The sequence below is a fragment of the Brevibacterium sp. LAARM3_SD1 genome, from assembly GCF_057364765.1.
In genome coordinates this window covers 1-57,082 of sequence record NZ_JBNFOL010000025.1, presented here as the reverse complement: position 1 = coordinate 57,082, position 57,082 = coordinate 1, and the positions used below count along the sequence as shown (strand labels likewise).

The following is a 57,082-nucleotide window of genomic DNA, read 5'->3' as shown; positions in this document are numbered from 1 at the left end:
CTTCATCCCGCTGCTCATCGTCCTCTTCCTCGCCCTCGTCGTCCGGTCGCTGTTCCTTCCCGGCGCGGCGGAGGGACTGAATGCACTGTTCACTCCCGACTTCTCGGCACTGACAGATCACAAGGTGTGGATCGCGGCGTACGGTCAGATCTTCTTCTCTCTGTCCATCGCCTTCGGCATCATGATCACCTATGCCTCCTACCTGAAGAAGAAGACGAACCTCACCGGCTCCGGTCTCGTCGTCGGCTTCTCGAACTCGGCGTTCGAGATCCTCGCCGGCATCGGAATCTTCGCGGCCCTCGGGTTCATGGCCTCTGCGCAGGGCGTCGAGGTCTCCGAGGTGGCGTCGTCGGGCATCGGCCTGGCCTTCGTCGGCTTCCCGACGCTGATCTCCCAGATGCCCGGTGGGGCGATCTTCGGATTCGTCTTCTTCGCCTGCCTCGTCTTCGCCGGTCTGACCTCTCTGATCTCGATCGTGCAGGTGCCGATCCAGGCTCTGCGGGACAAGTTCCGTCTCAGCAACAAGACCTCGACGGCGACCGTCGGCGGAGCGATGGCGATCGTCTCGCTGGTGCTCATGCCCACGGTGACCGGACTCTACGCGCTCGACACCATGGATGCCTGGGCGAACAACATCGGCATCGTCGGCTCGGCCGTCCTCGCGATCGTCGTCGTCGCATGGCTGCTGGGCAAGCTGCCGGTGTTCAAGCGTCACCTCAACGCAGTCTCGAGCTTCAAGCTCGGGTGGACCTGGATGATCCTCATCTCGATCACCGGTGTGGTGCTCGCCTACATGCTCGTCACACAGATCATCACCTACGCCACCGACGGCTACGAGGACTACCCGGCCGTCATCATCGGCACCTACGGCTGGGGCATGATCGCTCTGCTCGTCGTCGCCTCCATCGTCCTCACACTGGTCAGATGGCCGAAGAAGACGATCGACGACATGAACGAGGCGATCGCCGACTCCGTAGCCGAAGAGAACCTCCGCAACGAGACCAAGGGAGTCTGACATGGGCACTTCAGCAATCGTCATGATGGTCATCGCCATGGTCACCGTCTGGGGCGGCCTGGGAGCCGCAATGCTGCACCTGCGCAAGCATCCCGACGAGGACGTCGCCGACTGACGGTCCGGGTGAACCCCACCCCGTTCACGACCGGCTGAGTCGGATCCGCAGCGCCGCCTCGGCGACGTGGATCGGCTCACCCCCGCCGAGGCGGCCCGATGCATCCCCCGCATCGGGCCGCCTTCGTCGTTCCACCTTCACCCGTCCTTGGGGAGTCCACCACCGGACCTGCCCCGCCGGTTTCCAGCGCATCGTCTCACCACCGCATCCGCCACTGGTCGAGCCCAGCGCGCTTGGTTAGGGTGGGGATTGTGAGCACCCCGACCGGGGGTGCGCTCAGTCCACGTCGGGTGTTCCCACCAGTCGGACCCCGTCACCGAAGACATTTAGGAGACGCAATGCCACAGACAGTCAAGGGCGTCATCTCCCGCAGCAAGGGAGCCCCAGTCGAACTCACCGACATCGTCATCCCGGATCCGGGTCCGGGCGAGGTCGTCGTCGATGTGAAGTCGTGCGGCGTCTGCCACACGGACTTCCACTACCGCGAAGGCGGAATCAGCGACGACTACCCGTTCCTGCTCGGCCACGAGTCCGCCGGGGTCGTCTCCGAAGTCGGCGACGGGGTCACCGAGGTCGAGGTCGGCGATTTCGTCATCCTCAACTGGCGCGCCATCTGCGGAGACTGCCGTGCCTGCAAGCGTGGTGAGCCCTGGTACTGCTTCGACACCCACAATGCTTCGCAGAAGATGACCCTGCCCGACGGCACCGAGCTCGAAGCCGCTCTGGGCATCGGCTCGTTCGCCGAGAAGACGCTCGTCGCCGCGGGCCAGTGCACGAAGGTTCCCGAAGCCGACCCGGCAGTCGTGGGTCTGCTCGGCTGCGGAATGATGGCCGGGATCGGTGCCGCCATCAACACCGGTGAGGTCACCCGCGGCAAGTCTGTGGCCGTGATCGGTGCCGGCGGTGTCGGCTGCGCGGCGATCGCCGGTTCGGCTCTGGCCGGAGCGAACACGATCATCGCCCTCGACATCGATGAGAAGAAGCTGTCCTGGGCCAGCGACTTCGGTGCCACGCACACCGTGTCGACGAAGGGCATGAGCGAGGACGAGGTCGTCGCCGCGATCCAGGAGCGCACTGGAGGCTTCGGCGCCGATGTCGTCATCGACGCCGTCGGACTCCCTGCCACGTGGCGGCAGGCCTTCTACGGCCGTGACCTCGCAGGCACCGTCGTCCTCGTCGGCGTGCCGACTCCGGAGATGGAGCTCACCGTTCCGCTGCTCGACGTGTTCGGCCGCGGCGGCAAGCTCAAGTCCTCATGGTACGGCGACTGCCTGCCCGACCGCGACTTCCCGATGCTCGTCGACCTCTACCAGCAGGGACGCTTCCCGCTGGAGAAGTTCGTGTCCGAACGCATCGGCCTCGGCGACGTCGAATCCGCTTTTGAGAAGATGGCCAAGGGCCAAGTCCTACGATCGGTGGTGGAACTGTAATGACAGCTATTGAGCATCTCGTCACGGCGGGCACATTCTCCCTGGACGGGGAGACGCACAACGTCGACAACAACGTGTGGATCATCGGCGATGATTCCGAGGTCATCGTCATCGACCCCGCCCACGACGTCAATGCGATCGCCGAGGCGGTCGGATCCAGAGACGTCAGGGCCGTTCTGCTCACGCATGGTCACGACGACCATGTGGGAGTCGTCCGCGACTTCGCACAGCGGGTGGGCAACCCCACTGTGTACCTCAATCCCGATGACTATGTGCTGTGGGATATGACCTATGAGAACTACCGTCCCGAGGGACAGATCGCCCACGGCGACACCTGGACCGTCGGCGGAATCAAGCTCAAGGCCCTGCACACTCCCGGACATTCCCCCGGTTCGACGTGCTTCTTCGTCGAGACCGGTCTGCCGGCTCCGGCCTCGGCTGGTGCCGGTCGGGCCGTCGGTCCGGTGCTGTTCTCCGGGGACACTCTGTTCAACGGCGGTCCCGGAGCCACGGGACGTTCGCATTCGAGCTTCGAGACGATCATCGAATCGATCCGCGACGTGCTCTTACCGTTGCCTGAGGCGACCGTCGTGCTCACCGGACACGGCGGTTCGACTTCGATCGGCGCCGAGAGCCCGGCCCTCGAGGACTGGATCAAGCGCGGACACTGATCCGCAGCTGGCCGTCCGCTGACGGCTGGCCGCCCGCTGACGGCTGGCCGGTCCTGATGCAGATCGCGTCACCGGCAGGCCGCTGAGCGGGGCCGGATCACGCAGTGCAACTCGCACACGCGGGTCGCGACCCACACGGGTTCGCGACCCGCGTCTTGGCTTTCCAGCACCGACGGATAGACTCGTCGGGTGCCTGAATCACAGTCTTCCCGGCCCGCCGAGTCAGCGTCTGCCTCGGCCACCGGCGCTTCCGCCACGACGTCCAACGGCCTCAAGGTGGGGATGAAGCCCCGCCATCTGGTGATGATGAGCCTCGGCTCGGCGATAGGCGCCGGTCTCTTCGTCGGCTCCGGTGCCGGAGTGCAGGCGGCCGGACCCGCCGTGCTCATCTCCTACGTCGTCGCGGGCCTCATCGTCATCTTCGTCATGCGGGCCCTCGGCGAGCTCGTCGCCGCCGATCCGAATCCGGGAGCATTCTCGCACTATGCGGGCAAGGCCATGGGCCCGGCCGCGGCCTTCGCCGTCGGTGCCCTGTGGTGGGTCCAGCTGTGCCTCGTCGTCGCCGCCGAGGCCACGGCCGCCGCGCAGATCGCGGCCTCCTATATTCCGGCCGTCCCCCAATGGGTCATCGCCTTGGCGATCATGCTCATCTTCACGGCCATCAACCTCACCACCTCGGGCAGCTTCGGTGAGTTCGAGTTCTGGTTCTCACTCATCAAGGTCGCCTTCGTCGTCCTCTTCGTCGCCCTCGGTGCCGCGTACCTCTTCGGGTGGACGCCGGCCGAACCACCCGCGCAGATCTTCTCCGACGGGTTCATGCCCACCGGCATCTCCGGCATCGCCGCCGGTCTGCTCGTCGTCGCCTTCGCCTTCGGCGGCATCGAGATCGTCGCGGTCGCCGCAGCCGAGACCGCGAACCCCCAGCGCAGCGTCTCCCAGGCGATCAAGACGATCGTGTGGCGCATCCTGTTCCTCTACATCGGGTCCGTGGCGATCATCGTCCTCGTCCTGCCGTGGACGGACGACAGGCTGGCCGAATCCCCGTTCGTGGCCGTCCTCGACACCGCAGGACTGCCGTTCATCGCCTCGCTGCTCGCCGCGGTCATCGTCATCGCGCTGCTGTCGTCGATGAACGCGAACATCTACGGAGCGTCCCGGATGTCGTTCTCGATGTCGCAGCGGTCCATGCTTCCGCGCGGGCTCGGCCGCACCAACCGCCGCGGAGTGCCCGTACCTGCGGTGCTGGCCACCTCGGCGTTCGGTTTCGTCGCCGTCGCGCTCAACTACTTCTGGGCCGCCGAGGTCCTCGGCGTCCTGCTCAACATCGTCGGCTCGACGCTCATCGTCACCTGGGTCGCGACGTTGGTCTCGCAGATCGTCCTGCGTCGTCGCGCCGAGGCGGTCGGGCAGTCCCTGCCGCTGCGCATGTGGGGCTACCCCTGGCTGTCGTATGTCACCTTGGCAGGAATCGCCGTGATCATCGGGCTCGGCCTGACCGTCGAATCCGTGCGCTTCCAGATCGTCGGCACGCTCATCTTCGTCGTCGCGCTCTACCTTGTCGGTCTCGTCGTCACGAAGCGCAACCCCAACGCGAAGGTCTGAGTCCGGGGATCACCGCCACCGAGGCGGCTGTCGACTTCCGAGCTGAGGCCCTGGCAGTCTCCCGTGGCCCCTGTCATATCCCCCGCGGCCTGAGTGCAGTCCCCCGCGGCCTGAGTTCAGTCAAAGCTCTCGTCAAGCGCAGCAATGAGCTCGCGCAGTGCCACCGCGGAGTCGGCGCCGCCTGCGGACAGGGCCCACCCGGAGAGCATGTCCCGGGTCTGACCTCTGTGCCGGGCGAAATGTCTGCCCGCATATTGTGTGACGTCGATCGGCACGGTGCGCTCCAGTGCTTCGAGCACGAACCGGGCGGCGAACCCGAACACCGAGATCGGCGCCCCGAGCCGACCACGCACGGCTTCGCTCGCAGCCTTCGAGGGTCGGCCGAGATGCAATTTCAATGCGGCCCAATTCCCGTCGTGGACGCTGAGTTCGGCGACGAAGGGGATGAACACCGTCGGAGGCAGCACCACGGTCGCCATCGGCACCGGCAAGGCGAGCCGACCCAGTCCGCGAGCGAGCGATCGCACCGCGTTCCGCGGGCCGGCGACGAGGAACCGCGGAGCACCGGCCGGTGCCCAGAACCTCACTTCTCGCCCCGCCTCCAGCCGTTCGGACAGGAACGCGGGCGCGAACACGACCACCTCGGCGTCGGGGAATTCGGCACGTGTTCGCTCGAGGTCCCCTTCGACCTGGCTCGTGGTCGCGATGAACGTCGGTGCGATGTCCCGGATCGCCGAGGCTACCTCCGGATCGAGATCACCCGGTCGGGTCGTGAGCACGATGAGATCCCAGCGTCCCGCAGCGGCGGCTTCGGCCCGGCTTGTGATCGTCACGCGCCGAGTCGTCGCCACGCGAGTCACCGACCAGCCATCACCATTACCTGCGTGTCTGCCTATGGCTCGCCCATTCTCTCCCTCGCACCTGCCGGGTCGGGCCTCAGGGCGGTCGGAATCGGTCGGATCGAGAACGCTCACGCCCCGCGGAAAGGCTGCCTGCATATCGGGGCCAGCTACGCGGGAGACGACGGCGACTTCGTGGGCATCGGTCAAGAGCGCTGCCCCGGCGATGCCGATGGCACCGGCTCCTTGGAAGAGGACTCTCACTGCTGGCTCTCCTCACTCAGTGCGGGTAGATCAGTGCGGTGGCAATGGCGGCGACTCCCTCACCGCGTCCGGTCAGCCCGAGACCGTCAGCGGTGGTGCCCGACACCGATACCGGTGCTCCCACTGCATCCGACAGTGCTTGCTGGGCCCCGGTACGGCGGGTGCCGATCTTCGGTCGATTGCCGATCACCTGGACTGAGATATTGCCGATCTCGAATCCTGCCGCGCGGACGATTCGGGCCGCCTCGGCAAGCAGCATCGAACCCGAAGCACCGGCGAACTCTGGGCGGTCGACGCCGAAATGCTCACCGAGGTCGCCGAGCCCAGCTGCGGAGAACAAGGCGTCGCAGCAGGCGTGGGCGGCCACGTCGGAGTCCGAATGCCGTCCAGTCCGGGTTCGCCCGGCCACAGCAGTCCCGCGACCCACAGTTCGCGCGCGGGATCGGCAGCGAAGGCATGGACATCGACACCGATGCCAGTACGGGGACTGATCTGATTCATCGTGGCTCCTTCGCCGAATCCGGCTCACCTGTTCCAGGTGCGACAGCTCCGTCACGCATCCGGGCGAGCTGTTCTGCGAGGGTGAGGTCGAGCGGGTACGTGATCTTCAGTGCCTCTTCGTCACCCTCGACGGCGAGGACGTCAACACCCAGTCGTTCGACCAGCCCTGCATCGTCCGTCGGTGCAGCACTGGCCGCTTCCTCAGCGCCATCGTTGGCAAACCGCTCATAGGCCCGCAGCAGCACCTCGGTGCGGAACCCCTGAGGCGTCTGGACCCGTCGCAGCTCGGACCGGTCGAGTTCTCCCCGAACCGTTTCACACGGGCCAGCACCCTCAGCCCTTGCCGGATCCGAATTGTTTGGTCGATCCGCGGTGATATCCGCGTCAGAACCGCCGTGGATCGACCAAACAATTCCGTTGGATGTGCGATCCGCGACTGCACCCGTGTTCGTGTCCGCACGCACGGCCGGTTCGGAAACGGCCCGCCTGACGGTGTCGATCATCGGCAGCACCGGAATCACCGCCTGGGCGCCGGAGCGCAGTCCGGCAACCACTCGGGTGAAGACATCGGGCGGGGTCAGACACCTCGCGGCATCATGGACGAGAACATATTCGGCATCGCCGGTAAGTTTCAAGGCCCTTTGCACTGTGGAAATGCGATCATTACCACCTGCTACGGCTGTAATTGAAATTTCGCATTTCCGCCCAACCGATACTTCAGCGATTTCTTCGCGTGCGCGCAAAAGAAAATCCTCGGGAGCGGCCACCACGATTGTGGTGGCGACTCCCGAGGAGATGATCGCCTCGAGGCTGCGAGCCAGAAGCGTCCGTCCGTTCACACGAACGAAGGCCTTCGGCTCACTGCAACCCAGACGGGATCCCGACCCAGCGGCCGGGACGATGACACAGGTGCTCAGGATGCGAGCACTTCGTCCAGCAGAGCTTCTGCTTCGGACTCTTCCTTCTTCTCGGCCAGTGCGAGTTCGGAGACGAGGATCTGGCGAGCCTTCGAGAGCATGCGCTTCTCACCGGTCGACAGGCCGCGGTCCTGCTCGCGACGCCAGAGATCACGGACGACCTCAGCAACCTTGATGACGTCACCGGACTGCAGCTTCTCGACATTGGCCTTGTACCGACGGGACCAGTTCGCGGGCTCTTCCACGAATTCGGCACGCAGGACGTTGAAGACCTTCTCAACGCCTTCTTCACCGACGACGTCTCGCACACCCACCAGATCGCAGTTCTCTGCCGGGACCTCGATCACGAGATCGCCATGGGCGACCTGGAGCTTGAGATACAGCTTCTCCTCACCTTTGATGGCACGTTTCTTGATTTCTTGGATTGTCGCTGCACCGTGATGTGGATAGACAACAGTGTCGCCGACCTGGAAACTCATATTCTCTTCAAACCCCTTTCGCGGAATACCAGTTTACCATGAGGCTCGCCACAGAAATCGTTCAGGGTAGCGAATCTTCATGCTAGGCTCCGCCCCTGCCCCGCCCCGATCTCAGTACTCCTGATGCCCCAGCCAGCGAGAACATGGGCGAGAGGGCGCATTGCCGCGAAGGCCGGAAGAGAACTTCGACCGACGGCGGTGTGAGCCGGACTTCGCTCCTTCTTCACCGAAACTTCAGCCGCGACGCGCCCGGGGTCGCGGAACTCCGTCCACTCCGAGCACTCGGTTCTACAGCAGGTCAAAAACCGGGTAGTATACAGACTGATCTTGTATTGCCACTTCAAGGAGCATAATGAAACGGCACAACCGCGCGGCTCTCGCCGTTGCCGCACTCGCTCTCGTTATCCCCGTCAGCGGATGTGCAAGCCTGCTGTCTCCCCACCAGACTGCCGAATATCAGTACAACGGCGGCGATGGGGCTTCGGGGTCCGTCGGCGAGGTCGACGTCCGTGGGCTCCTGCTCATCACGGACCAGGAAGCCTCCGGCCCGGCTCAGCTGTTCTTCACCCTCATCAACAAAGGCGACTCCACCGCCAAGGTGTCCATCGAGGTCGGCGACACCACGGTGAGCGAGTCGGTCAAGGCAGGCGACACCTTCGTCCAGGATCCGAAGAGCCCTGAGACCTCCTCCAAGGAAGTCGTCACCGTCGACAGCCTCAAGGCTGAGCCCGGCGACCTCGTCGACGTCACCGTCAAGAACGGCAGCGACGAGAAGGTCATCGAGACTCAGCTCCTCACCGACGCCCTGCCGTACTACGAAGAGTACGTTCCGTCGGAGTCGCCATCCGAGTCCCCGTCGGACATGCCAAGCGAGGATGCCGGTGCGGCAGAGGGAACCGCGACGGCCAACGGCTGATCAGCCCTTCTCTCGCACCGGACCCAGTCCCTCGCGAGAGCACGGAAGGAGCCGCTCACATCATGTGAGCGGCTCCTTCCGCATTCACCGCCGACCCGTCGGTCCCGACTTCACCGACCGTGCGATTCCGACCGGCGCCGGCAGTCGCCCTCAGGCCTCGAACTTGTACCCGAGTCCGCGCACCGTGGTGAGCAGACGCGGGTCCGAGGGATTCTCCTCGATCTTCGCACGCAGGCGTTTGACGTGGACGTCGAGCGTCTTCGTATCGCCCACGTAATCCTCACCCCAAATCCGGTCGATGAGCTGACCGCGGGTCATCACGCGACCGGAGTTGCGCACGAGGATCTCGAGCAACTCGAACTCCTTGAGCGGCATGGACTGCTCTTCACCGCGCACGGACACGACGTGGCGTTCGACGTCGATGCGCACTCCCCCGGCCTCGAGCACGGACTCGTCCTCGAATTCATCGGTCTCGACATTGCGGCGCAGCACCGCTCGCACGCGAGCCAGCAGCTCGCGTGAGGAGTACGGCTTCGTCACGTAGTCATCGGCGCCGAGCTCAAGCCCCACGACCTTGTCGATCTCCGAATCCTTGGCCGTGAGCATGATGATCGGCACATTGGATTTCGCCCGCAGTTCGCGGCACACCTCGGTGCCGGAAGCACCGGGCAGCATGAGGTCGAGCAGGACCAGATCGGCACCGGTGCGGTCGAACTCCGCCAGAGCCTTGAGCCCGTCATCGGCGACCGTCACCTCGTACCCTTCCTTACCGAGCAGGTACGACAGCGGGTCCGAGAACGAATCTTCGTCCTCGACAAGCAGAATACGAGTCACGTTGTGAGCTTCCTTTGTTCGCTTTCTTCGGTCAGATTCTTGGGTGAGTCGGCGGTCGCCCCGCCGTCTCCATCATCTCCAGCGGAGGCTTCCTTGTCGCCGTTCGGTCCGCCAACGGTCGCCGAGGCGGTCCCAACCGGACCGTCGTCGTCCGCCGAGACGGTCCCAGTGGGTCCTTCGTCGCCCGCCGAAGAGGCGCCCGTGGGCCCGTCCTCTTCCGCCGAGGCGGTCCCAGTCGAGTCCGCGGAATGCTCGATGAGAACCCCGGCTGGGGCCGAATCGGCGGCGGAGCCGTCAGCTGCGGTTCCGGCCAGAGGGAGCACGATGGTGAACGTCGAGCCCTTGTTCAGCCGGCTCCACACCCGCACCTCACCTCCGTGGGTGGCGACGATGTGCTTGACGATGCTCAGTCCCAGTCCGGTGCCTCCGGTGATCCGAGACCGGGCCGGGTCCACTCGGTAGAAGCGTTCGAAGACGCGTTCGGTGTCCTGAGCGGTCATGCCGATGCCCTGGTCGGTCACGGCGATCTCGATGCGCTCGTCGACGAGGTCGACTCCGACGCCGACGCGGGTGCCCTCCGGTGAGTAGTTCACCGCGTTGTCGATAAGGTTGCGCACTGCGTTGACGAGCAGTTCGTAATTGCCTTCGATGAGCAGGTCGCTCGGCGGGGAGACCTCGATATGGATGTTCTTGCCCTCCGCCCCGGTCCGGGCACGGTCAGCGGCATCGTCGACCACCTCGGCGACGGAGATCTTCTCGGTCGTGGCAGGAGCGGCGTGGTCCTGGACGCGAGAGAGGTCGATGATCTCCTGCACCAGCTGGGTCAGCCTCTTCGACTCCCGCTGCATCCGTCCACCGAAGCGTTCGACGGCGGCCGGGTCGTCGGCGAAGTCGGTGACAGCCTCAGCGAGCAGTGCCATCGCACCGATCGGCGTCTTGAGTTCGTGGGACACGTTGGCGACGAAGTCGCGGCGGACGGCGTCGACGCGCTTGGATTCGGTCTGATCGTCGCAGAGGACAAGGACGAAGGAGGTGCCCAAGGGGGCGACGCGGGCATGGAGATAGCGGAGCACGGATTCGGACTTCTCCCGTGTCTGCTCGAGGTCGATCTCTTCGATGAGACCGCGGGCGCGGACGCGGCCGACGACCCGAAGCATCTCGGGAGACGCGAGCGAGTGGCCTCTGACCAGGCCGAACGTGTACGCGGCAGGGGACGCTTTGACGACATCGTCGCCGGCGTCGATGACGATCGCAGCCGACGGCAGGACGGCCAGAACTTCGGCGATGCCCTCGGGCAGATCGTCCTCGGAATGCAGATCGGCAGCATCGCGGGAGCGTTCACTGAATCGGAACGCAAGAATTCCTGCTATACCCAGGCCCAGGCCGACGACGCCGGTCAGGACCGCCACTACTAAGAGATCCACAGTCTCCAGCTTAGGCGTTGTCCATCGTCCCGGCGCACCGAATTCACTTCTGCTGGCAGTATTTGCCGAGGAATTCACCTTCTCGTCTGGAGTAGTTCACCCGATCGTGCGATGCTGACGTCTGTGTGCCTGCGTTCCCCATCGTTCCCGCCTTCCGCTTTCCCCCGCTGAGGGTGCGGACCGGAAGCGCCGGCACTCCTCAAGACACCACCAAGCACCACCGACAATCACCCCCGATTGTCACGATCAAGAGTTAGGGAACCGCAGTTCATGCGCGAAGTCTTCAGAAACGAACTGGACGATCTGGCCACCCAGCTGGTCGGCATGTCCACCAAGGTCCTCGAGGCCATCCGCCTGGCCAATCAGTCGCTGCATTCGAATGATCTCGAGCTGGCCGAGCAGGTCATCGAGGCCGACTCCGTCATCGACAATATGCAGTTCACGCTCGATCAGCAGGCCGCCGAGATGCTCGCCCTGCAGGCTCCGGTGGCCGCAGATCTGCGAGCCGTCATCGGTTCGCTGAGGATGTCGGCATCGCTCGAGCGCATGGGCGACCTCGCCCGCCACATCGCCCAGCAGGTGCGCATCCGCTATCCGGAGTCCGCGATCCCCGACCTCTTCGAACAGACGTTCATGCGGATGGGCGAGTCCGGTGAGAAGATCGCCGAGGCGACGCAGAGCCTGCTCTCGAACCCCGGACTGTCAGCCGTGCCCACGATCAATTCCATCGACGAGGAGCTCGACGAGCTCCACCTGAGCGTGTTCGGGAAGCTCGGCGAGGCTCCGGCAGGCTCGCTGGCTCCCCGGCATATCGCCGATGTCACCCTGCTCTCGCGCTACTACGAACGCTTCGGTGACCATGCAGTGTCGGTGTCGCAGAAGGTCGAGTACCTGCTCACCGGCAACTGGGAACCCTACCTGTCGAAGAAGTAAGACCCCGCTCGACGAAGCACGAAATCAGCGAAGCGCCCCGGCACTGCCGGGGCGCTTCGCATATCCGGACCCGACGAGCCCTCAGCTGGAGGCGGACACCTCTTCCAGCGTCTGACTCACGACGACCTTTCGGCGCCGTCTGGGCCCGTTCCTGATGCCGCGCGCCAGGGTCTTGAACACTCCCGTCGTCACGGCGACGCCGATGAGCAGGAGGACTCCGCCGATGAGTTCGGCGATGCTCGGACGATCTCCGAGCACGATCCAAGCGGAGAGCACTCCGACTGGAGGAACGAGCAGCGAAAACGGAGCGACTTGGGAGGCCGGGAAGCGAGCGAGCAGCGAGTTCCAGATGACATAGCCGACGAGCGATGCCAGACCGGCGGTGTAGACGACCGAGGCGACGACACCCCAGGTCGGGTGCGTAATTGCATGAGCTACCTCGGCGGGTCCGTCGATGAGCGTCGACAGTGCCACCATCGGGATCGGGACGACGAGAGCCGACCACACGGTCATCTGCACTCCGTTCGTTCCGGGTTTCACGCCGCGGGCGATGACGTTGCCGGTCGCCCAGGACAGGGCGGCGCCGACGGCGACGAGGAAAGCGACGATCGGCACAGAGGCCTGCAGACTCAGACCGATGACGGACAGGCCGACGAGTCCGATGAGGATGCCGATGATCTGGCGCCGAGTCGGAATCTCATGCAGCACGAGCGCCGCGACGATGACGGTGAACGCGGCTTGGATCTGGATGACGATCGAGGTCAGCCCGGCGGGCAGGCCGAGCGCCATGGAGGTGTAGAGAAGACCGAACTGACCGGCCGACATGAAGGCGCCGATGAGGAGGATGCGGCCGAAGGAGCCGCGGGGAAAGCGGACGAAGAAGATCGCCGGCACCACGACGAAGGTGAACCGGGCGGCGACGAGGAGCAGCGGGGGCCAGTCGCGCAGGCCGAAATCGATGAAGATGAAGTTGACGCCCCAGAGCACGACGACGAGGAGGGCGAGCATGTAGTGGACCGAGCGCATGACTCAAGCATTCCAGTGATGTCGTCAAATTTCCATTGAAAGTCCGTCCACTGTTTCTTTAAGATAATTTGATGATCGATACTGTCGCGCTGCGCACTCTCGTCGCCCTCGATTCGCTCGGATCAGTCACGGCGACGGCCGAATCCCTGGGGTACACGCCGGCGGCTGTGAGCCATCAGCTGCAGAAGCTCTCGCGCACCCTCGGCGCACCCGTGACCGAGCGGACGGGCCGCGGCATTGCGCTGACCCCGGTGGGGCGGGAGCTCAGCCGCCGCGGGGCCGGACTTCTGGAGGAGCTGGAGAGCCTGGAGACCGCGGCCCGCGCACAGTCGGGTGAGCCGCGGGGGCGGATCACGGTGGGCGGGTTCTCGACGGGGATCCGCGGACTGCTCGTGCCCGCATTGCCGCGGTTGGCCGCCTCGGCGCCGGAGCTGACGGTGTCGAACTTCGAAGAGGAGCCGGACGAGCTCATCGAAATGGTCACGGCGGGCAGGATCGATGCCTCGCTCGTCTTCGGCTGGGACTCGTCCTCACTGCACCTGCCCGCGACGCTGATCTCGGAGCGGATCACCGTGGATCGGGCCGATATCGTCATGCACCGCGATCATCGTCTGGCCGCCTGCGCCGAGGTGACCCGCAGTGATCTGCTCGGTGAGATGTTCGTATCGGCTCCGCGCAATGCCGTGTGCCATCGCTGGCTGACGGCGCTGTTCGAAGAGCTGGGCAGCAAACCGCGGATCGACTATTGGGCCATCGAATACGACACGCAGATCGAGTTCGTCCGTGCCGTCGGGGCGTTGGCGCTGGTGCCGCGGTTGGGCAGGCCGCATCTGCCGGATGATGTGGTGGCGGTGCCGCTCGATGATCCGAGCATCGCCCGCACGATCTCATTGGTGTGGCGGAAATCGATGTCGGCTTCCCCCGCGATCGCCCTGCTCCTCGAGGAGATGAAGGCGATCGCCGGGCAGGCCGACACGATCAGCGCATGAGTCCGGGCCGAGGGCGTGCACCCGAGCCCGGACCGAACCCGCCCCGACCCCGGTGGGAACAGGACAGGACGAGGCTCAGCGCCCCTGGTTGGCGACTTGGCCGATGGCCGCCGCGGCTGCCTCGGCGTCGAGGTAGGTTCCGCCGGGGGTGACCGGGGTGAACTCCTCGGTGAGTTCGTAGTGCAGCGGAATGCCGGTGGGGATGTTCAGTCCCGTGATGTCGGCATCGGAGATCCCGTCGAGGTGCTTGACCAGTGCGCGCAGCGAGTTGCCGTGGGCGGCCACGAGCACGGTCTTGCCGACGGTGAGTTCGGGCACGAGGGTGTCGTACCAGTAGGGTAGGAGGCGATCGATGACGTCGGCGAGGCACTCGGTGCGGGGCAGCGCGTCGCCGAGGTTGGCATAGCGAGCCTCACCGGCCTGCGAGAATTCCGAACTGTCGGCCAGGGCCGGCGGCGGGGTGTCGAAGGAGCGGCGCCAGGTCATGAACTGCTCTTCGCCGAACTCGTCGCGGATCTCCTTCTTGTTCTTGCCCTGCAGCGCGCCGTAGTGGCGTTCGTTGAGGCGCCAGCTGCGGTGGACGTCGAGCCAGGACAGGTCGGCGGCCTCGAGCGCGATGTTCGCGGTCAGGATCGCGCGCTTGAGTCGCGAGGTGTAGACGACGTCGGGGATGAGGGTCTTCTCGCGCAGGAGCTCGCCGGCGCGCTTGCCTTCGGCACGGCCTTTGTCCGTCAGGGTCACGTCGACCCATCCGGTGAACAGATTCTTCTGGTTCCATTCGCTCTCGCCGTGGCGAAGCAGGATGAGGTTATACGTCATGGCTCCATTTTGACACGACCTCTCCGGCGGGGTCGTCGGTGACCGTCGGCGCCACCGCCCCTTCCACCTGGCAGGGTCGCCGGCGGACGCCGGCGCCTCCCCCTCAGCCGCGCGATCTCAATTTCTGGGCATGCGTCTCGAATGACAAAACGCACAGAGTAGCCTGTACTCATGTCACACACGCCAGCACACCAGGCTTCCGGAGGCGCTGCTGCTCCCGCGGCCGACCGCAGTTCGATCATCGCCGTCACGGCTCTGCCGGTCCTCGTAGTCATCGCGGGGGTGCTCGGGTTCCTTCTGCCCGATGCGTTCACCCCTCTGGCCCCGTCGATCACATGGGCGCTCGGCGTGGTCATGTTCTTCATGGGGCTGACCCTGACGCTCCCGGACTTCGCTCGCATCGCGAAGCGGCCGTGGATTGCTGTGCTCGGTGTCGTCACTCAGTTCGTGGCAATGCCGCTGCTCGGCCTCCTCGTCGTGACCATCTACTCGCTTCCGCCCGAGATAGCCGTCGGAGTCATCCTCGTCGGCTGCGCTCCCGGCGGCACCGCGTCGAATGTCGTGACCTACCTGGCGAAGGGCGATACTGCGCTGTCGGTGTCGATCACGACGCTGTCGACGCTGTGCGCTCCAGTGCTCACCCCGCTGCTGACTCTGTGGTTGGCGGGCTCGTACATGGACGTGCCGTTCTGGTCGATGTTCGTCTCGATCTGCCAGACCGTGCTCGTACCCGTCTTCGTCGGTGTGATCGTCCGCGTGTTCGCGTCGAAGTTCGTCGACGCGATCGCGCCGGTGCTGCCGTGGCTCGCCTCGATCGCCATCGCCTATATCGTCTCGATCGTCGTGGCCGGCTCTGCGGGTTCGATCGCAACGGCCGGTGTGCTCGTGCTGTTGGCGGTTGTCACGCACAATCTGCTCGGGCTCGGCGTCGGCTACGGTGTGGCCGCGGCCTGCCGCCTCGACACCCCGACGCGTCGCGCGCTGTCCTTCGAGGTCGGACTCCAGAACTCCGGTCTGGCTTCGACCCTGGCCACCACGTACTTCTCGCCGCTGGCTGCGTTGCCGGGAGCCGTCTTCAGTGTGTGGCACAACGTCTCCGGCGCCGTGCTCGCTTCCCTCTTTGCACGCCGTCCCTACAGCACGTCGCCGGTCGATGCGTCCGGCCGTGAACCCGCGGCTGCCGGTGCGACGTCCGCCGGAACCACGACTCGATGACCACCGAGGCGGCTCCGCACGACGAGCACTCGGGCCGAGGCTTCGACGGCTTCTCCTCGGCGACCCTCGACCTGGCGGGCCGGACGTTCCGCATCCGCCGGGCCACCGCAGCCGATGTGCCGGACCTCGTCGCAATGCTGCGTGATGACGTGCTCGGGGCAACCCGCGAGTCCGGCACCGAGGATGCAGACGTCTATGCTCGTGCCTTCGCACTCATCGACGCCGATCCGAATCAGCTCCTCGTCGCCGTCACCGAAATCGCGGGCCGGCCCGAGGCTGAGGTCGATGGCAAGACTGAGCCTGCGGACCAGGTCGAGACTGCCGATCAGGCTATTTCAGCCGGCCCGACGCACAACGGATCAACGCTCGTCGGGACCCTGCAGCTGAGTCTGCTGCCCAGCCTGTCCCGCCGCGGCACTCTCCGCCTGCAGATCGAAGCGGTGCGGATCGGCGCTTCGGCGCAGGGCATCGGGCTCGGCACAGCGGTCTTCGAATGGGCTCACGACTGTGGACGCCGTTTCGGCGCCGGTCTCGCTCAGCTCACCACGGACCGGTCGCGCACAGATGCCCATCGTTTCTATGACCGGCTCGGCTATATCGCCAGCCACGAGGGAATGAAGCTGCCGCTCGACTGAGACCAGCTCGCCCTCACCTCACATCCACTTCACTCCGTCGACCTCGAATTCGCGGATTCGGTGGGCGATCATCTCGGTCAGCAGTTCGGTCGGAATCTCGTCGCCGTAGGGCAGCTTGATCGAGCCCTTTCCGGTGTCGAAGTCCTGCAGACGATCGGCGAAGGCTTCCTTCGTGCTGGGTGTGAAGACGACGTTCGCGTGCTTCTTATAGCCGGCGAACACGAACAGGATCGAGTCGAGGGCGTAGGCGGGGCTGCCCCATCTGAGGCTCTCCTCGGCCTGCGGCGCGGCGACACGACTGAGCTCACGCAGCCTCGTGAGGAAATCTCGGTGCTGTTCGTCGTCGAACGAGGCGATGTACTCGTCGACGCTGGCGGGCTTGGACGTCTCGCCGCTCATGAACGCGGGCCTCGGCTCTGATCGTCGGCGGAGTCTTCCGAAGCGCCCTGCCCAGCCGCGTCGCTAGACTGACCCGCTGCCTCGTCCACCGACCCAGCCATCTCGCTAGACGCCCCATCCCCGTCGCTCTCCCGATCGGCCGTGACCGCCGGAGGTTCGGCATCGGCCGCGCCGAAGGTGCCGAGGAATTCATTGTCATCGCCGCTGAGCACCTTCTCGAAGGCCGCAAGGTTGCGCGTCGACTCGCCGCGGCCGACCCTCCACGCCCATTCCTTCTTCATCCCGGTGCGGAATCCGATGAGGAGGAGTTCGTTGAACGAGGAATCCGCCGTGGCGAGCATCGCCCCGAGCAGTCCGTCGAGTTCGTCGAGCAGATGTTCGCGGGGCACGCTCGCCCGCAGATACACATCGCCGAGGCTGTCGATCGCAAACGACACCGGCCCCGGTTTGAGATTCTTCTGGAGCAGCCACCGATTGAACTCGGCCGAGTTCTCGTCGGGATGGCGGATGACGAACGCCTGCAGATGCGCGGTGCGAGCGAAGACGCTGATCGCCACGTTCGTCTTGAGCTTCTTCTCCCCCGGAAGGGTGACGACGATCTCCGTGTCCTCGATCGAGTCCACGGGAACGTCGTTGCTCTCGGCCCAGGTGCGCACTCCGGCCAGGATCGCCTCGGTGTCGGTGCTCATGCTCTCACGCCTTTCGCTCGGCTCTCGTGCTCACCGCCGACTCTAGTCGTTCAGCACGCTCCGAGCGGCTCCGTGGGGCGCGATGCTGCGCCGGAGGTCGCGGGCAGCGCGTCGAGGACGGCCGCGACGGTCCGGCCCCAATCGAAGCGTTCGGCGCGGTCGGCGGCGTGGCCGGCGAGTTCGGCTCGCAGGTCCGTGTCGGTGAGCAGGGTTTCGATCGCCGTCGCCCAGTGGTGCGGGTTGTGATCGGCGATGAGCAGTCCCGAATGTCCGTGTTCGACGATTTCCGGGAGTCCTCCCACCGCCGAGGCGATGGCCGGCAGACCTGAAGCGGCCGCTTCGGCGGCGACGAGTCCGAAGGATTCGCTCCGCGAGGGGACGATGAGTACGTCCGCGGCCCGGTAATAGTCGACGAGGACGTGGGAGGGAACGGGTGGGCGGATCTCGACGCTGGGTTCGTTCGCGATCGCCGCGGTCAGCTCCTGCAGGTAGGTCGACGACGGTCGGACCGCTCCTCCGCCTGTTTCGACACCTGCCCCCGAGGCGGCGCCGAGGAGGATTCCGCGGGTCCGGGAGGCCAGGTGCGGGTTGCGTTCTCGCAGTTCAGCCAGGGCGTCGACGGCGACGTCCGTGCCCTTGATGAACTGCATGCGCCCGACGTAGAGGACGATCGCCTCGTTCACGACGAACCCCAGACGCTCGCGTGCTTCCGACTGTGAGTCTGGCGCGTAGAGACCATGGTCGACACCCGGTCGGGCGACGACGACCGAGTCGGGATCGGCGTGGAGTTCGGTCACTAGGTCACGGCGTTCGGCGGGGGTGGCTGCGACCAGCAGGTCGGCCCCAGCGGCAATGCGCTCTTCGGCTTCGAGCCGCTGAGGGCGTTCGTGGCTGGTCTCGGAATCGCGGTTCTTGACGGCCCCGATGGTATGCATGCTCACCGCGATCGGTGCTCGCCTCGGTCGGTCCTGCCCAACCGCGGATGCGGATCTCTCGTCAGTTCCGATGTCGGTGTTCGTGTCGATGTCGGTGTCGAGGGCGATTCTACGGGCACGCAGGGCCGCCTCGGCGGATATCCAATAATGCGCCCAGACGAAATCGGCGGCGCGGAAGTCAGGGTGGGCCGCAAGCAGTTCGCCGAGTTCATCGAGCGCGTCGGCGAGTTCGTCCTTCGTCGTGGCGCCGACCGGCAGATGATGGAGGGTGATGGAGTCGGTGATCTCCAGCTTCGCGCCATCACCCGTGTCGGCTGCGCTACTGCCCATGCCGTCGAGGCCGCCGGGATCGGCGGTGAACACGTCGACGCGGTGTCCGGCTGCAGCGAGTGCGCGCACGGATTGGTCGACGTAGACGTTCATCCCTCCGGCGTCGCCCTGCCCGGGTTGGGCGACGGGCGAGGTGTGAAGGGAGAGGACAGTAATGCGCACGGAGACAGTCTAGCCAACAACCTCGGTCGGGCGACGAGTCGAAGTCAGTGCCAAATCAATGCCTGCGCCTCACCGACGCCAGTGCCTAACCGAAGAACTCGCCGAGGATGCGCCGCACGTCGTGACGCCCACGCCACAGGATCGATCCGGCGGGAAGCACCTCGAGGCGGGAGGTCGGAATCGCACGGTGGATATCCTCGGCGATGGTGACCGGATGTGCCGGGTCATCTTCGTGGGTGAGCACGAGAACGTCGCCTGCGAAGGAGCGCAGGTTCTCGGCGGCTGCGTCGGTGTCCGCGACGGCGATTTCGAGGGCGAGTCCGAGCCCGTCGGACATGTCCGTGTGGACGAGGTTCTCGGCCTTCGCCTTCGTCCAGGCTCGCGCGGGCAACATCTGGGCCACCTCGGCGGGTTCACGGGAGAGCATGAGTTCGACGATGCCGTCGATGTCCTCTTCGGCGACGAGGCGGCGCAGTCTCTCAAGGTAGGAGCGGTTGGCGGCGGTCACCTCGGCGGGGAATCCGGTGAAGGAGGCGGGGAGGACGAGGGCGACCTTGTCGAGGCCGCGGGTCACGGGATGAGCGATGCTCAGCAGGTGGAGAAGCCCACCGGCGGACATCGAGACGCCCAGCGCCCGGCTCGCCGAGGTGGTGCTCACGGCGTCGGCGAGCACCTCGGCGATCTGTGGGTAGGTCCATCCGGGGCCGGGTGAGGGGCGGCCGCCGTGGCCGGGCAGGTGGAGGAAGTGGCGCGTGCCGGTGATGCCGGTGCCGAAGGGGCGGGTGTCGCGGATTGCGCCCGCGAACCCGTGGCCGAAGAGGGTGTGCGGGTCGCCGGTTCCGAACGTGGCGATGAAGCCGGAATCGGGGCCCGGCAGGTTGAGGTCTGTGCTCATGCGGTGAGTGTGGTCAGCCGGTGCGCGGCGTCAGCGGTTGCGATAGCGCGGGTCGACGGCACGGACCTTCGGACGCACATCGGTGAGGTAGACGATGCCGGCGACGAGGGCGATGATGTTGAGGAAGATCATGCTCATGCCCATCGGCGGCAGGGCGATGAGGGCGAGCGCGAGCCCGACGCCGAGGAGGATGACCCAGAACTTCTTGCTCTGCTTGTCCACGGCGCGGTAGTTCTCGTCCTTGAAGCGGAGGCAGTCGATGAACGCCCAGAGCTGGACGACGAATGCAGCCACCGTCAGGGCAAGAAAGACGAGACGCTGAAAGCCCGCGATGTATTCCATGGCCCCAGCCTAGCAATCTCGCGCTTTCGGGGCAGTTCCGGCCCGGAGATCCTCGGCAATTGCCCACCCGCAACCCACGGCTTTCACAGTGGGTGCTGGGTGCCCCGAGGCTGCAGTCCGTGGACCGCGCCCAGGCCCACGCTGGCAAGTTCGTCGACCTGCACTCAGTTCAGGCCGTCGCTGCCCCAGCTCAGAGGATCCCGGTCGTGCGGATGAGGGCACACACGCCCATGCCGATGGCCACGGCGAGCAGCATCGGCACGCGCAGGATCGCGGCGAGCACTCCGGCACCGACGCCGATGAGGCGGGCGGGATCGGCGATGTCCTTGCCGTCGAAGACCGCGGTCGTCGCGAAGACGGCACCGATGAGCACGACCGTGGCTCGGTCCATCCACATCGTCACGCGTTCGGTCGAGTCGGCTGAGCCCGAGGACTCCCCGGGTGCGGAGGTCTGGGCGAGTGCGGAGGATTCGCCAGACGGGACGGACTGGCCGGACGCCGAGGATTCTCCATGCTCGGAAGATCCGACTCCCACCGAGGCGGTCGACAGGGTACGTCGACGACCCCTCACAGCGATCGCCGCTCCCACCTTCACTCCGGCGAAGCGCATGAGATAGGTTCCGAGACTCAGCCCGGCCAGGGCGATGAGAAAGCTGACGGCGCTCATCGGTGCCCCTCCCCTCGAGTCGCGGATTGCGTTCGGTCGTCACTGCGCTGTTCGGCACCGGGCAGTTCAGCATCGCCCTGATCGGCACTGCGCTGATCGACACCGTGCTGTTCGGCCCGGTTGTCTCCGGAGCGGCGGCGGATGAATGAGCGCACGGCCCAGCCAGCGGCGACGAAGACGAACACGGACAGCGAGGTCACTGCCCCCAACCCGAGCGGCAGCAGCGGGGTCAGCCCCACGGCGATGAGGATTCCGATGACGGTCAGCGAGAGCGTCACCTTGTTCTTCAGATCCCCGCGGATGAGGCAGAAGAGGATGATGGGGAAGGCCGCGTCGAGTCCGAGCAGGTCCGCGTTGATGACATTGCCCAGCCACTGTCCGACCATGGCGCCGCCGGGCCACATGATGGCGATTGCGGCACCCATGAGCAGGAACGCATGCCATTTCGCGCGATCGTTGTGCCCGGTGCGCGAGATCGCGGTGGATTCGTCGTTGATCCAGTGGGAGGCGATGAGAGCTCGCCAGTCCTGCGGGAAGAAAGGGCCGACCGCAACGCCGAAGGCGAAGTTCCGGGAATTGACGAGGAGCCCCGCGAGCACCGCGAGAATCGGGGCACCGCCGGCGGCGATGACGCCGACGAAGGTGAACTCGGCAGCACCGCCGAGAGCGAACATCGCCAGCAGCAGCGTCTGCCACCAGGCGAAACCGGAGACCGCGGAGATCGCCCCGTACGACAGCGCGACGGCGATGATCGTGATGGTGACGATGGCGACCGCACGATAGGTCGAGCCGGCAAGAACTCGCTCGACGCGAGGCTTCCGCTCAATCGTGCGAAATAATGAACTCATGTTCCATACAGTGCACCCTCGGCCATCGTTCGTCAACCCGAACGACCTACCCGCTATAGTGAACCCATGACTTCTCGAAGCAACGATGATTCGCTGAACGACTCGCAAGGCAGTTCCACCCCCGCTTCCGCCCCCGATTCCGACCCCACTTCCGCTCCTGTTGCCGGCACCGGGCTCTCGCCGAGTCAGCAGATCGCTGCGGCCCTGAAGCGCGAACGGCTGCGCGCCGGACTCTCTTTGTCCGAAGTCGCCAGGCGGGCCGGAATCGGGAAGTCGACGTTGTCCGGACTCGAGACGGGAAGCGGCAATCCGAGCCTGGAGACGATGTGGGCACTGGCCGCTGCGCTCGATATCCCTCTCGCTCGCCTGCTCGACCCTCCCCCGCATGAGGTGGCGCTGCAGCATGTCGGCGATATGCCCAGCCTGCCGTCGACGACCGCGAACTATGTGGCCACTCTGCTCTCACCGTCGCCGACGAATGCCCGTCGCGACGTCTACTTCATCCAGGCCGAACCGGGCGAGCCGCGCGAATCTCAGCCGCATCCCCAGGGCACGATCGAACATGTCATCCTCGGCCGCGGGGCGGCACGGATCGAGGTCCTCGGGAAGTCCTATGACTTAGGCGTCGGCGACTACCTCACTCACCCGGGCGATCAGCCCCATCGATTCACGGCTCTGGCGCCGGGCACGAACGCCGTCTTCGTCGTCGAAAGCAGCTGACAGACCCTCACGGCCCGCATGGCGCACGGCCTGTCAGTCGCGGACCCCATTCGAGCTCCGCCCCGTTCGGCGCACGGCCGGCAGAGCGAGCCCGCACGACACCCGGCGCTTCCAGCGCACTATCCGCAGATCGACAGCGGTATCACAGACTATTCAACGACTGGACCGTCATCGTCTTCGGCGTTCTCCGCCAGCGGCGGAAGCCGCGACTGTGCCTCCTCGCGTGTCAGCCCTGCGGCCTGCAGCAGGTCGACGGCGACTGTGCGCAGGAGCAGGACCATCGACTCGTCGTGGATGTCCCAATCGGACTTCGCCCGCGGATCCAGCGCTCCCGCAGCTTCGGACAGGGCCGCCTCGGCGAGGGACCGATCGGTACCCCGACGCAGGGCGATCTCGAGCTTCTTCGCGCCGTCGGCCAGGGATCCGACGTAATCGGCGATGACGGGTTTGCCGACGCCGAGCTCGGTGACACCCACGACGCGGCGAGCGATGACGCGAATGGTCCGCATCGCCCGATCGGAGTAAGTGTGGGCACGGGACAGTCGGGTCACCTCGGCGGCATGTCGGCGGGCACGCGCATTGATCTTCGCGGCTTCCCGGGAGATCCGCAGGGATGAGCCCCAGGATTCGATGATGTCCTGGGTTTCGCGAGCACGCTCGAGGGCGCGGCCGGCCATCGTCTCATCGGCGTCGTGCAGGGCCCGTTTCATCATCCTGAGGACGGCGTCGACCTCCTCAAGCATGTCCGCTGCCAGGCGCCGCGGAACCTTGCGGGCGTCGCGCGGGATCAACAGGGCCAGCAGAATCGCGCAGACGGACCCGGTCAGAGCATCGAGGGTGCGCGGGAACGGCATGGTGGTGGCGGTGGCCGGGACTACGACGACGTAGACGGATTGGACGGCGATCTGCGTGATGAAGATGCCGCCGGAGTTGAGGATCGTGCCGATGACCAGGCCGATGATCAGGGTCAGGGCGAGCTGCCAGATGCCGGAGCCGTAGAGGTTGACGAGCATCTCGCCCACGAGCACCCCGAAGGTCGCACCGATGCCGATTTCCATCGCCCGGCGCAGACGACGGTCAGCGACGGGGCCGATGCCGACGGCAGAGGCGACCGCAGCGAGGAACGGATACGGGTGGCCGAGGACGTAGACGCAGAAAGCGTAGGCGGCGGTCGCGGCGATGGGGATCTGGATCAGCTGGCCAGAATTCGACCACACCCGCTTGAGTCCCATGCGCAGGCGGTGGGCGACGACATTGAACCCCCGCCGAGGCAGTTCGCTGACCCGAGTCTTCGCCATCAGTCCCCTCTGCCGTTCGCTGGTGCTGTACTCAGAATACCGGAAATGTGGCATGCTAAAGTCTGTCCGCCGAGGAGGCTATTGAATGACAACGAATCTCACCCGAAGCGAAGCGCAGAGTCGAACACAGCTGCTCGAGGTCGATTCTTACTCAGTCCACATCGACGTCAGCAACGCCGAAACCGATGCCGACACGTACCTTTCTCGCACAGTCGTCGACTTCTCCGCCCGCTTCGTCGATTCGACATTCATCGACCTGATCGCAGACTCCGTGTCCTCCGTTCTGATCAATGGCGAGAGCCTCTCCCCCGCCGCGGCGTTCGACGGTGCGCGGGTCACGTTCCCCGTCCGCGCCGGCCGCAATTCGCTGACGATCGAGGCGCAGGCGCGCTATTCCACCTCGGGCGAGGGACTGCACCGATTCACGGATCCGGCCGACGGCAAGACCTACCTCTATACGCAGTACGAACCCACCGACGCCAGACGCGTGTTCGCGAATTTCGACCAGCCCGATCTCAAAGCCGAGTTCATCTTCACGGTCACCGCTCCCGCGCATTTCCAGGTCCTGTCGAACCGCACCGAGGTGAGGACGGAACCGGCCGATGGCTCGGCAGGTGCCGCCTCGGCGAACGGGTCCGACTTCGCGACGTCGGCGGGGTCCGGATCAGCCGGCGCGGTGACACACTATTTCGAACCGACGCTCAAGCAGTCGAGCTACATCACCTGCATCACGGCGGGCCCCTATGAGGGGGCGACGGATGAGTGGACGGACCCGCGCACCGGGCAGACCGTGCAGCTGGGTGCGTGGACGCGGGCGAGCCTCGTCGATCACCTCGACGCGGACGATATCTTCGGCGTCACGAAGGCCGGTCTCGAATTCTTCACCTCCGAATTCGACTACCCCTACCCGTGGGGCAAGTACGATCAGATCTTCGTCCCCGAGTACAACCTCGGTGCGATGGAGAATCCTGGTCTGGTCACGTTCACGGACAATCTGATCTTCCGCGACAAGGTCACGGACGCGAACTACGAGTCACGCGCCAATGTCATCCTGCACGAGATGGCGCATATGTGGTTCGGCGATCTCGTCACGATGAAGTGGTGGGATGACCTGTGGCTCAAGGAGTCCTTCGCCGATTTCATGGGCGGACTCGCACTGGCCGAGGCGACGCGGTTCACCGACGGCTGGGTGACCTTCGCGCTGCGCCGCAAGGCGTGGGCGTACACGCAGGATCTGTATCCGACGACGCATCCGATCGTCGCCGACATCCCCGATGTCGAGGCCGCGAAGCTCAACTTCGACGGCATCACCTACGCCAAGGGCGCGTCCGTGCTCAAGCAACTCGTCGCGTTCGTCGGACGGGAGGCGTTCTTCGCCGGGTCGAGGCTGTACTTCAGACGGTTCGAGTACGGGAACACCGAGCTCGCGGATTTCCTCGAATGCCTCGCCGAGGCGGCTCCCGACCGGGACATCGCGAACTGGGCGGCCGCGTGGCTGGGGACGTCCGGGGTCTCTGAACTGTCTCTGCAGCTGACCACGTCGGATGGTTCGTCTTCATCTGCAGATGGTTCGGCCGGGTCCTCGACTGGGTCTTCGTCGGCTGCCGCCGTCGCCGCGCAGAGCGGGGGCCGCGGGAGGCTCGTGACGTCGAGCTCGGGTGCGCGGCTGCGCAGCCCGGATGCGGTCGACGACAGCATCGACGGTGCGACCGGAGCCGCTCACGAGGCCGGGTCCGGTGCGAGCGGCAGAGCTGAGCCGCCGCGGCGCCGGTCCGGGTCGGAGAAGATCACGGGAGCCACGATCACTCAGGCCGATTCGGCCGAGGGCTCGGCTCTGCTGCGCCCGCACACGATCGAAATCGCCACACTCGGACGGTCTGGACGGGCGATCGTCCCCCTCGATTCCTTCCGCTTCGAGTTCTCGACCGAGTCGGCCGATGTGGAGCAGCTCATCGGTCGCAATGCCGGTGTGATCACTCTGCTCAACTTCAATGATCTGGACTATGCGCGGGTGCGCCTGGATCCGGAGTCGGTGGAGGCGGCGGTCACCTCGGCGTCGCGGATTGCGGATCCTCTGTCGCGGGCTCTGGTGTGGTCGGCGTTGGACAATGCTGTGCGCGACGGGCTCATGCCGGTGCAGAAGTACCTCACCGCTTATGCCCGCAGTCTGGGCAAGGAGAGTCACGCCGGGATCATGGCGGGACTCAGTCAGACCGCTCTGACCTGCATCGATCAGTGGGTGGCGGATCGGAACTTCGATGCCGCGATCATGGGCCTGCTGGGAGCAGCGCTGGATGCGTTGTCTGCGGCGAAAGCCGGGTCGGATGCGCAGCTGCATCTGGCCAATCTGGTGTTGGCGCTGACGTCGCGGACGGCGCGATGCGCGGCCGGCAGTTCGGCCGTAGCCATGGGGCGTGGATTCGCCAGTCAGATCCTGGCAGTGCCGGTCGGCGAGGAGATCGACCGGATGTACGCCGGTGCTCCTGGTCAGTCGGGGCAGTCTGGTTCTGCGGGGCAGTCGGTTGAGTCTTCCGGGGGAGCTCGCGCGGGTCGCGGTGCCGACCATTCGACTGCGACGCTGCCGTTCCGCGGTCTCATCAATGATCATGCGCTGAGGTGGAATGCGCTGACCGCGCTCGTGTGCCTCGGATGGGCGGATCAGACCGATATCGCGCGGGAGAATCATTCGGATCCCAGCTCTTCGGGTCGGCTTCACGCCGAGACTGCCAGTGCCGCCCTGCCCCTGCCGATCGTCAAGATCCGCGCATGGGAGGCGATCCGCGAGGCGGGTGCGCTGAGCAACGATGTGCTGTCGGCGATCATCTCCGGGTTCATCGCACCGAGTGCGATGCCGCTCATAGAGGAGTATGTCGATGAGTACTTCGACGGTCTGCTCGCTTTCTGGATGGACAATTCGATTGAGATCGCACGCCGTCTGGTGCTCGGCCTCTACCCTCGGTGGTCCGTCGACGAGGAGGCTGTGGTCGAGAAGACCGACGCTTGGCTGGCTGCCAACGTCGATGCGCCTGCGGCCCTGCGCCGGTTGGTCATCGAACGTCGCGATGATCTGGCCCGAGCCATCTTCCTGAAGTCGACTCAGAGCTCGCGGCACTGATCGACTATCGACTTGGCTGGCGCGTCTCGGCGATAACATTCTGAAACCACTGATGCCGGGCCCTCGTTGGGGCACCGGCCATCAGTGTGTCGATTGGTCACTGTTTCGATCTGGTCGGGCTGATCAGCTGCCCGACTCGGTCAGAATCAATCCAGAATCGGGACGTTCCGACTCAATCCAGGTCAGAGGATCCGGCGGGCTCCGGAGAATTCGTTTCCGGTGTCCCACTTCTTCCAGTCGGTGACGTAGACGTCCTTCGACGCGTTCGGCGAGTGGATCATCTTGCCGGCGCCGACGTACATGCCGACGTGGTGGACAGTTCCCGAGCTGGTTGAGAAGAACAGCAGGTCACCGGGCTTGAGGTTCGACGAGGCGACTGCCTCGCCGGCCTTCGCCTGTTCGCCCGAGTCGCGGGGCAGGTCGATGCCGTGGGCTTTGAAGATCGAGTAGGTGAATCCGGAGCAGTCGAATCCGTAGGCAGAGACTCCGGCCCACAGGTAACGCAGGCCTTCGAACTGCTTCGCGGTCTTCACGAGGTCTTTGCCGCTGGGCTTCTCGGGTTTGTCGCCGACATCGTAGACATCCACATCTTCGATGCCGATCCAGGCGGCTCCGCCACCGGGGAGTGCCACACGGACATCGTCGACGTCCTGCGCGATGAGGGGCAGGTCGACGTTGAAGCTCACATCGGCACCGGTGTCCTTGGTGAATTCGATGCCTTCGAGTTCGCTCTTGGGCTTCGTGACCAGGGCGCGGGGCTGGTCTTCGCGGAGCTTTCCGAAGCGGTCGTTTTCAACAAGCTGCTTCTTGGGCAGCCAGCCCGGGTAGCCCTTTTCGTCCTTCGGGGTCTTCTGGTCGGTCACGGCGACCTTGGCCCAGCTGCCCTTGATGTCGAGGACGGAGACTTCCGAACCGTAGGTCGCCTGGGTTTCGGCCTTGCCGGTGAGTCCGCGGCGCACATCGGTGGGCTCGAGGTTCTCGTTCCACTTCTCGAGGTCGACGGGGTGCTGGAGCGCAGGCTTATCGACCTTGCGTGGTGCATTCGGGTCGGTCCACAGCGTCGCTACCGTGACATCGACGTAGGCGGTCTCGCCCTTTTCGATCTTGCCGTCGGTAATTCGTTCGAGTTCTTGGCCGGGAACGACATCAGCTGAGATGCCGGACGTTTTTGCGGCGTCGGTCGAGGACAGATTGCTCGACAGTGCAGGAGCACCGGCGCCGAAAACCAGTCCGACCCCAAGTGCTGCCGAAACAGCAATTTTGGTACGCATTATTTCTCTTTCGGTCTGCGGGCCGCAGGCCGCGCGGGGGAAGTCTCCGAAGATGCGCGAGCGCATTCGGCGTACAGTTTTCGATCCCTACCCGGCCCTTCCGAAAGGAGTGACCACGCTGGAAACGAGGTTCTGCACGGTGTCGATTCCACTGGCTGTCACTCGACTGTCAGCATTCATGACACTGTGACAGGATAACGCGGACTGCTCGTGGATTGAAGCCCGCTTGCTCGAATCGATGCTGAGCTGAGACTTCGATTCGGTGCCGACAGCCGTCCTCAAAGGTCGGCCGGAACCGATGAGAACCGAAATTCCACCCCGTGTCAGACGTCGGCCCCTGCGCCGGTCGCGCCGGAAGCAGCGGTGGCGGAAGCAGCGGTAGCGCCGAGGAACTCGGCGGCAAGCAGCTCGATCGTCTGGATCCGGCCCGGGTCTTCTCGTACGTCTTCACCTTCCAAGGCGCCGGCAATCGGCTGGATCATGATCTCGTCGACGTCGAACCGCTCTGCCAGCTCTTCGAGCTGCGCGGCAGCGGATTTCGGGTCACCGATGATCCAATTGCTGGTGAGCTCTTCACCGACCATGCGCTCTTGGTCGGTCATCACCGATCGGACGTCGTCGCCGGCCAAGCGCAGCTTCTCCATCGGCCCACCGGTGCGCATTCGGGACATCTGCAGCATGAAGGGCTCCGAGCGCAGCTGTGCCTCTTCCTCGGTGGGTGCCACGACAAGGTTGGCCGTGACGAACGTCTTGGGTTCGTCTCCATAGGCACCCGGAGTGAAGTTGTCTCGGTAGATCTTCATCCCGGTAGTGGCACCGGATGCGAAGTGGTTGGCAAAGACATAGGGCATGCCGAGTTCAGCCGCCAGCCGCGCAGAGTATCCGGATGAGCCGAGCAGCCAAGGCAACGGCTGCGTTCCCGGAGCCGCCGCGGGCGTCGCTTTGAGCACGTGCTCGCGCCCACCATGGAGCGGAACCCGCAGACCTTCGGGCTGCATGAGGCTGAGAGTGTCGATCACATGTTGAGGGAACTGTTCGACAGGATCGATTGCGCGTCCTTCGCGGTCGACCATGCGCCCCTCACCGAGGTGGCCCCGCATTGCCGCCGAGGTGATCGGATCCGTCCCCGGTGCGCGCCCGATTCCCAGATCGATGCGGTCGCCGTAGACCGCAGACAGAAGGGCGAAGAGTTCGGCAACGGCCAGCGGGGCATGGTTGGGAAGCATGACTCCCCCGGATCCGAGGCGGATCTGCTGAGTTCCCTGACCGAGGTGCATGAGCTCCGGCCCTGGCATCGTCGATGCGATCGAAGGCATGTTGTGGTGCTCGGCCACCCAATAGCGGGTGAATCCGAGCTTGTCAGCGGTGTCGATGATCTGCTTCGAGGCGGCGAAGGAGTCTGCTGTTGTCTGCCCTGTGCGCACAGGGACCAGGTCAAGGATCGAAAGCTTCATATCGAGGCAACAGCGTGCGCAAACGGAACATTCCGTACTGCTCGTGTGAGGCACATTGTCCGTCGCAATGAAGCTCAGCTGCGGCGGCCGCCGGTCGGCTGGCCGCCCAGAGGCAGCAGGCGATCAGCCGAAGAGGGTCTCTCCGATCTCGCGTGCGATGAACCGTGCGTGGAGCACAGGTTCCTGCGCCGGATCGATGGTCGCCGGCGGCACCCACGCGGGGCGCCCGTCGATGAGCATCCTGCAGTCCCATTCGGTGTAATCCAGCAGGTGGTGGTGTGCGGAACAGGCGAGCGTGAGGTTGTTGACGTCGGTCTTGCCGTTTTCCGCCCACGGGACGATATGGTGCGCTTCGCACCATCCGGGAGGAGTGTCGCACCCGGGGAACGTGCATCCCTGGTCACGACTGGCAAGAATCGCCAGCTGCTTCTCAGTGGCCAACCGTCGCTCTGTCGCCAGCGCCATCGATTTCGTCTTCTCCCCAATTAGGTGGAAGAAGACCGAACCATTGAGTCCTTCCAGAGCAGCGGAGTTGATCGGGAATGGCGCTTCTGTCCCGGTGACGGCTTTGCCGGTCTGGTTCGCCAGGTCTTCGGCCTTGGCCGTGACGACCAGCGCGTAGGCTGCTCCAGCCTTGATGCGGTTCATCTCGATGCTGCCGATGACGCTGGAGAAGCGCTCATAAATGCGACGGCGGACACTCGGCTGTTCAGCGGCCATAGCCACCAGGGTGCCATCCTGTTTCACACCGGCTCCCTGCGGGATCTTTCCATCCGCACCGACCTGCGGCTGAGTGAAGTCGAGCGAGGGGTCGAGGCAGTCCGAGCGGTCGCCGCACAGAACCTCGCGGAAGGTGTCCACGACTTCTTGGTCGACATCGCTCTCGCTTTCACTGCCGTTTCCGGCAGCCGGACGGGCTTCGTCCACGGTGCTGGTATCACTGCTTGCCGCATTCGCGCAGCTGTCCTCTTCCGACTGAGAATCGGTTTTGATTCGTGAGGTCAGCAGTCCGTTGAGGATTCCCCCGGTCTCCTCGTCCAGGCATCCCTTGAGGGTCCAGGTGCCGTCTTTCATCTGGCGAAGGTTCACGTTGAAGTTGTCCCGGTCAGCTGCTTCCTTGGGCTCTTGACCGTCGGGATCGATCCAACCGAGGATCTCCTGGAACAGCTTGTGGATATCGCAGACACGGACGGTCGGAGCCTTTTCGACGAGCAGGCGCTCGGCCTCGATCTTGTCATCTTCCGACACTTTCGGCGGCAGACTGATCAGGCATTTGGAAATGGTCGACGCTTGATTCGACGACAGAGTTCCTTCACGTAGGGCGGCAGCGAGGATGGGGAATTTCGCTTCGATCGACTCTCCACTGATGCTGGTTCGCTTTCCCAGGAACTCAGCGAGCTGAGTCCTGCGGTAGGCCTCCTGACCCGACACGTTGAGTCGGTGCTGGACGAGCGCCTTCGTCGTCTTCGCTCCATAGTCGCGGGGCGTTCCGACTCGGTCGAATACCGAGAGCGTCACGATCGAGAGGGATTCGTTGAGACGGTTCAGGGCCTCAAGACCGTCGAGGAGTGTCACGGCGTCTTCCGGCCCCATGGGGCGAGTGAAGTCGTTGAGCTCATTGAGCAGATGCTTCAGACTCTCGATGCTGCCGGTGACCTCCGGGGCCACGTGCTTGAGGTCCGACCAACGGTATTCGTCGAGGAGCGGATGGGCGTCGGATTCCGAGTCGACGCTTTCGGCCAGAGCCTTGTGCCGTTCAGCGCGTTCCGTCTCGGCGATTCGTTCGGCTTCCTCTTTCGCCTTCTTCCTCGCTTCGTATTCCTCTACGCGCGCATTCCACTCCGCTCTTTCGCGCTCGAGCGCTTCGTCCTCTTCGCGGGCCTGCGGGTTGTTCCGAAGGAATTCTTCGTGCTCGGCGGCGCGCTGGGCTTCTCGCTCTTCGCGCTTGGATTTCATCCACGCGCTTTGGCGTTCTTCGATCTCTTTGATGCACGCCTGAACTTCTTCTGTGGTCTCCGGCATGGTGGTTCTGCTTGTCCAGCGTCCGCCACCGTCGGGAGGTTCGACGTGTTCGTCGCGGGTTTCGTTCTCACCCGCCTCTTCATCGGCCAGATTGTCGGCGATCCCGTCGAATCTGTCGGCGAGGGGGTGGCCGCTGAGGTCAAGTCCCGCCTCGGCGAGCAGCTCCCGATAGGTGCGCTCGGAAGAGTCGGTCGGCGGGGAACCTGGAGGGGATGGTGTCGGTGGTGCGGGTGAGGTCTTTCCTGCCTCGGAATAGTTGTGCCCGTTGTGCCTTCGGTCGGGGATGAGAGCCATATTCTCTGTGTCCGTTCATCATCGTTGATGGGTTCGGCTTGACTCTATTATAAGTCATGATTCGAACAAACACCATAGGTTTGTACGCTTTATTTGAGATACTTCCCCGAACTTACGATATATTTCTATTTCCTGTGGTCAATCGTCGTTTTCACTATCCTCGGACGGCAGCCAGGTCGGTCGATGGACGCCACAGTACGGTTCGGCACTGACTCGAGAGCGGTGCCGACCCCTTTCAGCTCTTCATATGAACGCGCTGCCCCTCGGGGCCGAAGAGACTGAGATATTCGACGCCATCATCGTCGGCCCCACCGAACCAGTGCGGAGTTCGCGTATCGAACTCGGCGGCCTCACCAGCATTGAGGATCATCGTCCGATCACCGAGGATGAGGGTGAGTCGACCGCGGATCACATACACCCATTCGAATCCGGGGTGAGTCTTCAGCGCACCGAGCTTCGGCGTCTGCCGACCGTCGACGATGTGCTTGAACGCCTGCACTCCGATCGCTCCGCGACTGAGAGGCAAGACGGTCTGGTCATGGAACTTCCGCGGCGAGATATGGATACGCGGATCGCCGATCGGCGGAGTCCCCACCAGCTCATCCAGCGGGAGTCCATAGACCCCGGCGAGCGGCAGCAACAGCTCCAAGCTCGGCTTCCGCTTCCCGGATTCCAGGCGCGAGAGCGTACTCGTCGACATTCCGGCCAGCTCCGCCACCTCATCGAGAGTGCGATTCTGCTCCTGCCGCAGCCCCCGCAGTCGAGCTCCGACGCCGGCCAACGACTGCCTGATGGCCTCCTGCGCCTCGACCGGCGCGGAACTGCCTGCGAAACTGTCCGACATTCGGCCCGCAGCTTCAGTTCCCCGCGCGCCTGCCGAGCCGCGAGTCGCCCGTTCGCCTGGTTCCTTTGACTCTCCCATACCTTCAGGATGACAGATTTTGCTGTTTCAGCAAATATGTTTGCACATTCACATTCCCGAAGAGCACACTCGAAACAGCACCACATCCCGGCTACCCGCCACCACCCAGGAGAATCATGACCACCCCGACCACACCCAAGAGCTCACAAGCGTCCGTCCCCGACTCGTCCGCCGAATCCGCGCAGAACGCCTTCGATGTCGCCGTCATCGGCGGTGGCGCAGGAGGCCTCGCCGCCTCAATCGCCTTAGCTCGATCGCTGCGTTCCGTTGTCGTCATCGACGCGGGCCAGCTCCGCAACTCTTCGAGCGCACACGCGCACAACGTCCTCGGCCATGAAGGCATCAGACCGCAGGATCTCGTGGCGAAAGGCCGTGTCGAGGCCGAAGAATACGGCGTCACCTTCATCGACGCGACGGTTCGACAAGCTCACTCGATCGAACCGGAGCACAACCCCGCCGAGGAGGCTCAGCGGCATCGATTCGAACTGACCACCTCGGCGGGGGCCGAGATCAGGGCCCGCCGGATCATCATCGCCACGGGGCTGAGCGACGAACTTCCGGACATCCCCGGCCTGTCCGAAGGGTGGGGCGACACCGTCCTGCACTGCCCCTACTGCCACGGGTACGAAGTGCGCGGACAACGCATCGGGGTCATCGGCACGACAGCTATGTCATACCACCAGGCGATGCTGTTCTCCCAACTCAGCGACCGGGTCAGCTTCATCAGCCACAACGCTCCGGCTCCCGATTCCGAGCAGCAGGCCATGCTCGATACGCTCGGAATCGAGTACATTGACTCCACCGTCACCGAGGTGGACCGCACCGAGTCCGGAACCGTCGTTTCGCTGGCGGCAGGCGAATCTGCGGAAGGAGCGAACACGCTCACCTTCGATGCGCTCACCGTCGGCGCGTATGGGCGAGCGAATGCCGAACTGTTCACTCAGCTCGGCGGCGAAGTCGTCGCTCACCCGAGCGGGATGGGGGCCTACATCCCCACGCAGATGGCCGGGCAGACCGAAGTGCCCGGTGTCTGGGCGGTCGGCAACAGCGCTGATGTGTCGGCGATGGTCGTCGCCAGCACCGCCAGCGGCGTGATGGCCGGAGCGCACGTCAATGCCGACCTCGTCATGGAACGGCTCCGCTGAGGCAAGCACAATGCAGGCGTCACGCATTCGCGCCGTGGCCAGTTTCCACAGGCCACGGCCGCGGCTGTCCCGGTCTCAGTGCGTGGCTTTGACGCACAGCACCGGGGCTTCGGCGTCGAGGATGACCTTCTGGATGGTCGACCCGAGCAGGAACTTCCCGACCGGGGTGCGTTTCCGGGTTCCGAGCACGATCAACTCGGCTCCCACCTCGGTGGCGGTGTCGAGGATCTGTTCGGCCGGATCGTATTCGCTGCCCAATGTGAGCACACGAAACTCGACATCCGACCTGGTCAGGTAGTCGTTGACCGACTTGAGCTCACCATCGCCGAGGCGGTAGGAATCGCTGCGCTGAGCCGAGCGTGAAGCATTGACGACGACGAGTTCCTTGCCGTCCTTCTTCGCCTGCGCGATGCCGGCATCGAGAGCAGCATGTCCGGCGGGATTGTTGACGTAACCGACGAGTACTGTCATTTTTCACCTTCGTTGGATTGAGCTGTTTGGATCCGAGTGCGCAGGACGGGTACCTACCGTCCCAGCATATCGAGCGATACGGACATGGGTCGCGCGCGCCCGCCAGCGAGGGACCGCACCACCTCGGCGAGGGGATGGGCTCACGTCAGTTCTTCGGGATTGCGGAACCGGGTGCTCGTGCCCTTCGTCGAACGGTTCCAGAACCAGGTCACGGCCCACAGGACGACGCCGATGCCGACGAGCGCCGCTGCGATCTGATACTGGATGAGGTCGTCGAGTCGCGCCCACGGACCGACGAGGAACACACAGGTGAAGACGCCGATCCACGGCAGGAACTTGGGAGCCTTGAAATGCTCGGTGTTGGCGGACTTGTCCTGGCGCAGGATGATCACGGCGACGTTGACGACGGCGAACACCGTCAAGAGCAGCAGCGAAGTGGTGCCGCCCAGGGAAGCCGTGACGGATTCCGGGAGAACAGTCGACACGAAGACGATGAGTGCGAAGGCGATCAGCGTCGTGAAGATGATCGACACCCACGGCGAGCGACGACCGGCCATGACCTTCCCAAACACGGGTGGGAGCACATTCTGCTTGGCCATTCCGTAGAGCAGACGGCTGGCCATGAGCATGTTGATCAGGGCTGTGTTCGCGACCGCGAACATCGTCATGAAGGGGAAGATCTTGTCGATCGGCAGTCCCGGGGCACCCTCGCGGACGACCTCGAGCAGCGGAGTCTCACTCTCCGTGAGCACGCCGATCGGCACGGCCGCGACGGTCACCACTGACACAAGGACGTAGATGAGGCAGGTGATCCCCAGGCCCGAGAGCATGATCTTCGGGAACACCCGCGGATCCTTCGTCTCCTCGACCATGTTCACCGAGTCCTCGAAGCCGACCATCGAGAAGAACGCGAGAGCAGTAGCTCCCGTGATCGCGAGGAAGGCGCTCTTATCGCCTTCGGTCTCGAAGATCATCACGCGCGAGAAGTCGGCGTCGCCCGAACCGAGTGCAAAGAATCCGATGACGATGACCAGCAGCAGTCCGCTCAGCTCGATGAGCGTGAGGAAGACGTTGAACCACAGGCTCTCGCCGACACCCCGGAGGTTGATGAGCGCGATGAGGGTGAGGAATGTCAGCGCTATCCACATCACCCCGGTGCTCGATATGTCCCAACCGAAGCCGGCCACGAGGTTCTCCGAGAAGACGTTCGCCGCCGTCGACGCCGAGGTGATTCCGGAGCTGAGGACGGCGAAGGCGACGAGAAACGTCACGAAGTGGATCCCGAACGCCTTGTGCGTGTACAGCGCGGCACCCGCTGCCTGCGGGTACTTCGTCACGAGTTCCATATAGGAGAAGGCGGTGATCAACGCGATGAGGAAGGCGAGGATCACCGGCGCCCAACCGGCACCGCCGACCTGCCCGGCCACCTTGCCGGTCAGCGCATAGACGCCGGTTCCGAGGATGTCACCGACGATGAACAGCAACAGCAGCTTCGGTCCGATGACCCGCTTGAGGGTCTCGGGCTGGTGTCCGTCACCGGGGTCGATTGTCGTCGTGGGTTCTTTGTCGCTCACGGTTCCTCCGTGTCCAATGCGGCGGCCGTGCCGCATACCTGGCAACCCTGACTGTGGTCAGAGCCTCGCCTAGTATGCCTCAGACAGCAGCCTGACACACAAGCTTCAGTTCCGAACCACTGCCAGAAACGCCGAGAACAGAGCCTTCGAATCACGTTCGCTCTCCGGCCCGAGCTCCGTCGCTTCTTCCAACAGGGTATCTTTATCGAACCCCAATGTCTGCAGTTTCTCCGCGTCCCAGCGCTCGATGTTCGCCCGTGTCGACTCCGGATGGAATTGCGTCCCCCACGCCCGCCCCACTCGGAATGCCTGGAATTCGCAGGCCTCGCTCGTGGCCAGCAGCGTCGCCTCCTCGGGGAGCGCGACGATCCGGTCGACGTGGCTTTCGACGAACGACGTCCGCGGCCGGATCGCCGAGAACACGGGGTCCGCGGCCGCCTCGGCGGTGGTGTCGATCCGCGTGTATCCCTTCTCCGGCGCCCCGGTCTGAGCACGCACATCACCTCCGACGACGTGGGCGATGAGCTGCCCGCCGAGGCAGATCCCGAACTGCGGCAGTTCAGTCTCCAAGCCGCGGCGGACGAGTTCGGCCTCATCGGCCAACCACGGAGCACGATCCGTCTCATCGGGCATGTACCCGCCGCCCAGCATGACGAGCCCGTCATAGGCATCGAGCTCGGCAGGGCTCGGCAGCGGCGAGACTCCGCCGATCCGCAGATCGAATTCGACGTTCTCGCTGATCATCCACCGTGTCAGCAGTCCCGGCTGGGACTCGATGTCGTTGACGATGACGAGCAGCCGCGTCATGATTCCACCCCCACCGAGGCGGCCGAGCCGTTGGCGGCGGAAGCGGCGTTAGCGGCTGAAGCGGTGTTGGCGGCGACGCCGCCCTCCCCCGCCGAGGCGGCCCGGCCGTTGTCCGCGGAAGTAACGTTGGCAGCGGACGGTGCCTCGTCCGCGGAGCCGAGGAACGCCGTGTACGCGTCCTCATGTGCGTCGAGGACGCGCATCGCATTGTCGAAGCCGATCTTGCGCAGGTCGGTCTGCGACCAGCCGCGCGAGGCGAGCTCGGCGAACAGGTTCGGATACTGACCGGCGTCGCCGAGTCCGGTCGGCAGCTCGTCGACTCCGCAGAGGTCGCCACCGAGGCCGATGTGGTCGATGCCGATCCGCTCGCGTACGTAATCGCAGTGGTCGGCGACCTGGGCCACAGTCACCTCGGGGGCGGTTCCCTGCTCTCCGGCGTCGACCCATTCGCGGCGGGCGTTCGAGACGAACGAGGGCACGAAGGTCATCATCGCCACTCCCCCGTTGCCGGGCACGCGGTCGAGGACGTCGTCCGGGATATTGCGCGGGTGCGGGTTGAGCCCGTACGCGCAGGAATGGGTGAAGAGCACGGGCAGTGTGCTCTGGTCCAGCGACTGGTGCATGACCGACGGCGCGACGTGGGAGAGGTCGAGGATCATGCCGATCCGGTTCATCTCCGCCACGACTTCACGGCCGAAGGCGCTCAAGCCCCCGTGGACCGGTTCGTCGGTGGCCGAGTCGGCCCAGGAATGGGTGGTCGACCAGGTCAGCGTCATATAGCGAGCACCTGCGCGGGCGTAGGACCGCAGCACCGCCAGGGACTCGTCGATCTGCTGACCGCCTTCAACCCCCATGAGGGAGGCGACCTTGCCGGCGGTGCGCGCGGCTCGGACGTCGGCGGCGGTGCGGGCGAAGGCGAGTCGTTCGGGGTAGGCGGTGACGAAGCGCTGGACGGTGTCGATCTGCTCCCACGTGGCCTTGATCGCGTCGGCGCCGGTGATCGAGGAGTGGACGTAGACAGACCAGTACTGTGCCGCCACGTGACCGGCCGCCAGCTGGTCCATCGTGGTGAACGGGGAGACGCTCGGGTCGTTGAGCCCCTCCACGCTGTAGTCGCGTTCCTCGCGCAGATACCAGGCGAGGTCGTTGTGTCCGTCGAAGACGTCGACGGCTTCGGGTGCGGATGCTGTGTCAGGTGCAGCTGCTGTGTCGGGTGCGGTCATGGTCGGGTCCTTCCGGTCGAGCGGATTCGGTCAGGGCTGGAGCGGGGCGGTCGGACGCGGGCCGGCTGGGCCGGTCCGGTCGACGCGGGGCGCGCACGGAACGGCGCGTCCGTGTTTGGGCGGTCGGCCGCCTCGGCGAGGTTGGGGTGGTCCGTTCATCATGCCAGCCCGGACAGGATCTGGGCCGACCAGAGGCCGAGGAACGTGCCGAGGAACGTGCCCATCAGCGCGAACAGCACACCGACGGGGACGAGCTGCCGGTTGAAGGCACCCGCGACGACCGGCGCCGAGGCGATTCCGCCGATGTTCGCGGTGCTGGCCACGGCGATGCTGAAGAGCTCGGTGCGGGTGAGCTTCGCGTAGATGAGCATGATGGCGATATGGACGACCAGGACGATGATGCCCGCGACCAGGTAGAGCGGCGCTTCGGCCAGGGAGGTGAAGTCCGAGCCGGAGGCGATGATGCCGATGATGAGGTAGAGCAGGATCGTCGCCAGCTCGTTGGATCCGGCGGTCTTGCCGAACCGAGTCGCCCCGATGGCGAGGCCGAGGACGCTGACGATGAGGATCGTCCACGCTGTGCCGTCGATGACCGCTCCGACCTCGGGCAGCAGTTCGCCGAGGCGGATCGCCAGGGCGGAGGCCAGAAGCGCGAACCCGATGAGCCCGAAGATCGACGACAGCGTCATCGGCTTCTCCTCCTCGGCGGAGACGCGGTCGGTGAAGTCGAGCTTCGACATATCGGCTTTCGTCCACTTGTCGAACTTGTCGGACACGGTGACGGAGGAGAAGATGAGCAGCAGCCAGAAGGAGTAGAGCACCGTGTCGACGATGAGGACATAGCCGAACACATTCTTCGGTGCTTCGAGGACCTCCTGCACCGCGACCATGTTCGCCGAACCGCCCGTCCACGAGGCATTGAGCGCACCAAGGGCCTTCCACGCTTCGGGGTCGAGGCTGGAATTCAGGATGAGGTAGCTGATGATAAAGCCTGCGATGATGCTCGCCGCGGTCACGGCGAAGGTGAGCAGCAGCTTCGGTCCGAGCTTGATGATCTGCCGGACATCGCACTTGAACAGCATGAGCAGGATCATCGCGGGCAGCAGCACCTCGCGCAGGGTGTCGCCTACGGCCGTGATGTCCCCGCCGTCGTGGTCGAAGACTCCGATGGTGTTAAGCAGCGCGGCCACGATGTAGAGGATGACGAAGCCGGGCACATACTTGAAGAGTTTGAAACGCCCGCTCCGGTCCGCGACGACGAGTACAGCGGAGATAGCCAGAAGCAGGCTGATGAATAGATAACCGTCCGTGATCACTAACGACACTTCCTCATTGAATTCGTCCATCCCGACAGGGGCATTGCGGGAGACGCAGCAGTTGGCGCCGTTGCCGGCGCCACTGGCAGTGCAACCGATGGGCAGTGCCGACAGCGGCACCGATGATGCCCTCCGGGATGGAGCAATGTGCAGTTGTCGATCGGATCCGGTCCGGTGAGGGCCCGGGCAATCGGGATGGTCGGACGTGCTGCTTAAGCGGCAACCTCGCGGTACTTCTTCGCGGCGTTGTTCACTGCCGTGATCAGCGCTTTCTGCGAGGAACCGTGGTAGCGGCGCTGGATGCGCTCGATCAGTCGACCAGGGTCCGTGATGTCGGCATCGACGAACAGGCTCCGAATGAAGTTCCGGGTCAGAGCCAACGTCGCCGTGCAGTCCACATCGAGGATTCGGTGGGTATCCGGCGCGATCTCGAAAGCCACGTAGAACAGACCGAACTGGCTGGTGATCGGGTTGTTCGACGGAGCCTTCGCTTCGCCTGTGAGGTAGATCGTGTCGGACATCGCCCACCAGACTACCCGACAGTTCTCCGCGGCGGTTCGCGGTCGACGGCCGCCGGGACCATCATGGTCACGCTCAGCAGGGTCACGCGCAGCAGGGTCACGCGCAGCAGGGGCACGCTCAGCAGGGTCACGCTTGCCACCGAAGTCACGCTTGCCACCGAAGTCACGCTCAGAGGAACCGGTGTATCGCGTCGCCGGCCTCGCGCATGACCGGCATGACGTCGACGACGCGGTCAGTGCCCGGCTCCCAGTTCGCGAACACCGCATAGGCGACGCGACGCGTAGGCGTCATCACGATCCCAGCATCGGCCCTGATCGTCCCGTTCGTGCCGGTCTTGTTCCACACCCACACGTCGCGCTGATAGTTGTAATGCGCGAGCGGGTCGAGATCGAACGCCGAGGCGACCATCGAAGTGTCCGCGCCGGCTCCCAACCAGCGCCGGAAGACCTCGTTCGTCGACTCATCCCAGAACTCGTCCTTGGCATGCCGGGCCATGAAGTCACTGAGCTCGGCGGCGGTCCCCGTCGACAGGGTGCGCGGCGCTTTCGCCGGGCGCGGCCAGCGCAGAAAGTCATGCAGACCCGAGTTCCGGTACCCGAGCTTCTCCACCTGATCCGCAACATTCTCAAGCCCGACCCGGCGGATGAGCACGTTCGTGGCGAAGTTGTCGCTGAACGCCCCGATGAGCAGTGCGACGTCGAAGATGCTCAGATCGTCCTGCTCCATGAGGTACCAGATCCCGGACTCGTCGACTCGCTCCGACGGCCGCCGATGCAGGCGCTCCTCCAGGTCAAGAGTGCCGTCTCTGTACATCTGCAGGGCCGTGTGGAGCAGGAAGACCTTGCCCATGCTGGCGGTGTCGAGTTCATCGTTCTCATTGTGGGCGAACACCCGTTCCCCACTGTCGACGTCGAAGGCCAGAGCGCTGAAGCGCACTCCGGGCAGTCCATCGAAATTCAATTCGCTCATCATCGTGCTCCTATCAGTCTCGTTTCGTTCATGTCCGCCCGCCCGCGATTCGCCCGCCCATCAGATGTGGGCATCTGCACGTGGTCGGCTCCGTCATGTCCGCGCACCCGCTTGATCCACCCACAGCCGCGGTCGCTCCCCGGGTTCCGCCTCGAGCGTGACGTCGACGCCGAGTGGGGCACTCGGCGCATCGGGATCGTGGCCGAAGCCCATCTCCGACACGATCGGTATTCCCAGACCGCCGAGGTAGTCGATCATCAGCGCCTCCACCTCGTGGACGGGCGCGCAGTCCTGCCAGGACCCCAGCACCACCGCATCCGCCGAGGTGAACCACCCACCGCGGACCAGCTGCACCATGAGATTGTCGAGCCGGTACAGCTCCTCGTCGACGTCCTCGAGCATGAGAATGCTCGGACCGCGCCGCTCGCGTCGTTCCCGCACATCAATGAGCTCGGGACTGCCCATCCCAGCGGCGACGAGACTGAGATTTCCCCCGCCGAGGCGGCCCTGCGCCGTCCCCGGAACGAGAGTCTGAGCCCGGCTGAGCGGGCGAGCCGCAGCGGTCTCCTCCGCTGTACCGTCTTGGGTGGTCGAAATGGTCTCGCCGTCGCCGGTTTTCTGTGACCATTTCGACCACTTAAGAGACGCCTCGGAAGCAGATGCGCCCGCAGGCTCGTCTGCGGGGAAGCCGAGTTCGCGGCCGCCCCAGGGACGGAACAGCCATGAGGCCACCTCGTCCGGGACGACCGTCGAATTCTTGAACGGGTCGTTGCCGACCATCGGGCAGAACAGAGTCGCCACGCCGAGGTGGTGCTCCCATGCCTGGTGGAGTGCTGTGATGTCCGAAGACCCGGTGAGCAGTTTGGGACGGCCGTCCCTGCGCAGCATGTGCTCGCGCATGTGCTCGAAGTCGATGCCGTCGAGCAGTCGCATGGCTCCGAAGCCTCCGCGCAGCGCGATGACCGCGTCGGTGTCCGGATCGCACCAGGCGTCGACGAGATCGGAGCGGCGCTCGGCGTCCGTGCCGGCTAGGTACTTCACCCGCGGATGGCGGCCGCGGACGTTGTCACCCGGCACGACGTTCAGTCCCCAGGATTCGAGCTGGGCGATCGCGCGCTGCAGCGATTCCTCATCGGTCGGCCCCGACGGCGCGATCAGCCGAACGGTGTCACCGGCCGCCAAAGGGGCCGTATCGAGATATGGGCTCAATGCCTCCGACTCACTCATTCCTCACCAGACTCTGACTTCCCAGTCGCGGAACCGCGGCGAGCAGCTCCTGCGTGTATCCGTGCTGCGGATCGGACAGCACCCTGTCGACCTCACCGTATTCGACGATCTCGCCTCTTCTCATCACGGCCACCGTATCCGCGATGTTCCACGCCAGTCCGAGGTCGTGGGTGATGATGAGCGCACTCATTCCGAGGTTCTTCTTCAGCGCGAGGAACAGCGACAGGATCTCTCCGCGCACGGACGCGTCCAAGGACGCCACGGGCTCATCGGCGATGAGCACCTGCGGGTCGAGAGCCAGTGCGCCGGCGATGACGACGCGCTGCCGCTGTCCGCCCGAGAGCTCCTGCGGAATCGATTCGAGGTAGTCCTCGGCCGGGGTCAGCTCGGCGGCTTCGAGCGCACCGACGACCCGCTCGTACTCGCGGTCCTTGATCCCCTGCACTTTCAGGCCTTCGACCACGGCTTCGTACACGCTGCGCTTCGGATTGAGCGACCCGGCCGGATCCTGCAGAATCATCTGCACTTGCCGCCGGAACGTCCGCAGCTCCTTCGCCTTCCGCGGCAGCGGCTTACCGGCGAACGACAGCTGCGAACCCGGTTCCGCCTCCTGCAGACCGAGCAGCGACCGCGCCAGAGTCGTCTTCCCCGATCCGGACTGGCCGACGACGGCGAGGATCTCCGCCTTCCTCAGCTGCAGATCCACCCCGCGCACCGCGCGTTCGCGGCCCCGCCGGGTATCGAAGGAGACACTGAGGTCCTTCGCCTCGAGCACCACCTCATCCGTCATGGTGAATGGTTCGGCCAGGGCCACCTCGGCGGGTTTGAGCGTTCTTGGATTCAGCCGAGATGCGGGGTCCCCGATCTGCGGAAACGCACCGGCGAGCTGCTTCGTGTAGTCCTCCTGCGGGGACAGGCACACCGTGTCGCTGGGCCCGTATTCGACGAGGCGACCATGGCGCATGATCGCGAGGTCCGCGCAGACGGCCGAGAGCACTGCGAGGTCGTGGCTGATCATCAGCAGGGAGATCCCGCGTTCGGCGACGAGGCGGGCCAGGCCGATGAGGATCTGCTTCTGCACGATGACGTCGAGGGCCGTGGTCGGCTCATCGGCGATGATGATGTCGGGCTCGCAGGCGAGCGCCATGGCGATCATGATCCGCTGCTTCTGCCCGCCGGAGAGCTCGTGCGGATACGCACTCGACTTCGCCGCTTCGAGGTTGACCTCGGAGAGGAGTTCGAACATCCGGTCGCGGCGCTTCTGCGGAGTCGTCCACATGTCCTTCGAATGGTGCTCGAGAGCTTCGATGATCTGACTCCCGACCTCACGGACGGGGTTGAGCGAGTGCAGGGCACCTTGGAAGACGATCGAGGCCTGCGCCCATCGGACCGCACGGATCTGACCGAAGTTCAGCTCCCGGATGTCCTGACCGCCGAGGAGCACCCGACCGTCGAGGCACGCCGACTTCGGCAGCAGGCGCAGAGCCGACATGATCAGCGTCGACTTCCCCGAGCCGGACTCCCCCGCGATGCCTAGGGTGGCACCGGCGGGCAGGTCGAGGCTGACGTCGTTGACGGCGACGACATCGCCGCGGTCGGAGGAGGATCGGTAGGTGATCGAGACGTTCTCGAACTGCAGATCGGTCATCAGCGGCTCCTCAGGGCGGGGTTGATGATGGCCTCGAATGCGCGCCCGACCATCGTGAACGCGAGCACGACCAGCAGAATCGCGATGCCCGGGGTGAGCACGTACCACCAGTAGCCGGAGGTCGCAGCGGACACGTCCATCGAGTTCTTCAGGATCGTGCCCCACGATTCCTTGGACGTATCGCCGAGGCCGAGGAACGACAGCGTCGATTCGGCGATGATCGCGCTGCCGACGGTCAGGGTCGTGTTCGCGAGCACGAGCGGCATCACCGCCGGCAGCAGGTGACGGAACAGGATATGGGAATGTCCGGCACCGAGGATGCGCGCCCTTTCGATGTAGAGCCGGGATTCGACGCTCAGAGTCTGTGATCGCACTATCCGTGCCGTCGACGCCCATGACGTCAGTCCGATGGCGACGACGATCGTGAAGACTCCGCGCTCCAACACGGAGGACAGGACGATCGCGAGCAGCAGGGAGGGCAGGACGATGAAGAAGTCGACGATGCGGAGGATGATTCCGCCGAACAGTCCCGTGAAGTGACCGGCGGCCAGGCCCATGATGGTGCCGATGACCATCGACATGACGGTCGCGGCGACACCGACGAGGATCGACACTCGCGCTCCCCAGAGGATGCGCACCCACAGCTCCCGGCCCAGGTCGTCGGTGCCCAAGGGGTGGTCGAGGCTCGGCGGGGCGTAGCGGGGAACGTCGAGCTGCTTCGTGACATCGAGCATCGAGGCCGGGGCGATGAGCGGAGCGGCGATCGCGATGACGATGAAGAAGAGGAGCACGACGGCACCGATGAGTGCGGGGACGTCGGAGCGGAAGAGCGCCCAGTTCTTCTTCGCATTCTTCAGCCGGCGTTCGCGTACGAGCTTGGCGCCGTCGACTGCGGGGGTCGATCCCCGTGTTCCCGATCCACGCGGTTCCGGTTCGTCCGATGAGGGGCCCGGGGCCGCCTCGGCGGGGGTGTTCGCGCTCATCAGGCCCTCCTGACGCGGGGATCGAGGAATCGGTAGACGATGTCGGCGGCGAGGTTCATCACGATGATGATCGCCGAGAACACCACGAAGGTGCCTTGCAGCAGCGGCAGGTCGGGGCCGCGGATGGCTTCGAAGGTGAGTTTGCCCAGCCCCGGCCACGAGAACACGGCTTCGACGGTGACCGCGCCTGCGATGAGTCCGCCGAGGTGGAGGAAGACGACGGTGACGGTCGGCAGCAGCGCATTGGGCACGGCGTGACGGCGGCGGACCTCATCCTCGGTGAGTCCCTTCGCACGGGCGGTCGTCAGGTAGTCCTCACTCATCTCCTCGAGCAGTGAGGCGCGCATGATCATGAGGAACTGCGCATAGACGACGGCGACGAGCGAGACGACCGGGAGGATGAGGTGCTTGATGACGTCGATGACCCCGGCCGGTGACCACGGGTCGAGGCCGGGGGTGATCATGCCGCCGGTGGGCAGCCATTGGAGGGTGCCACCGAAGATCATGAGCAGGATGAGTCCGAGCCAGAACGTCGGTACGGACCAGAAGATCAGCGAGGTCGAGGACGCGATCTTGTCGAACAGGGAATTGCGCCGCCAGGCCGAGATCTGTCCGAGCCACAGGCCTAAGACGATGGCGATGACGGCCGCGGTGGCGGTGAGCAGCAGGGTGGGGCCGAGGTATTCGCCGATGAGCGAGGACACTGACTTCCGGTACACGTACGACTCGCCGAGGTCGCCGGTGACGATGCCGACGAGGTAGTCCCAGAACTGGACGATGACAGGTTTGTCGAGTCCGTATTGGCTGCGCAGCTCGGCGATCTGCGCCGGCGACATCGGCCGTTCCTTCGCGATCTTGAGCACGGGGTCGCCGGGCAGCATGCGGAAGGCGAAGAAGCCGAGCACGATGACGAGCACCATCGAGGTCGCGGCACCGCCGAGCTTGCGCAGGAAGTAGCGGGTGAACGATCCGCCGGCCGGTGGTTCGTCCATATCGACGGTGGCGGGGTTCGCGGGGTCCGGGTTCGCCGTGCCCGTTCCTCGGTCAGGGCGATCCCCGGAATGGGGATCGTGAGTGGGTGTGCTCAATGTGGTGCTCCAGATAATGGGGGGTAGTGCGCTAGTTGGTGGGGACTGGCCCGGTGGCCCGGGTGCCGCAGGTGGTGCGGGCGATGCGGCACCCGGACTGTGGGCGTGGGGACTACTCGCGGTCGTCGGACTTCTTGCGACGGCTGAGCAGCCAGCCGCCTCCGCCGAGGACGACGATGGCTGAGGCCGCGATGCCGATCCACCCGCCGGCGCCCATTCCGCCGCCGGTGGTTTCCTCCTCGCTGACGGGTTCGACCGAGGAGTATCCCCAGTAGCCGACCTGGTTGGCGATGGCGCCGCCGTCGGAAGGCTGTTTGGTGAAGTTCTCGAACCGGTCGGAGCGGTAAGCCTCGAGCTGGTTCGGGTACCACAGCGTCACCGAGGGCGCTTCCTCGTAGTGGATGGCCAGAGCCTTCTGCACGAGGTCCTGACGCTTGGCCTTGTCGAGCTCGACGTGCTGAGCCTTGTAGAGCTTGTCGAATTCCTTGTTGCACCAGCCGTCCTGGCTGGTGCCGCCGTTGCCCTCGGCGTCGGGGCGCTGACCGCAGGTGTTGATGCTCAGCTGGTAGTCGGGATCGGGGTTGATCGACCAGCCGGAGAAGTACATGTCGTAGTCGCCCTTGGTGGTGCGCTCGGACACCGTGTCGACGTCGGAGGACTCGTTCTTCAGGTCGATGCCGATGTCCTTCATCCACGGCTTCAGGAACTTCGCCGTACTCTGCTCGATCGGCACGTCGGCATCGGTGAGGAAGCGCAGCTGCAGCTTCTCGCCGTCCTTCTCGCGGATGCCGCCGGATCCTTCCTTCCAGCCGGCGTCGTCGAGGAGCTTCTTCGCACGGTCGACGTCGAATCCGCTGATGACGGAGTTGTCGGACTTGAGTGCCCAGTCGGGGTAGACGGCAGGGATGAAGCTCGTGGCCGGCTGCGCGTAGTCCTGCATGACCTGTTTGCGCAGGGTCTCGGCGTCGATGCCGGCGCGGATGGCCTGGCGGACCTTCTTGTCCTTCAGCGCCTCGTGGCCGGTACCGAATTCCTTGCCCTTCGCGTCGGCGACGCCCGGATTGATGGAGATTCCGTTGAAGCGGCGGCCGTTGCCGTCGTTGAGTTCGACGTTGTCCGCGTTCTCCAGCGCCGTGAACTGATCCGGGCTGAGCCCGGTGATGAAGTCGACCTCGCCGGAGCGGATCGCCTGCACCTGGGCGTCGGAGTTCGTGTAGTAGCGGTACTGGATCTCGTCGAGCTTCGGCTTGCCGCGCCAGAAGTTCGGGTTCGCCTTGAGCGTGATCGACTTGTTCGCCTCATAGCTGTCGAGCTGGAAGGGGCCCGAGCCCACGGACTTCTCGTCGTTCTTGAACTCGCCGGGCTTGTCGACCTTCGACCACACGTGCTCGGGCACGACGGGGATCTCCTGGCCGGGGTTGTTCGCCTGCGGCTTCTTCAGGGTGATCTTGACGGTGGAATCGTCGGGGGCCTCGACCTTCGCGAAGTTCTCGACGAGGCTGCCGTTGGCCACCGCCATCTCGTCGTTGTCCATCATCTGGTTATAGGTCCAAGCGACGTCTTTCGATGTCAGCGGTTCCCCGTCGGACCATTTCATGTCCGGGCGGATCGTGTAGGTCCAGACCTTGCCCTCGGAATCCGTGTTCCATTCGGTGGCGAGTCCCTCGGTGATCGAGCCGTCCTTCGCGTCGTTGGCCACGAGGTTCTCATACATGTACCGGAAGGTGTTCGTCGGCACGAGGTAGAAGGAGGTGAACGGGTTGAAGGAGTCGATGAATCCGTCGGTGGCGATCCGCAGCACGTTCTCGGAGGCCGGAGCCTCCGAGGCGGCGGCCTGTGCCGGGGAGGCGGCCATCGATCCGGCAAGAGCCAGTGCTGCGACGCCGGCCAGGCATCGGCGCAGGCTCACGCGCACGGTGCGGCGCAGCGAGTGTTGAGTGACCATTGGACCCCCTCGGTTCCGGCCGCCGGAGGCGGCTCCTGCCTGCGGCGGCTGGACCGTGGTCATGAGTTCTCCGCCTGCGACCGCCGAAATGTGTTGTCTGTCACTCTATGCCGGAACGGGTGTGAAACCGCAGCACCAGCTCACAACTTCTGGCGTGTCGCCTTGTGCGATCCGCACAATCGGAACATGCTCGCACACGACGGTCAGGCACACGCAGGCGACTCGGATCACATGACAACGGTCCGCGAGCCGTGCACTCGGCACGGCTCGCGGACCGACGAGGGAATCAGGCCGTGGCCGCGGCCCTCTGGGCGGCGATCTCGGTGGTGGTCGTGGCCTTCCGCAGCCGCTGGATGAGCGCGACCGCGACGAGCACGACGACACCGACGAGAGAGACCCAGATGTTCGGGTAGATCAGGGTGATCCCGGCGGCCAACAGCAGCACCCGCTCGACGATGTTGGCCCGACCCATGAAGTACCCGGCCAGGCCCGAGGACACTCCGATCATGCCGAGGATCACGGTCACGAGCGCCAACAGGAGCTCCTGCCACGTACCCTGGAGCAGCAGAGCCGCTCGAGAATGAACACGTAGGGGATGAGGAACCCGGCAATGGCGATCCGCACGGCGGTAACACCCGCACGCATCGGATTGGCCCTGGCGATGCCGCGCCGGCATAGGCTGCGAGGCAGACCGGCGGGGTGATGTCGGCGAGGATCCCGAAGAAGAACACGAACATGTGCGCCGCGATGAGCGGCACATCGAAGTTGTTGTACAGGATCGGTGCGGCGACAGTGGCCGTGACGACGTAGTTCGCGGTCGTCGGCAGGCCCATGCCGAGGACGATGCAGGCGATCATGACCATGACCAGGACGATGAAGAAGTTGCCTCCGGCGAGATCGACCAGCCCCTTGCCGAGCTGTCCGCCCAGTCCGGTCGCCGTGACCGTGCCGGCCACGATGCCCGCCGTCGCGCAGGCCGCGATCACCGGCAGTGCCGTGCGGGCGCCCTCAACGAGCAGCGTGACGAATCCGCGCGGATCCATCCGCGTCGACTTCCGCAGGAAGCTGAGGAAGAACGCGGTGCCGATGCCGAACAGCGCGGCGCGGATCGGCGACATCCCGGACAGGAGCGTGAGGATGATGACGGCCAACGGCAGCAGGAGGTCGAGGCGTTTGAGCAGCTCCTTGCCGTCAGGCAGGCTCGCCTTGGACAGCCCGAGGATCCCGTCAGTCTTCGCCTCGAAGTGGATCGAGAGGAAGGCCCCGAGGAAGTAGAGAATCGCCGGGATGATCGCGATGACGATGAGTCCGTTGTATTCGAGGTCCGGGACGTTCTGCGCCATGATGAACGCGGCCGCACCCATGATCGGGGGCATCAGCTGTCCACCCGTCGAGGCGGTCGCCTCGGTGGCGGCGGCGAAGTGGGGCTTGAAGCCCGACCTCTTCATCAGCGGGATGGTGAACGACCCCGAGGCGACGGTGTTGGCCACGGACGAACCCGACACCATGCCCTGGAGGCCGGAGGCCACGACCGCCGCTTTGGCGGGACCGCCGGTGAATCGGCCGGTGAGGCGGAAGGCCAGGTCGTTGAAGAACTGTCCGATGTTCGTGTGTACGAGCATCACGGCGAAGAAGAGGAAGAGGAAGATGAAGTTCGCCGAGACCTGGATCGGAGTGCCGAAGATGCCCGATCCGTTCGACAGGAACATCGTCGTCGCGAAGTCCTCGAGACTCATCCCGGAATGCGTGAAGACAGGGCTGTAGTTGCCGAAGAGTCCGTAGAGGATGGCGATGCCGCCGATGATGACGATGGGAAGGCCCACACACCGGCGGGTGGCTTCGAGAATGAGCAGGACGCCGAAGATCGCCACGAAGTAGTCGAGGTTCGAATAGCCGAGGATCTGGACGGAGTTGCTCACCAGCCGCGAGTACTCGACGAAGACGTAGAGATTGCAGCCGAGTCCGGCGAAGCCGAGGAGCACGTCGTACCAGGGGATGCGGCTGCCGCGCCCGATCAGTGCGTCGGCGACGCGATTGCCCGTTGCCGGTGCATCGAGGAGACGGCGGCTCGGCGGGTAGAGGAAGAAGATGAGCGCGGTGGCGCCCGCGAGATGCAGCGATGTGTGCATCCACGTGTTGAAGGGCCGTTCGAGTGCGGCATAGAGGTGGTAGACGGTGAAGGCGATGGACAGTCCGCCGACCACCCAGACCCACCAGCCGAGATCCTTGCGATAGCGGCTGGAGGTGTCATGCTTTGCGAGTACGTCGGCCGATGCGCGTTCTCCGGCGGCCACCTCATCGGCGCCGGGCCCGGCCGTCGCAGCGGACGGCCGGGTCGGTGTCGAATCTTCGCTCACGGCAGCTCGATGCCCTCTTCTTCGAAGTACTTCTGAGCGCCCGGGTGCAGCGGCACGTCGCCGACTCCCAGCATCGCGGAGTCCTTCGTGATGAGCTTGCCGACGTCGAGAGTGATGTCGTCGGTGTGCTCGAACAGCGCCTTCGTGAGGTTGTAGGCGGTGTCCTCACTGACCTGATCGGTCGAGGCCACCAAGGAGGCGAACACCGAAACGGTCGGGACGTCCTCGTCGAGGAAGTCATAGGCGTCGGCGGGGATGTCGTACGACTCCGCACCCGATCCCTCTTCAATCGTCTTCGTCGTATCGTCATCGAGCCCGAGCAGCTTGACGTCGGTCGTCGCGGCCAGCTGGGTCAGCCCCGCCACCGGGGTGCCCACGACGAAGATCGTGGCATCGATCTGCTTGTCGGCCAGCATGTCGGTCGAAGCGCCGAAGTCGGTGATCTCCGGGGTGTAGTCGGATTCGCCGATGCCCGCGGCGTCGAGGATGGCATCGGAGATGGCGCGCGTGCCCGAACCGGCGTCGCCGACCGCGATCTTCTTGCCTTTGAGGTCCTCGACCGATTCGATTCCCGAGTCTTCGCGGACGATGATGTGAGCGGCCTCAGGGTAGAGCGAGGCCAGCCAGCCGACGTTGTCGATCTTCGTCCCGTCGAGGTCTTCGAGCTCGCCGTTGACCGCAGTGTTGGCCGTATCGCTCTGCGTGAAGCCGAGCTGCCATTCGCCCTGGTAGATCTTTCCGAGGTTCTCGGCCGAGGCACCGGACTCGACGTAGTTGACTGTCACGCCGTCGACGTTGTCCTCGAAGATCGAAGCGAGCTCACCGCCGAGAGGGTAGTACGTGCCCGATGTGCCGCCGGTGCCCAGCGTGAGGTCGTCGGTGGTCTCACCGCCTCCACCACTGCCGCCGTCCGAGCCGCACCCGGTCAGCGCCAGCGCCACGGCGGCGACTGCCGCAACTGTCATCCGTCTGATGTTCATCTTCTGATCTCCTCTTCGGGGGTCAAGATACTTCGGCGAGCTGCTCAGAGTTCAGTCGCCTGCTGTCGAGACTAAAGGCACGATACCCTCTCGCACAGGTCATTCATGAAAGTTTGCTGAATTGTTAGCCGCCTTGCCTGAGCGTCGACTGAAGACCGCAGGTCCGCGCCGATCACCACCGCTGTCCCGCCTCGGCGAGGATCTCGTCGATCGTCTGGCCCCTACGGATGAGGACGAATCGCATTTCGCCCCCGTCCGCGGTGCGGTACCCGTAGACGGGCACGCGCGGGAGCAGGTTGTAGGAGAAGGGGTTGGAGAAGTAGTAGGCACCGGTCTCGGGCACGGCGACGAGGTCGCCGACGTCGAGGCGCGGCAGCCTGCGGTCCCGAGCGAGCAGATCCCCGGAGAAGCACGCAGGCCCGGCGACGTCCGTGGGCACCGCCTCGGCGATCTTCGGTTCCCCGTCACCGGTGAACGGCATGATCCGCAGCGGCCAGTCGTGCGGAGCGTAGGCGGTGCGGGTGGCGACCTGGACGCCTGCGTGAGTCATGGCGATGCGGCGCCCGCCGCTGGTCTTCGCGTACTCGACGCGGGTGAGGACGGTGCCGGCCTTGGCCAACAGTGCACGCCCGAATTCGGTGACGATGTCGAAGTCGAACAGGTCGGGGACCTGCTGTTCGAGCACCGCACGGTAGTCGGCGAAGGTCGGGGTGATGTCTTCGCCGTCGAAGTTCACCGACAGGCCTCCCCCGATATCGATGCGGGTGATCTGCCGCGTCCCGGCACGCGCGTTGACCTCCTGCGCGAGGTCGACCGCGGTGCGGATTCCGACGGCGGCGCGCTCGAGACTGATGCCCTGAGAACCCGAGTGCACGTGGATCTGATTCAGCCGGGGCCGCGCCAGGTACGCCTCGATCACGGCTTCGCGGGCTCCGGGGTCAGCAAGTCCGATGCCGAATTTCGACGTCTCTGTGGCGGTGCTCAGCGCCCCGATCGTGCCTGTGCCCGACTGCGGATTGATCCTGATTCCGATCCGTGCTTCGTCGACGGTCGGTCGTCTGTCTTCCAGAAGCAGGTCGAGGCGGGCGAGTTCGTCGAAGTTGTCGACGTTGATCGACACGCCCAGGTCGACGGCCCGACGCAGTTCCGTCCAGGTCTTGGCCGGGGAGTCGAAGACGATCCGTTCGGGAGCGAACCCGGCGGCCAGGGCGAGTTCGAGTTCGCCGGGGCTGGCGACTTCGCATCCGGCGCCCTGCTGTGCATAGCGCTCGAGCAGCGAACGCAGCGGCACGGCTTTGCAGGCCACCGCGTGGAGCACCTCATGGTCCGAATCGAACGCCGAAGTGAGCCGCTCGAACGCGGTATCGATGGCATCGAGATCCATGAGCCCGAGCACGGGCTCCCGATCCGAGAGCGCCGGCACACCATCCGGCAGGGCCGGCACGCCGTCCGACAGGGAGGGCACGCCCGCGGGAGCGGAACCGCTTACGGTGGTGCGATCGACTCCGCGCGTCTCGGCAGGGGTGTCGTCGGTGCGGTTGGCTCGTCCCGCCACGGCAGGGGTGCGGTCGGTGAGGGGCTGGCTGTTCTCGGCGATCGCTCTGATCGCCTGTGCTCGACCGTCGGCAATCGAGTGGTGGCTGTTGGGCATAACGTCCTCTGTTCGTGATCTGGTGTCACTCTAGGACGGCCGACCTCGATGAACGAACAATAATTCGCCAAACTTCCCGGGGATCGATTGTCGGTTTCCCACGACGCGGCTGCTCGAGCCTTCAGCCGCCCGCGCGATCGTGGGCGAGCACCGAGAGCTCGAGCCACAGCCTCTCGGCCGGCTCGGCCGTCGACAGACCCGTGATCTCCTCGATCCGCCCCAGGCGGTGCCGCAGCGAATTCGTATGCACGTGCAGCCGACGGGACGCCTCGGCGGAGTTGCCGACCGTGGCGAAATAGACCCGCAGCGTCTCGAGCAGGCTGCCGTTGTGCTGCGCGTCATGCCCGGCCAGCGCCCGAGCCGGCCGTGCGATGCTGCCGATATCGCCGCTGCGACCAGCGGGTTCTCCGCCGTGCGCATCGCGCTCGACGGCCAGCAGCGTATCGGCCACGCGCAGTCCGATGACTTCGGCCGCCGCATCCTCGACGGTCGCTCCGACGATGGTCGGGGCTTCCTCGTCGCCGCCGCTCGCAGGGCCTCCGCTCATGGCACCCCGTCCTCGGCAGCCGAGGCCGCGCCTCCTGCCGTGCACGGCGTCGACGACGTATACGGCCTCGGACCACGAGCGATGCACTTCGTCGAGGCGGTCGACGGGAGAGCCGACACCGAAGCTGAGCGCCTCGTCGCTCGGCAGCGATCGCCGCAGGGCAGAGAGCACGTGGTCGCGGATCTGCGCCGCATCCGTCGGCTCGCTCATCTGCACGAGTGCCGCGAGATGTGCGCCTGTGCCCGACTCGATCCGGGAGAGCACGGCATCGGCGAAGGCGGCCCGGAGATGGAACCGCAGGACGGGCTCTCGGTCGGGGGCCGACTCGGTGAAGGCGAGGACGCAGAAGCTGCCGGAGAACGGCAGTGACAGCAGGGTCGCCGACGGACCGAGGTCGGCCGAACCGGCGAGGATCGCACCGAGCGCCTCCCGACGGATGCGCTTCTCGAACGGCGACCGGCGCAGTGTCCGCAGCATCACGGGCAGGGCCGCGCGGGCGGCATCGCGCAGCACCTCGCGCAGCGGTGCGGGGTCGACCTCGGTCGGGTAGGCCGCCCAGATCGTGCCGATGAGCTCGCCCTCGCTGCGCAGTGCGATGACCGACCGGGCCGGTGACGTGCCTTCGGCGGGGCGTTCGACGACGTCGGTCGAACGGCGGACCGTGTCGAGGAACCCGGATTCCTCGAGCTCGGCGATCCGCCAGTCGGGGATGGCCCCGGACAGGATCGTCTCGCGTCGGATCTCATCGAGTTCGTCGCCGAGGTTGGCATGAGCGAGCACTCGTGAGGCCGGGTCTTCGATCGTGATCGACGCACCGGTGGTTTCGGCGATGACGGCGGCCAAGGCACTGAGGTCGTCGACGTCGGGCCAGGCCAGGGCGCTCGTCGCACCTTCGGTGAGCTGCCGCAGATGCACGAGGATCTCCGACCAGGTCACATGCGGTGAGCGTTCGAGGAGGACCGGAACCTCGCCCGTGGTCCCCCGCAGGTCGACCCCATCGCCGAGGTGGCTGTGCGTTCCGGGCGGAACGACGAGGGCGGCGGCTCCCGCATGGGCGCTCAGCACGGCATCGAGTCCGGCAGGGCTGCGCACCGGTTCGGTGGCGAGGACGACGGTCCCGGTCAGGGAGGCGTGGCCAGCCGCCTCGGCGGGTGAAGCGGTGTGCGGCGCTGTGTGCGGTGCGGCCGACGAATCGGTGGGCGCCTTCGGCAGATCGAACCCGAATTCGACGCGAGTGATCGCGACGTCGTCAGCCATTTCGGTCAACGGCAGGAGGAGCCCCTCCGTGTCCCGGATGAGGCGGGACAGTGGCGGGCTCGCGGTCTCGGTCATGCTCCCACTGTAGTCAACGACTGGACGCGGTCGGGAGGGCTTGCTTCAACGTGACCGGCCGCCTCGGTGGGGATGGGTCATTCCGGGGAGAAGAATTTGAACTGCAGCGCGCGGACGACGAGCTGAGCGAGGTTGCGCGCGCCCAGTTTGATGCGCAGGTTGCGCGCGTGCGATTTCACGGTGGACATGGCCACCGATTGGGCGGCGGCGATCTCCTCGTAGCCGTGGCCCTGGCAGAGCAGGGTGAGCAGCTCCATCTCGCGTGCGGTCAGCTGCGGAGCCGCCTCGGGAGCATCGGGCAGGTGGTCGCCGCTGATGACGATGTTCTCGGCCAGTCCTCTGAGCAGCTCTGGGCTCTCCCCCGCCGAGGCGGCCCGCACGATCGAGACGAGTTCCCGCTCCCCGGCCGTCTTGTTGAGAACGGCATGTGCTCCGGCCTCGAGTCCGCGGGCGATTCCGGGCCCGGGCGACACGGTCGTCAGGAGCACGACTCGGGCGTTGGGGTCGAGGTCGATGATCGCCGCCGTCGCATCGACGCCGCTCATTCCCGGCGGCATGTTGACGTCCATGAGGACGAGGTCGGGACGCTGGGCGGCGAAGGCGGCGATGGCCTCTTCGCCGGAGTGGACGGGGTCGAGGACCCGGAACGAACCCGCATCAGTCAGCGCCGCTCCGACCGCCCGCGTCGTCCACGAATCGTCATCGACGACGAGGACGGAAGTGCGGTCGGTGGATTCCGAGGTCATGACTTTACTGGTCGACTGAGCGGTCGCCGGAGTCGCGTCCGAGACCGTGTATGGGCGCGACGTCATCAGGCGTCGACCTTGTCTCGGTCGCCCTTCGTGCGGCGGTCGTCGGTGCTGAGGTCGGTCTTCCCGTCAGCAGCGTCGGCGGAGACAGCAGTGCCGGAGTCAGCGGAGCTGGCGGGCCCAGTGATCGGAACGGACGCTGTCGTCGCACCGGCCGCCTCGGGGCTGGCGTCGAAGTCGTCATCGACGACGTCGATCATGGCTTCGTCGGAGGCAGCCGACACGGAACCGGAGATGAAACGGATCGGCAGGGCCACCTCGACGACGGTTCTCTTCTGGTCATCCGCGCCCACCCGGCAGACGCCGCCCACGGCCGTGGCACGGCGCGACAACGACCGCGGCGCCTGGGTCATCTCGGTCGGGGATTCGTTCGTGCTGCGGCAGAGCAGTCCGGCACGGTCACCGCTGCCACCGCGCATTTCGACGGCGAGGGTGGACGGGGTGCCCGGGACGGAGTGGCGGATGACGTTCGTGGCGAGCTCGAGCATAACGGCTCGGAATGGTGCGACAGGGTGCCGGTCGCATGGGTCGGCAGCGGGGAGAGTTCAGTGGTCAGCGGAACGGAACCGGCCGCGCACCCGTCTTCGATCGCGGTCGTCAGCTGCTCCGCCTCGGCGCGGAATCGGATCCGGGAGGTCGCGGAGTCCCCGGTGCAGCTTTCGGTCTCCCACTTGCTCAGGCTCGTCACCAGCTGCCGGAGTCGCTTGGTGGCTTCGGCGTTGACCAGTGCCAGCTCGGCGAGGAGGCGGTCCGCGGTCTCGGAATCGCTTTCCCTCGCCAGGGTGCGGATGATCGCGGACTCGGTGGTCAGCGAGTGCGAGATGGTGTCGTGCATGTCGCTGGTGAAGCGGGCACGCATGGCATCGAGGGACTTCTGGTGTTCGACTGCGGCACGTTCGCGGCGGTCGATCTCGCTGCGGATACGGGCCTCGACGAAGGATGCGCACAGACCGAGGATCGAGTAGGTCAGCCAGCCGTAGCCTAAGTCGGTGAGTCCTTCGAAGCCGGCGTCATAGGATCCGAGCCAGGTCGAGGCGCCGAGGTAGACGGCCAGTCCGATGGTGCCGAGGGCGAAGCCGATCCAGCGGCGGCGGCTGATGAGGACCGCGGTGGCGAGGATGAGCGCCTCGGGGAACATGTTCTCGAGATCCGGGTAGAGCATGGAGAATCCGATGCCCAGACCGGTCGTTGCGATGACGATGCTCAGCGGCAGGAAGCTGGCTAAGACGATGAGTCCGTAGGCGAGGATGAGCAGCGTCGAATAGCGGGGTTCGGTGATCTCGAAGGAGCCGGGCACGAGGATCGTCAGGCCCATGATGAGGGCGAGCAGACGGATCGGCAGATCGATGAAGCGCGGTCCCCTGAGGAAGTTCCACACCCGGGACGGGGCGCCGGTCGATCCGTCGATGTTCGAAGTCATGGCCCCTATTGTGCTACAACTGTACTTCCCCGAACTACCTGACGGCGGCCCAGCAACCTCGCGCGAGGTTGCTGGGCCGCC

General features: G+C 65.2%; 52 protein-coding genes and 2 pseudogenes (1 of these 54 cut by a window edge). 13 read left to right on the top strand and 41 right to left on the bottom strand.

Features of this window, described 5'->3' with window-relative positions:
* From AC2W7L_RS13690 to AC2W7L_RS13670, 5 genes are all read left to right on the top strand, one after another.
* Positions 1-1,015, top strand: partial view of a sodium-dependent transporter gene (locus AC2W7L_RS13690; protein WP_127364920.1) — the 3' portion only. Its footprint begins 545 nt before the window's first position; 1,015 of the gene's 1,560 nt are visible here — the last part of the coding sequence; the start codon falls outside the window, past its left edge; it ends in the stop codon at positions 1,013-1,015.
* A gap of 1 nt (position 1,016) precedes the next feature.
* Positions 1,017-1,130, top strand: a complete 114-nt coding sequence (locus tag AC2W7L_RS13685) for a methionine/alanine import family NSS transporter small subunit (protein WP_081770452.1) — start codon at positions 1,017-1,019, stop codon at positions 1,128-1,130.
* Between the two features lie 338 nt (positions 1,131-1,468).
* Positions 1,469-2,560, top strand: a complete 1,092-nt coding sequence (locus AC2W7L_RS13680; RefSeq protein WP_486004894.1) for an S-(hydroxymethyl)mycothiol dehydrogenase — start codon at positions 1,469-1,471, stop codon at positions 2,558-2,560.
* Positions 2,560-3,231, top strand: a complete 672-nt coding sequence (locus AC2W7L_RS13675) for an MBL fold metallo-hydrolase (RefSeq protein WP_486004893.1) — start codon at positions 2,560-2,562, stop codon at positions 3,229-3,231. Before AC2W7L_RS13680 ends, AC2W7L_RS13675 begins: the two co-directional genes overlap by 1 nt.
* A gap of 282 nt (positions 3,232-3,513) precedes the next feature.
* Positions 3,514-4,833 (top strand): amino acid permease, encoded by a 1,320-nt coding sequence (locus AC2W7L_RS13670; protein ID WP_486004900.1) that lies wholly within the window; start codon positions 3,514-3,516, stop codon positions 4,831-4,833.
* A gap of 116 nt (positions 4,834-4,949) precedes the next feature.
* On the opposite strand, the gene AC2W7L_RS13665 is transcribed toward AC2W7L_RS13670, so the two are convergent.
* The 4 genes and pseudogenes from AC2W7L_RS13665 to AC2W7L_RS13650 form a co-directional block, all read right to left on the bottom strand.
* On the bottom strand, positions 4,950-5,936 hold the full coding sequence (locus AC2W7L_RS13665; RefSeq protein ID WP_486004892.1) for a hypothetical protein: 987 nt from the start codon (positions 5,934-5,936) through the stop codon (positions 4,950-4,952).
* Between the two features lie 16 nt (positions 5,937-5,952).
* Positions 5,953-6,437 (bottom strand): annotated as a pseudogene (gene ispF, locus AC2W7L_RS13660) (2-C-methyl-D-erythritol 2,4-cyclodiphosphate synthase).
* On the bottom strand, positions 6,434-7,339 hold the full coding sequence (locus AC2W7L_RS13655; protein ID WP_486004899.1) for an IspD/TarI family cytidylyltransferase: 906 nt from the start codon (positions 7,337-7,339) through the stop codon (positions 6,434-6,436). The pseudogene ispF and the gene AC2W7L_RS13655 overlap by 4 nt, the downstream one beginning before the upstream one ends.
* An 11-nt stretch (positions 7,340-7,350) precedes the next feature.
* Positions 7,351-7,833 (bottom strand): CarD family transcriptional regulator, encoded by a 483-nt coding sequence (locus AC2W7L_RS13650; RefSeq protein ID WP_025779034.1) that lies wholly within the window; start codon positions 7,831-7,833, stop codon positions 7,351-7,353.
* 352 nt (positions 7,834-8,185) lie between these two features.
* On the opposite strand from AC2W7L_RS13650, the gene AC2W7L_RS13645 reads away from it, so the two are divergent.
* Positions 8,186-8,749, top strand: coding sequence for a hypothetical protein (locus AC2W7L_RS13645; RefSeq protein ID WP_486004891.1), 564 nt, complete (start codon positions 8,186-8,188; stop codon positions 8,747-8,749).
* Between the two features lie 150 nt (positions 8,750-8,899).
* On the opposite strand, the gene AC2W7L_RS13640 is transcribed toward AC2W7L_RS13645, so the two are convergent.
* Both AC2W7L_RS13640 and AC2W7L_RS13635 read right to left on the bottom strand, forming a co-directional pair.
* Positions 8,900-9,583 (bottom strand): response regulator, encoded by a 684-nt coding sequence (locus tag AC2W7L_RS13640; protein ID WP_486004890.1) that lies wholly within the window; start codon positions 9,581-9,583, stop codon positions 8,900-8,902.
* Positions 9,580-11,007, bottom strand: a complete 1,428-nt coding sequence (locus AC2W7L_RS13635) for a sensor histidine kinase (protein WP_486004889.1) — start codon at positions 11,005-11,007, stop codon at positions 9,580-9,582. The genes AC2W7L_RS13640 and AC2W7L_RS13635 overlap by 4 nt, the downstream gene beginning before the upstream one ends.
* Before the next feature lie 270 nt (positions 11,008-11,277).
* Here AC2W7L_RS13635 and phoU point away from each other — a divergent pair, with 270 nt between their 5' ends.
* Positions 11,278-11,940, top strand: coding sequence for a phosphate signaling complex protein PhoU (phoU, locus tag AC2W7L_RS13630; RefSeq protein WP_486004888.1), 663 nt, complete (start codon positions 11,278-11,280; stop codon positions 11,938-11,940).
* A gap of 81 nt (positions 11,941-12,021) precedes the next feature.
* On the opposite strand, the gene AC2W7L_RS13625 is transcribed toward phoU, so the two are convergent.
* A complete protein-coding gene (locus tag AC2W7L_RS13625) occupies positions 12,022-12,966 on the bottom strand; it encodes an EamA family transporter (RefSeq protein ID WP_486004887.1) in 945 nt (314 codons plus the stop codon).
* A 71-nt stretch (positions 12,967-13,037) separates the two neighbouring features.
* On the opposite strand from AC2W7L_RS13625, the gene AC2W7L_RS13620 reads away from it, so the two are divergent.
* Positions 13,038-13,955: a LysR family transcriptional regulator gene (locus tag AC2W7L_RS13620; protein WP_486004886.1), complete on the top strand. Its 918-nt coding sequence runs from the start codon at positions 13,038-13,040 to the stop codon at positions 13,953-13,955.
* A gap of 75 nt (positions 13,956-14,030) precedes the next feature.
* Here AC2W7L_RS13620 and AC2W7L_RS13615 read toward each other — a convergent pair whose 3' ends face one another.
* Positions 14,031-14,774 (bottom strand): phosphoglyceromutase, encoded by a 744-nt coding sequence (locus tag AC2W7L_RS13615; protein ID WP_486004885.1) that lies wholly within the window; start codon positions 14,772-14,774, stop codon positions 14,031-14,033.
* Positions 14,775-14,945: 171 nt separating this feature from the next.
* Here AC2W7L_RS13615 and AC2W7L_RS13610 point away from each other — a divergent pair, with 171 nt between their 5' ends.
* A complete protein-coding gene (locus AC2W7L_RS13610) occupies positions 14,946-15,989 on the top strand; it encodes a bile acid:sodium symporter family protein (RefSeq protein ID WP_486004884.1) in 1,044 nt (347 codons plus the stop codon).
* Positions 15,986-16,624, top strand: a complete 639-nt coding sequence (locus AC2W7L_RS13605) for a GNAT family N-acetyltransferase (RefSeq protein WP_486004883.1) — start codon at positions 15,986-15,988, stop codon at positions 16,622-16,624. Before AC2W7L_RS13610 ends, AC2W7L_RS13605 begins: the two co-directional genes overlap by 4 nt.
* 18 nt (positions 16,625-16,642) lie before the next feature.
* Here AC2W7L_RS13605 and AC2W7L_RS13600 read toward each other — a convergent pair whose 3' ends face one another.
* The 7 genes from AC2W7L_RS13600 to AC2W7L_RS13570 all read right to left on the bottom strand — a co-directional run bounded on the left by AC2W7L_RS13600 (position 16,643) and on the right by AC2W7L_RS13570 (position 21,891).
* Positions 16,643-17,023 (bottom strand): iron chaperone, encoded by a 381-nt coding sequence (locus tag AC2W7L_RS13600; protein WP_486004882.1) that lies wholly within the window; start codon positions 17,021-17,023, stop codon positions 16,643-16,645.
* On the bottom strand, positions 17,020-17,712 hold the full coding sequence (locus tag AC2W7L_RS13595) for a YbjN domain-containing protein (RefSeq protein ID WP_486004881.1): 693 nt from the start codon (positions 17,710-17,712) through the stop codon (positions 17,020-17,022). The genes AC2W7L_RS13600 and AC2W7L_RS13595 overlap by 4 nt, the downstream gene beginning before the upstream one ends.
* Positions 17,713-17,762: 50 nt before the next feature.
* Positions 17,763-19,139: a glycosyltransferase gene (locus tag AC2W7L_RS13590; RefSeq protein ID WP_486004880.1), complete on the bottom strand. Its 1,377-nt coding sequence runs from the start codon at positions 19,137-19,139 to the stop codon at positions 17,763-17,765.
* 85 nt (positions 19,140-19,224) lie between these two features.
* On the bottom strand, positions 19,225-20,034 hold the full coding sequence (locus AC2W7L_RS13585; RefSeq protein WP_486004879.1) for an alpha/beta fold hydrolase: 810 nt from the start codon (positions 20,032-20,034) through the stop codon (positions 19,225-19,227).
* Positions 20,035-20,064: 30 nt separating this feature from the next.
* On the bottom strand, positions 20,065-20,376 hold the full coding sequence (locus AC2W7L_RS13580; protein WP_092010787.1) for a DUF2516 family protein: 312 nt from the start codon (positions 20,374-20,376) through the stop codon (positions 20,065-20,067).
* A 190-nt stretch (positions 20,377-20,566) separates the two neighbouring features.
* A complete protein-coding gene (locus tag AC2W7L_RS13575; protein ID WP_486004878.1) occupies positions 20,567-21,043 on the bottom strand; it encodes an AzlD domain-containing protein in 477 nt (158 codons plus the stop codon).
* Positions 21,040-21,891: an AzlC family ABC transporter permease gene (locus AC2W7L_RS13570; RefSeq protein WP_486004877.1), complete on the bottom strand. Its 852-nt coding sequence runs from the start codon at positions 21,889-21,891 to the stop codon at positions 21,040-21,042. The genes AC2W7L_RS13575 and AC2W7L_RS13570 overlap by 4 nt, the downstream gene beginning before the upstream one ends.
* 66 nt (positions 21,892-21,957) lie before the next feature.
* Here AC2W7L_RS13570 and AC2W7L_RS13565 point away from each other — a divergent pair, with 66 nt between their 5' ends.
* Positions 21,958-22,611: a helix-turn-helix domain-containing protein gene (locus AC2W7L_RS13565; RefSeq protein WP_486004876.1), complete on the top strand. Its 654-nt coding sequence runs from the start codon at positions 21,958-21,960 to the stop codon at positions 22,609-22,611.
* Positions 22,612-22,760: 149 nt separating this feature from the next.
* Here AC2W7L_RS13565 and AC2W7L_RS13560 read toward each other — a convergent pair whose 3' ends face one another.
* Positions 22,761-23,909, bottom strand: a complete 1,149-nt coding sequence (locus AC2W7L_RS13560) for an FUSC family protein (protein WP_486004875.1) — start codon at positions 23,907-23,909, stop codon at positions 22,761-22,763.
* Between the two features lie 85 nt (positions 23,910-23,994).
* Between AC2W7L_RS13560 and pepN the strand changes: the two genes are divergently transcribed.
* The gene (gene pepN, locus AC2W7L_RS13555) at positions 23,995-27,024 is read left to right on the top strand and encodes an aminopeptidase N (protein WP_486004874.1); all 3,030 of its coding nucleotides are present in this window, start codon (positions 23,995-23,997) and stop codon (positions 27,022-27,024) included.
* A gap of 182 nt (positions 27,025-27,206) precedes the next feature.
* Here pepN and AC2W7L_RS13550 read toward each other — a convergent pair whose 3' ends face one another.
* The 4 genes from AC2W7L_RS13550 to AC2W7L_RS13535 form a co-directional block, all read right to left on the bottom strand.
* Positions 27,207-28,295 carry a C40 family peptidase gene (locus tag AC2W7L_RS13550; protein WP_486004873.1) on the bottom strand — a complete coding sequence of 363 codons (1,089 nt, stop codon included), beginning with the start codon at positions 28,293-28,295 and terminating at the stop codon, positions 27,207-27,209.
* A 323-nt stretch (positions 28,296-28,618) separates the two neighbouring features.
* Positions 28,619-29,749 (bottom strand): LLM class flavin-dependent oxidoreductase, encoded by a 1,131-nt coding sequence (locus tag AC2W7L_RS13545; RefSeq protein WP_486004872.1) that lies wholly within the window; start codon positions 29,747-29,749, stop codon positions 28,619-28,621.
* A gap of 123 nt (positions 29,750-29,872) precedes the next feature.
* Positions 29,873-32,065 (bottom strand): DUF222 domain-containing protein, encoded by a 2,193-nt coding sequence (locus AC2W7L_RS13540; RefSeq protein ID WP_486004871.1) that lies wholly within the window; start codon positions 32,063-32,065, stop codon positions 29,873-29,875.
* A 235-nt stretch (positions 32,066-32,300) separates the two neighbouring features.
* Entirely contained in the window at positions 32,301-32,909 is a 609-nt protein-coding gene (locus AC2W7L_RS13535; RefSeq protein WP_167199233.1) for a helix-turn-helix domain-containing protein, read from the bottom strand.
* A 194-nt stretch (positions 32,910-33,103) separates the two neighbouring features.
* Between AC2W7L_RS13535 and AC2W7L_RS13530 the strand changes: the two genes are divergently transcribed.
* On the top strand, positions 33,104-34,132 hold the full coding sequence (locus tag AC2W7L_RS13530; RefSeq protein ID WP_486004870.1) for an NAD(P)/FAD-dependent oxidoreductase: 1,029 nt from the start codon (positions 33,104-33,106) through the stop codon (positions 34,130-34,132).
* Between the two features lie 75 nt (positions 34,133-34,207).
* On the opposite strand, the gene AC2W7L_RS13525 is transcribed toward AC2W7L_RS13530, so the two are convergent.
* From AC2W7L_RS13525 to AC2W7L_RS13425, 21 genes and pseudogenes are all read right to left on the bottom strand, one after another.
* Entirely contained in the window at positions 34,208-34,603 is a 396-nt protein-coding gene (locus AC2W7L_RS13525) for a universal stress protein (protein ID WP_486004869.1), read from the bottom strand.
* Positions 34,604-34,743: 140 nt separating this feature from the next.
* On the bottom strand, positions 34,744-36,177 hold the full coding sequence (locus AC2W7L_RS13520) for an APC family permease (RefSeq protein WP_486004868.1): 1,434 nt from the start codon (positions 36,175-36,177) through the stop codon (positions 34,744-34,746).
* Between the two features lie 105 nt (positions 36,178-36,282).
* Positions 36,283-36,984 (bottom strand): type 1 glutamine amidotransferase, encoded by a 702-nt coding sequence (locus AC2W7L_RS13515; protein WP_486004867.1) that lies wholly within the window; start codon positions 36,982-36,984, stop codon positions 36,283-36,285.
* A complete protein-coding gene (locus AC2W7L_RS13510) occupies positions 36,981-38,207 on the bottom strand; it encodes a dipeptidase (protein WP_486004866.1) in 1,227 nt (408 codons plus the stop codon). Before AC2W7L_RS13510 ends, AC2W7L_RS13515 begins: the two co-directional genes overlap by 4 nt.
* 158 nt (positions 38,208-38,365) lie before the next feature.
* On the bottom strand, positions 38,366-39,523 hold the full coding sequence (locus tag AC2W7L_RS13505; protein ID WP_486004898.1) for a DUF819 family protein: 1,158 nt from the start codon (positions 39,521-39,523) through the stop codon (positions 38,366-38,368).
* A 212-nt stretch (positions 39,524-39,735) separates the two neighbouring features.
* Positions 39,736-40,044: a DUF3870 domain-containing protein gene (locus AC2W7L_RS13500; protein ID WP_035321156.1), complete on the bottom strand. Its 309-nt coding sequence runs from the start codon at positions 40,042-40,044 to the stop codon at positions 39,736-39,738.
* A gap of 11 nt (positions 40,045-40,055) precedes the next feature.
* Positions 40,056-40,193 carry a hypothetical protein gene (locus tag AC2W7L_RS13495; protein ID WP_486004865.1) on the bottom strand — a complete coding sequence of 46 codons (138 nt, stop codon included), beginning with the start codon at positions 40,191-40,193 and terminating at the stop codon, positions 40,056-40,058.
* A 20-nt stretch (positions 40,194-40,213) separates the two neighbouring features.
* Entirely contained in the window at positions 40,214-41,014 is an 801-nt protein-coding gene (locus AC2W7L_RS13490; RefSeq protein WP_486004864.1) for a serine hydrolase, read from the bottom strand.
* Between the two features lie 93 nt (positions 41,015-41,107).
* The gene (locus AC2W7L_RS13485; RefSeq protein WP_486004863.1) at positions 41,108-42,241 is read right to left on the bottom strand and encodes a S66 peptidase family protein; all 1,134 of its coding nucleotides are present in this window, start codon (positions 42,239-42,241) and stop codon (positions 41,108-41,110) included.
* Positions 42,234-43,889: an ATP-binding cassette domain-containing protein gene (locus AC2W7L_RS13480; RefSeq protein ID WP_486004862.1), complete on the bottom strand. Its 1,656-nt coding sequence runs from the start codon at positions 43,887-43,889 to the stop codon at positions 42,234-42,236. Before AC2W7L_RS13480 ends, AC2W7L_RS13485 begins: the two co-directional genes overlap by 8 nt.
* Positions 43,889-44,872, bottom strand: a complete 984-nt coding sequence (locus AC2W7L_RS13475) for an ABC transporter permease (RefSeq protein ID WP_486004861.1) — start codon at positions 44,870-44,872, stop codon at positions 43,889-43,891. The genes AC2W7L_RS13480 and AC2W7L_RS13475 overlap by 1 nt, the downstream gene beginning before the upstream one ends.
* Positions 44,872-45,960 carry an ABC transporter permease gene (locus AC2W7L_RS13470; protein ID WP_486004860.1) on the bottom strand — a complete coding sequence of 363 codons (1,089 nt, stop codon included), beginning with the start codon at positions 45,958-45,960 and terminating at the stop codon, positions 44,872-44,874. The genes AC2W7L_RS13475 and AC2W7L_RS13470 overlap by 1 nt, the downstream gene beginning before the upstream one ends.
* A gap of 112 nt (positions 45,961-46,072) precedes the next feature.
* Positions 46,073-47,905, bottom strand: a complete 1,833-nt coding sequence (locus AC2W7L_RS13465; protein ID WP_486004859.1) for an ABC transporter substrate-binding protein — start codon at positions 47,903-47,905, stop codon at positions 46,073-46,075.
* 286 nt (positions 47,906-48,191) lie between these two features.
* The gene (locus tag AC2W7L_RS13460) at positions 48,192-48,413 is read right to left on the bottom strand and encodes a hypothetical protein (protein ID WP_486004897.1); all 222 of its coding nucleotides are present in this window, start codon (positions 48,411-48,413) and stop codon (positions 48,192-48,194) included.
* 214 nt (positions 48,414-48,627) lie between these two features.
* Positions 48,628-50,109, bottom strand: a pseudogene (locus AC2W7L_RS13455) (TRAP transporter permease); the annotation flags it as partial.
* 149 nt (positions 50,110-50,258) lie between these two features.
* Complete coding sequence (locus AC2W7L_RS13450; protein WP_169253261.1) at positions 50,259-51,242, bottom strand: TAXI family TRAP transporter solute-binding subunit; 984 nt, start codon at positions 51,240-51,242, stop codon at positions 50,259-50,261.
* Positions 51,243-51,414: 172 nt separating this feature from the next.
* Entirely contained in the window at positions 51,415-52,893 is a 1,479-nt protein-coding gene (locus tag AC2W7L_RS13445) for a type III PLP-dependent enzyme domain-containing protein (RefSeq protein WP_486004858.1), read from the bottom strand.
* 121 nt (positions 52,894-53,014) lie between these two features.
* Positions 53,015-54,772: a PucR family transcriptional regulator gene (locus AC2W7L_RS13440; protein WP_486004857.1), complete on the bottom strand. Its 1,758-nt coding sequence runs from the start codon at positions 54,770-54,772 to the stop codon at positions 53,015-53,017.
* Positions 54,773-54,849: 77 nt separating this feature from the next.
* Complete coding sequence (locus tag AC2W7L_RS13435) at positions 54,850-55,584, bottom strand: response regulator transcription factor (protein WP_486004856.1); 735 nt, start codon at positions 55,582-55,584, stop codon at positions 54,850-54,852.
* On the bottom strand, positions 55,584-55,934 hold the full coding sequence (locus AC2W7L_RS13430) for a hypothetical protein (protein ID WP_486004855.1): 351 nt from the start codon (positions 55,932-55,934) through the stop codon (positions 55,584-55,586). Before AC2W7L_RS13430 ends, AC2W7L_RS13435 begins: the two co-directional genes overlap by 1 nt.
* Positions 55,931-57,001, bottom strand: a complete 1,071-nt coding sequence (locus tag AC2W7L_RS13425) for a sensor histidine kinase (protein ID WP_486004854.1) — start codon at positions 56,999-57,001, stop codon at positions 55,931-55,933. The genes AC2W7L_RS13430 and AC2W7L_RS13425 overlap by 4 nt, the downstream gene beginning before the upstream one ends.
* Positions 57,002-57,082: the final 81 nt, after the last annotated feature.

Bases quoted from the DNA above. Each gene is read 5' to 3' on its own strand.
- AC2W7L_RS13515 (WP_486004867.1), bottom strand. From the start codon at position 36,984: ATGACGCGGCTGCTCGTCATCGTCAACGACATCGAGTCCCAGCCGGGA.
- AC2W7L_RS13530 (WP_486004870.1), top strand. From the start codon at position 33,104: ATGACCACCCCGACCACACCCAAGAGCTCACAAGCGTCCGTCCCCGAC.
- AC2W7L_RS13560 (WP_486004875.1), bottom strand. From the start codon at position 23,909: ATGGCGAAGACTCGGGTCAGCGAACTGCCTCGGCGGGGGTTCAATGTC.
- AC2W7L_RS13525 (WP_486004869.1), bottom strand. From the start codon at position 34,603: ATGACAGTACTCGTCGGTTACGTCAACAATCCCGCCGGACATGCTGCT.
- AC2W7L_RS13680 (WP_486004894.1), top strand. From the start codon at position 1,469: ATGCCACAGACAGTCAAGGGCGTCATCTCCCGCAGCAAGGGAGCCCCA.
- AC2W7L_RS13465 (WP_486004859.1), bottom strand. From the start codon at position 47,905: ATGGTCACTCAACACTCGCTGCGCCGCACCGTGCGCGTGAGCCTGCGC.
- AC2W7L_RS13460 (WP_486004897.1), bottom strand. From the start codon at position 48,413: ATGATCGGAGTGTCCTCGGGCCTGGCCGGGTACTTCATGGGTCGGGCC.
- AC2W7L_RS13445 (WP_486004858.1), bottom strand. From the start codon at position 52,893: ATGCCCAACAGCCACCACTCGATTGCCGACGGTCGAGCACAGGCGATC.
- AC2W7L_RS13650 (WP_025779034.1), bottom strand. From the start codon at position 7,833: ATGAGTTTCCAGGTCGGCGACACTGTTGTCTATCCACATCACGGTGCA.
- AC2W7L_RS13595 (WP_486004881.1), bottom strand. From the start codon at position 17,712: ATGAGCACCGACACCGAGGCGATCCTGGCCGGAGTGCGCACCTGGGCC.
- AC2W7L_RS13490 (WP_486004864.1), bottom strand. From the start codon at position 41,014: ATGAGCGAATTGAATTTCGATGGACTGCCCGGAGTGCGCTTCAGCGCT.
- AC2W7L_RS13605 (WP_486004883.1), top strand. From the start codon at position 15,986: ATGACCACCGAGGCGGCTCCGCACGACGAGCACTCGGGCCGAGGCTTC.
- AC2W7L_RS13440 (WP_486004857.1), bottom strand. From the start codon at position 54,772: ATGACCGAGACCGCGAGCCCGCCACTGTCCCGCCTCATCCGGGACACG.
- pepN (WP_486004874.1), top strand. From the start codon at position 23,995: ATGACAACGAATCTCACCCGAAGCGAAGCGCAGAGTCGAACACAGCTG.
- AC2W7L_RS13450 (WP_169253261.1), bottom strand. From the start codon at position 51,242: ATGAACATCAGACGGATGACAGTTGCGGCAGTCGCCGCCGTGGCGCTG.
- AC2W7L_RS13620 (WP_486004886.1), top strand. From the start codon at position 13,038: ATGATCGATACTGTCGCGCTGCGCACTCTCGTCGCCCTCGATTCGCTC.
- AC2W7L_RS13475 (WP_486004861.1), bottom strand. From the start codon at position 44,872: ATGAGCGCGAACACCCCCGCCGAGGCGGCCCCGGGCCCCTCATCGGAC.
- AC2W7L_RS13480 (WP_486004862.1), bottom strand. From the start codon at position 43,889: ATGACCGATCTGCAGTTCGAGAACGTCTCGATCACCTACCGATCCTCC.
- AC2W7L_RS13500 (WP_035321156.1), bottom strand. From the start codon at position 40,044: ATGTCCGACACGATCTACCTCACAGGCGAAGCGAAGGCTCCGTCGAAC.
- AC2W7L_RS13580 (WP_092010787.1), bottom strand. From the start codon at position 20,376: ATGGAATACATCGCGGGCTTTCAGCGTCTCGTCTTTCTTGCCCTGACG.
- AC2W7L_RS13615 (WP_486004885.1), bottom strand. From the start codon at position 14,774: ATGACGTATAACCTCATCCTGCTTCGCCACGGCGAGAGCGAATGGAAC.
- AC2W7L_RS13550 (WP_486004873.1), bottom strand. From the start codon at position 28,295: ATGCGTACCAAAATTGCTGTTTCGGCAGCACTTGGGGTCGGACTGGTT.
- AC2W7L_RS13430 (WP_486004855.1), bottom strand. From the start codon at position 55,934: ATGACCCAGGCGCCGCGGTCGTTGTCGCGCCGTGCCACGGCCGTGGGC.
- AC2W7L_RS13670 (WP_486004900.1), top strand. From the start codon at position 3,514: ATGAAGCCCCGCCATCTGGTGATGATGAGCCTCGGCTCGGCGATAGGC.
- AC2W7L_RS13675 (WP_486004893.1), top strand. From the start codon at position 2,560: ATGACAGCTATTGAGCATCTCGTCACGGCGGGCACATTCTCCCTGGAC.
- AC2W7L_RS13435 (WP_486004856.1), bottom strand. From the start codon at position 55,584: ATGACGTCGCGCCCATACACGGTCTCGGACGCGACTCCGGCGACCGCT.
- AC2W7L_RS13510 (WP_486004866.1), bottom strand. From the start codon at position 38,207: ATGACCGCACCCGACACAGCAGCTGCACCTGACACAGCATCCGCACCC.
- AC2W7L_RS13610 (WP_486004884.1), top strand. From the start codon at position 14,946: ATGTCACACACGCCAGCACACCAGGCTTCCGGAGGCGCTGCTGCTCCC.
- AC2W7L_RS13625 (WP_486004887.1), bottom strand. From the start codon at position 12,966: ATGCGCTCGGTCCACTACATGCTCGCCCTCCTCGTCGTCGTGCTCTGG.
- AC2W7L_RS13600 (WP_486004882.1), bottom strand. From the start codon at position 17,023: ATGAGCGGCGAGACGTCCAAGCCCGCCAGCGTCGACGAGTACATCGCC.
- AC2W7L_RS13545 (WP_486004872.1), bottom strand. From the start codon at position 29,749: ATGAAGCTTTCGATCCTTGACCTGGTCCCTGTGCGCACAGGGCAGACA.
- AC2W7L_RS13565 (WP_486004876.1), top strand. From the start codon at position 21,958: ATGACTTCTCGAAGCAACGATGATTCGCTGAACGACTCGCAAGGCAGT.
- AC2W7L_RS13485 (WP_486004863.1), bottom strand. From the start codon at position 42,241: ATGAGTGAGTCGGAGGCATTGAGCCCATATCTCGATACGGCCCCTTTG.
- AC2W7L_RS13685 (WP_081770452.1), top strand. From the start codon at position 1,017: ATGGGCACTTCAGCAATCGTCATGATGGTCATCGCCATGGTCACCGTC.
- AC2W7L_RS13645 (WP_486004891.1), top strand. From the start codon at position 8,186: ATGAAACGGCACAACCGCGCGGCTCTCGCCGTTGCCGCACTCGCTCTC.
- AC2W7L_RS13585 (WP_486004879.1), bottom strand. From the start codon at position 20,034: ATGAGCACAGACCTCAACCTGCCGGGCCCCGATTCCGGCTTCATCGCC.
- AC2W7L_RS13535 (WP_167199233.1), bottom strand. From the start codon at position 32,909: ATGTCGGACAGTTTCGCAGGCAGTTCCGCGCCGGTCGAGGCGCAGGAG.
- AC2W7L_RS13575 (WP_486004878.1), bottom strand. From the start codon at position 21,043: ATGAGCGCCGTCAGCTTTCTCATCGCCCTGGCCGGGCTGAGTCTCGGA.
- AC2W7L_RS13540 (WP_486004871.1), bottom strand. From the start codon at position 32,065: ATGGCTCTCATCCCCGACCGAAGGCACAACGGGCACAACTATTCCGAG.
- AC2W7L_RS13425 (WP_486004854.1), bottom strand. From the start codon at position 57,001: ATGACTTCGAACATCGACGGATCGACCGGCGCCCCGTCCCGGGTGTGG.
- phoU (WP_486004888.1), top strand. From the start codon at position 11,278: ATGCGCGAAGTCTTCAGAAACGAACTGGACGATCTGGCCACCCAGCTG.
- AC2W7L_RS13570 (WP_486004877.1), bottom strand. From the start codon at position 21,891: ATGAGTTCATTATTTCGCACGATTGAGCGGAAGCCTCGCGTCGAGCGA.